Origin of the sequence: Stenotrophomonas sp. RIT-551 (assembly GCF_026241915.1) — a bacterium.
In the GTDB taxonomy this organism is placed as follows: Bacteria; Pseudomonadota; Gammaproteobacteria; order Xanthomonadales; family Xanthomonadaceae; genus Stenotrophomonas; species Stenotrophomonas bentonitica_A.
Genome location: NZ_JAPJIU010000018.1, coordinates 1 through 54,640 on the forward strand (window position 1 = coordinate 1; position 54,640 = coordinate 54,640).

Genomic DNA, 54,640 nt, shown 5'->3' on the forward strand with positions numbered 1-54,640 from the left:
GTTCTCGGCCCAGTCCAGCAGCGGGTTGGTTTCCACCGCCTCGTTGATTTCCAGCTCCAGCTCGGCGCTGGACATCTGCAACAGCTTGATCGCCTGACGCAGCTGCGGCGTCATGACCAGGTGTTGCCCCATCGATGTCTGCAGCCGTGCTTTCATGCCTGTGCCGAACGGAAGGAAGGCGTTGCGGCGGCCGCTGGATCAGAGCTTGAAGGTATCCCCAAGGTAGACGCGGCGGACGTCGGCGTTGGCCAGGATCTCGTCCGGCGCGCCCTGTGCCAGCACGCTGCCCTCGTTGAGGATATACGCGCGGTCGCAGATTCCCAAGGTTTCGCGGACATTGTGGTCGGTGATCAGCACCCCGATCCCGCGCTGCTTGAGATGGGTGACGATGCGCTGGATTTCACCGACCGAGATCGGGTCGACGCCGGCGAACGGCTCATCGAGCAGGATCAGGCGCGGTTTGGCCGCCAGCGCGCGGGCGATTTCACAGCGGCGGCGCTCACCGCCGGAGAGGCTGGCCCCGAGCTGGTCGGCCACGTGGTTGATCTGCAGTTCGTCCAGCAGGCTGGCCAGTTCCTTTTCGCGGCCGGCCTTGTCCAGGTCCTCGCGCAGTTCCAGCACCAGGCGCAGGTTGTCGGCCACGGTCAGCTTGCGGAACACCGAGGGTTCCTGCGGCAGGTAGCCCACGCCCTGCTTGGCGCGGGTGTACATCGGGTCGCTGGTGATGTCCTTGCCGTCCAGCACGATGCTGCCGGCATCGGTCTCGACCAGCCCCACGATCATGTAGAAGCAGGTGGTCTTGCCGGCACCGTTGGGGCCGAGCAGGCCCACCACTTCACCGGCCTCCAGGGTCAGCCCGAAATCCTTGACGACTTCACGCTGCTTGTAGCGCTTGCGCAGGCCTTTGGCGACGAGCATTACTTCTTGCTCCCGGCGGCGGGCGGGGTGGCGGGCTTGGCCGCGGGCGTGGCCGGCTTGGCCGCCGGGGCGGCCGGTGCGGCGCCCTTGTTCTTGGGCTGGATCACGGTGCGCACGCGGGTGCCGTCGCCACCGCTCTGCATGTTGCCGGTGCGCGTGTTGTAGGTCATTTTCTGGCCGCTGTTGGTGCCGCGCGGCGACTCGACCTTGTAGTTGCCGGTGAGGATGATCACTTCGCTGTTGACGTTGTAATCCATGTTGTCGGCCCAGGCCTTCATCTTGGAGCCGTCATCCATTTCCTGCTCCAGCGTGGCCTGCTTGCCGGTCAGCACGACGCGTTCGATATCGCCGTTCTTGCGGAACAGATCGGCGTTGGCCGCGTGGATCACCAGGGTGCCCTGGGTGATCACCACGTTGCCGGTGAACGTGCACTTGCCCGCATCGTCGGTCAGGTTGCAGTCGTTGCTGTTGGATTCCAGGTTCATCGGCTGGTTGCGGTCGGACGACTTGGCCAGCGCCACGCCGGGCAGCAGCAGGGCGAGCAGCGCGAGCTTAGCGGGCAGCGTTCGGTTCATAGCGGGTCTTGACCTGTGAAAGGAGTTTGTACTGCCGGGTTTTCATGTCGGCTTCAAAGCCGACGCCTGTCTGTGACAGGCCCGGGCGGGTCATGGTGACCCGGGCATCGGTCCTGGCGCGGTTCTCGTTCGGGAACACGTCCAGATGATCGGTGCGGAAGGTGGTGGGCACAACGCCGGGGACCTTGGGGCTGTCGCCGCTGACGTTGCCGATGAGCTTGAGCTGGTCGCCCTTGGCGCTGACCCAGCCGCTGTCCCCGCGCATCTCCCAGTGATTGCCGTCCTGGTCGGGCAGCAGGAACACCGGGGTGGTCAGGGTCATGGTTTCATCGCTGCGCGCACGCTCCAGCAGCGGGGCGCGCAGGGTGGTGGATTCCTTGCCCTGTTCGTCCAGCGCCACGATCTGGAAATCGTGCAGCACGTAATCCTTGGTGGCATCCTCGCCCTCGGCCACCGGGGCCTTGTCGCGATGATGCAGGGCCAGCCAGCCGGTCAGCAGTGCGGCGACCAGGAGCAGGCCGCCGATGGCGGTACGCACGTTCATGCGCCGAACCTCGCCAGCACGGCGTCCACATGGCCCTGTGCAGCCAGCAGGACATCGCACAGCTCACGCGCGGCACCCTGGCCACCGTCGCTGCGGGTCTGCCAGTGCACGCGTTCGGCGATCCACGGGTGGGCATTGGCCGGCGCGACCGCCAGGCCGACCGCGCACAGCGGGCCGAGATCGGGCAGGTCGTCGCCCATGAAGGCCACCTGGTCCAGGCCGATCCCGTGCTGCTCGCACAGCGCCTTGACGCTGGCCAGCTTGTCGCCGACTGCGATCTGGGTATCGATGCCCAGGTCCGCGCCGCGCTTGAGCGCGGACAGGCTGTTGCGCGCGGTGATCAGCACCGGGTGGATACCGTGGTGTTGCAGCAGTTTCAGGCCGAGTCCGTCCTGCACGTAGTACGCCTTGCTCTCGTTGCCGTCCTTGTCGTAGTAAAGCCGACCGTCGGTGAGCGTGCCGTCCACGTCGAAGCAGGCCAGCCGGATACGGCCGGCGACGGCATGCAGGTGGGACGGGAAACCGGGCAACGGGGAGTAGGGCATCGTCTGGGGGCAGCTCAGCTGAATGGAGGAAGGCAACTGTGGTTTAAACCACCCGGGCCCGCAACAGGTCATGAATGTTGAGCGCGCCGACCAGATGGCCGTCGGCATCGACCACCATCAAGCCGTTGATCTTGTGGGCTTCCATCAACTGCGCGGCCTCGGCCGCCAGCTGGTCGGCACCGATGGTGCGCGGGCCGCGGGTCATCACATCGGCGATCTTCGCGCTGCGCACGTCCAGGTCGGTATCCAGCGCACGGCGCAGGTCGCCGTCGGTGAACAGGCCGATCAGGTGGTTGTCCGCGTCCACCACGGCGGTCATGCCCAGGCGCTTGCGGCTCATCTCCACCAGGGCTTCGCTGAGGCTGGCGCCGACGTCCACGCGCGGCAGTTCATCCCCGCTGTGCATGACGTCGGTGATGTGCAGCAGCAGGCGGCGGCCGAGGCTGCCGGCCGGGTGCGAGCGGGCGAAATCATCGGCCGTGAAGCCACGCGCATCTAGCAGGGCCACGGCCAGCGCATCGCCCATGGCCAGCGAGGCGGTGGTGCTGGAGGTCGGGGCCAGTGCCAGCGGGCAGGCCTCGGCCGGTACGCTGACATCCAGGTGAACGTCGGCGGCGCTGGCCAGGCTGGACTGCGGCCGGCCGGTCATCGCGATCAGGCGGTTGCCCTGGCGCTTGAGCACCGGCAGCAGCATCAGCAGTTCGTCGGACTCGCCCGAATAGGACAGCGCCAGCACCACATCGGCCTCGGTGATCATGCCCAGGTCGCCGTGACCGGCTTCACCGGGGTGCACATAGAAGGCCGGGGTGCCGGTCGAGGCCAGGGTAGCGGCGATCTTGCGGGCCACATGCCCGGACTTGCCCATGCCGGTGGCGACCACGCGGCCCTTGCCCTGCAGGACCAGTTGGCAGGCCTGGCTGAATGCCTCGCCCAGCCGCTCGGCGACCGCGCCCAGCGCATCGCGCTCGATCTCGAACACGCGGCGGCCGCTGGCGACCAGTGCCGCAGCGTCGGCCGGATGGGGGAGTTGGGGCGAGACAGCCATGCGAGCGCCACGTGGAAGAGTAGAATGAGCGCTCATTTTATTAGGAAAGCCCGTTGGACGCCGAGACCATCCGCAATCTGATCGAAACCGGCCTGCCTGGCGCCCGCGCGGACGTGCAGGGTGACGACGGCGTGCACTTCGAGGCCACCGTGGTCTGCGACGCCTTTGCCGGCAAAATGCCGCTGGCCCGCCACCGCATGGTCTACGCGACCCTGGGCGATCTGATGGGCGGGGCGATCCACGCGCTGGCGCTGAAGACGGTCACCCCGGCCGAAGCGGGCGGTTGATTCCGGGGTACCCCTCACGGTTATCGTTTCAGCCGACCCACGGTCGGCTACCCAGACCATTCAGCCGACCAACGGTCGGCTCTACCTCATTCCAAGTAGATTCCATGGCCAAGATCGTAGTGACCGGCGGCAAGCCGCTGCACGGTGAAGTGAACATTTCCGGCGCCAAGAACGCTGTCCTCCCCATCCTGTGCGCGACCCTGCTGGCCGATGCGCCGGTGGAGATCACCAACGTGCCGCACCTGCACGATGTGGTCACCACCGTGAAGCTGCTCGGCGAGCTGGGTGCCAAGGTCACCATCGACCAGGGCACCCTGTCGCGCGGCAGCGCGATCGTGGTCGACCCGCGCTCGGTGGACCAGCACGTGGCGCCGTATGAGCTGGTCAAGACCATGCGCGCCTCGATCCTGGTGCTCGGCCCGCTGCTGGCCCGCTTCGGCGCGGCCGAAGTGTCGCTGCCTGGCGGCTGCGCGATCGGCTCGCGTCCGGTCGACCAGCACATCAAGGGCCTGCAGGCCCTGGGTGCAGAAATCACCGTCGAGAACGGCTTCATCAAGGCCCAGGCCAAGCGTCTGAAGGGGGCCCACTTCACCTTCGACATGGTCAGCGTCACCGGTACCGAAAACGTGCTGATGGCCGCCGTGCTGGCCGAAGGCACCACCGTGCTGGACAACGCGGCGATGGAGCCGGAAGTCACCGACCTGGCGCACTGCCTGATCGCGCTCGGCGCGAAGATCGAAGGCCTGGGCACCGCCCGCCTGACCATTGAAGGCGTCGAGAAGCTCTCCGGTGGCCGTCATGAAGTGCTGCCCGACCGTATCGAAACCGGCACCTTCCTGGTCGCCGCGGCGATGACCGGCGGCAAGGTCACGGTCAACCGTGCCCGCCCGAACACCATGGACGCGGTGCTGGCCAAGCTGGTGGAGGCCGGTGCGCACATCGAGACCACCGAAGACAGCATCACCCTGGACATGGGCGGCAAGCGCCCGCGTGCGGTCAACCTGACCACCGCGCCGTATCCGGCGTTCCCGACCGACATGCAGGCGCAGTTCATGGCGCTCAACTGCGTGGCCGACGGCGTGGGCGTAATCAACGAAACGATCTTCGAAAACCGTTTCATGCACGTCAACGAACTGCTGCGCCTGGGCGCGGACATCCAGGTGGAAGGCCACACCGCGATCGTGCGGGGTGCCGAGCAGCTCAGCGGCGCGCCGGTGATGGCCACCGATCTGCGCGCCTCGGCCTCGCTGATCCTCGCCGGCCTGATGGCCGAGGGTGATACCACCATCGACCGCATCTACCACCTGGACCGCGGCTACGAGAACATCGAAGAGAAGCTGTCCTCGCTGGGCGCCACCATCCGGCGCGTCGCGGCATGATCCTGCGCGGCCGGTTCACCCGCCGCCGCAAGGCGCTGCTGGTCCTGGTGCTGATCGTGCTGGCATGGCTGGGCTACGCCTGGTATGCCGGCATCGCGATCACCCAGGGCATCCAGCAGGAAGACATGGACTGGAACGGCGACGGCACGGTCAGCCGTACCGAGGTGTTCCAGTCGTTCTATGCGGTCGGCGTGGACAAGAGCGTCGACGGCAACCGCCACTGCAGCACCTACTACTGGCGCGATACGCGGCAGCAGATCCGGGTGGACTGCAAGACGGTCTTCGGCGAGGCCAAGCCGGAATGAAAAAACGCCCGCGCAAGCGGGCGTTTTTCTGGGTCAGTTCATGCCTTTGATCGTCAGGTCCAGCGCATCCTTGCCGCTCTCACGCTGCAGCAGGCGCGCCGGCACCGGGAACTCCGGCACGATCCAGGCGATCAGTTCCTTGTTGCCGTCCACGCGCGAGACCTTCGTCGCGTCGTAGGACTTGCCGGCCACGGTGATCTTTTCCTTGCCGACCACCTTGTAGGACATCGGCTTGATCCGGCCTTCGTCGACCATGCGGTAGTTCAGCGGCTTGCCGGCAGCCAGATCCCGCGCGATCGCCAGGTTGATCAGCAGGGCGTCCATGTCGCCGGCCTTGAGCGCGACCGGGCCGCGACGGTCCGGCTTGACGTCGCCGGTCCAGGTCGCCTGGTTGCTGGTCCAGTTGTAGTTGGCGTCCACGTTGCGTTTCTTGACCAGCAGCACCGAGCGGTCGTTGCTGCTCAGCGGGCGCAGGCGGCCGTTGGCTTCCTCGAAGACGGTGTTCTGGCTGAGATCGGCCAGCTGGTTCTTGACGTTGAGGCTGTAGCGCCACTTGTTGGCGCCTTCGCTGGTGAGGGTCATGGTGCCATTGGCCTGCATGCCCATGTAGCTGGCCTGGTAATCGGCCTTGAACGGCTGCAGCGCCATGGCGGGCAGGCTCACGACAGCCAGGGCGCCAGCGGCGATCCAGGTCAGCGGACGGTTCAGTGTGGTCATGCTCAGACTCCTTGGTATTCGATCAGGCGCAGATCAATCCGATCTTCGCCATCTTCGCGTTGCAGGATGCGCACCGGCGTGGGAACACCGTTGGCGATCCAGAGGATGGTTTCATCGTTGCCGCCGTTGGTGCGGTACACCCGCAGCGCGTTGTAGGACAGGTCGCCCACCGGCACGTTCTCCGTGTCCGGCGCGGCCTGGTAGTCGTGCTGGCGGACGCGGCCCACGTCCACATAGCGGTAGTGCATCTGTCCGCCGGGGCGGGCGTCGCGCATGATCGCCAGATTCAGCAGCAGCGCGCTCTGGTCGCCGGGCTGCAGCGGGATCGGCTGGCGGCGTTCCTTCTTCAGATCGCCCAGCCACTGCGCGGTGCCGGCCTGCCAGTCATAGGTGCCGGTCACTTTCTTGCCCAGGAACAGGCCTTTGCGGACGGTGCTCTGGCTCAACGGCACGTAGGTACCGTTGCGGTTCTCGAACACCGTGCTCTGCTCCAGGTTCAGGCCGAGCACGCTGGCAAAGCCGCTGCGGCCCACCACCTGCATGTCCACCCGCCACTGGTCGCCGCCGGTGTGGGTGACGCGCATGGTCGCATCCCCGGCCTGCTTGCCCTTGTAGAGGGCCTGGTAGGTGGCGGTGAATGGCTGCAGCGGCGGCGCCTCCCAGTCCATTGCAGGCAGGGCGGGCAACGGGGGTGTCGCCGTCTCCTGCGCGTGGGCAAGGGCGGCGGTGCACAACAGGGAGGCCATCAGCAGCACGGGCTTGAACAAAGGCGTTCTCATGCGGGCCGGTCGGTGGGGGAAGGGGAAGAATGCCAGCGCCGGGATCAGCGGCGTGTGTGCGCGGCGCTTATCGGTTCAGCTGTCCGGCGCAATCTAGGCGCAGCGGGCTAAACAGGGGGTGACCGTCGAGCTGGAGCTGACCTGCCTGTTCAGTTACGCGGCCGCTGACCAGCAGCCCGAGGCTGGCGATCAGCAGCGGATGCTCCACGGCCAGCACCCGCAGGGCCAGCGCTTCGGCGGTGTCACCAGCCTGCACCGGCACGCGGGCCTGGGCAAGCACGGTGCCGGCATCCAGTTCGGGCACCACGAAGTGCACGCTGGCGCCGTGCTCGGCATCACCGGCTTCCAACGCGCGCGCATGCGTGTGCAGCCCCTTGTACAGCGGCAGCAGGGAGGGATGGATGTTGACCAGGCGGCCATCGAACCGCGCCACGAAGGCCGGGCCGAGGATGCGCATGTAACCGGCGCAGACGATCCAGTCCGGGGCGAACGCGTCCAGCGCATCGGCCATCGCCGCATCGAAGGCGGCGCGGTCCGGGAAGTCCCTGGGCGAGCGCGCCCAGCGCTGGGCCGGGCCGACCTTGAGCAGGGCCGAGGCCTCGGGTTTGTCCGAGAGCACGGCCACGACCTGCGCATCCAGCCGCTGCGCGGCGATGGCGTCCAGGATGGCCTGCAGATTGCTGCCCCGGCCGGAGGCGAGTACGGCGATACGGCTGCTCATGCGGTTTCGAAGGCCGCCTTGACTGCCGGGCGCGACAGCACCACCAGGGTGAACACGCCCAGGGCGGTACCGAACGGCATGAAGATGCAGGCGATACCGGCCACCACCATGCACAGCAGGTAACGCCGGCGCTGCGCCAGGCAGCGCCCGGCATAGGCCATGTACCCGGCCAGCACCAGCCCGGCAGCGCAGCCCAGCCCACCGATCAGCACGAACACCCACCCAAGCAGGCGCGGATCGAAAGGCGGCGGCGCCTCGCCCGGCGCCAACGGCGGTGGTGCGGCGAAGATGACGGCCACGCCCATCAATAGATAGATCAGCGGGAACAGCGAGAACAGCGCGGTCAGGCCGGCCAGTACATAGTGGAAGACCGACAGCAGTTGCAGCTGCGAGGTGTCAACCGCGGTGCCCGGCACAGCCGGCGCCGCTGCGGCGGGCAGCGACGGCGGTTGGGCAGCGGCCTCCAGGCGGGGCTCCATGACCGGGCTCAGCCGATCTTGACGCGTTCGGTGCCATCGGCGGGGGTCACAGCACCAATGGTCCAGTGGTCCAGCCCCTGCGCGGTGACGGCGGCAGCGACCGAGGCCACCTGGTCGGCGGCCACGATCAGCACGAAGCCGATGCCGCAGTTGAAGGTGCGCCACATCTCGCTGTCGGCCACCGCGCCTTCCTTCTGCAGCCACTGGAACACCGGCGGCAGGGTCCAGGCATCGGCCTGGATGTCCAGGCCCAGGCCCTCGGGGACGACGCGGATGATGTTCTCGGTCAGGCCGCCACCGGTGATGTGGGCCATGCCGTGGATCGCCGCGCCATGGGTCTTGAGCAGCGCCAGGATCGGCTTGACGTACAGGCGGGTCGGCGCCATCAGGGCATCGACCAGCTTGACCCCGCCCTCCAGTTCCAGGTCGGCCGGCTGGCCGGCGCGGTCATAGATGCGGCGCACGAGCGAGTAGCCGTTGGAGTGCGGGCCGGAGGAGGCGATGCCGATCAGCACGTCGCCGGCGGCCACGCTGGCGCCGTCCTTCAGTTCGCTCTTCTCGACACCGGCGACGGTGAAGCCGGCCAGGTCGTACTCGCCCGGGGCATACATGTCGGGCATTTCAGCGGTCTCACCACCGATCAGCGCGCAACCGGCCTCGGTACAGCCGTTGGCAATGCCGCCCACGACCGCTGCCGCGGTATCGATGTCCAGCTTGCCGGTGGCGAAATAATCCAGGAAGAACAGCGGCTCGGCGCCCTGGACCAGCACGTCGTTCACGCACATGGCGACCAGATCGATGCCGATCGTGTCGTGGCGGCCCAGCTGTTGTGCGAGCTTCAGCTTGGTGCCCACGCCATCCGTTCCCGAGACCAGGACCGGCTCGCGGTACTTGCTGGAGAGGTCGAACAGGGCGCCGAAGCCACCCAGGCCCCCCATGACTTCCGGGCGGAAACTGCGCTTCACCAGCGGCTTGATGCGCTCGACCAGCTCATTGCCCGCGTCGATATCGACACCGGCATCGCGGTAGGTCAGGGGAGAGGGGTTGGACGGGGAATTGGTCACGGGCGTCGGCGCTGCGCTGGGGTGAAAGCGCGATTTTAACAGGCCACGTTGGCGCGCAGGCCCTATTCGGGCAACAATTCCCCCCGGATACGCTCAATGGAAGTCCTGATGCGCCGCAGCCTCTTTTTCATGATGTTCCTCGCGCTGTGCCTGCCGGTGGCCTCGATGGCCCAGAGCGGCCTGCGCACCGAAGGCGATGTGGCCACCGCCAGTGGCGCTTACGAGGCCGAGGTCCCGGTCAACAGCCAGGCCGATTCGGACCGCAACGGTGCCCTGGCCAGGGCGCTGGGCAATGTGCTGGCCAAACTCTCGGGCGACCGCAGCGTGATGAGCCGCCCCGGGGTGATGCAGGCCCTGCGCAACGCCAAGGATTACGTGGCCAGCTATGACTACCGCCAGGACCAGAGCACCTCGGCCGGCGGCGCCCCGAGCTACCGCACGATCCTGGTGGCGCGCTTCCGCGAGGATGACGTCGACGGGCTGATCTCGGCCCTGGGCCTGCCGCTGTGGCCGCAGCCCCGCCCGAAGCCGGTGATCTGGCTGGCTATCGACGATGGCTCCGGCCCGCGTCTGGTCACCGTGCAGCAGGCCAACGCGGCCCGCCCGCTGCTCAACCGGGCCATCGAACGCGGCTACAAGCTGGGCCTGCCCTCGGGCAGCGCGGCCGAGCAGGCGCTGGTCGGCGCGATCTGGCGCCAGGACACGGCCGCCGTCGCCCGCGCCTCGGCGCGCTATGCCCCGCCGATGCAGCTGATCGGCAAGCTCTACCGCGATGGCAGCGGCTGGGTCGCCGACTGGGTATTCGTCGATGGCGGCAAGGAACTGAACAAGTGGAGCACCAAGGACAGTGACGCCCGCCGCGCCATGGCCGGTGGTGCCGACGGCGCCGCCGATGCGCTGGTGCGCCGTTACGCCAAGGCCGGGGCCGCCACCGGTGCCGCCGGGACCTACACGATCGTGGTGCTGGGCCTGAACAGTGCCGAGGACTACATGCGCCTGGCTGCCGGCCTGCGCGAGACCGCGGTGGTCCGCAACGTCACCCCGCTGCGCGCCTCGGGCGACCGCCTGGAGCTGTCGCTGGAGCTGACCACCGGCCTGCCCGGCCTGAACCGCATGCTGGGCGACAACGGCGTGATCGCGCCGACCGCACCGCTGGCCCTGCCGGTGCCGATCGATGAAACCAACCCCTCGGCCCTGCCGCCGCCTGCCAGCAACGAGTACCGCCTGCGATGATCCTTACCCCCGAAGCGGAAATCGCGCAGTTCCTCAGGCGGTTGAAGTATGTGCTGGTGGCGCTTGCCGCCGGCTGGGTGATCTGGCTGCTCGGCCCGATCCTGACCCCCTTCGTGCTGGCCCTGGCGCTGGCCTGGCTGGGCGACCCGCTGGTCGACCGGATCGAGGCCACCGGCCGCTCGCGCAACACCGGCGTGGTGCTGGTGTTCGTCGCGATGATCCTGCTGATCACCGCCGCGCTGCTGATCCTGGTGCCGATGATCGAGCGCCAGGTCGCCACGCTGGTGGCGGCGATTCCGCAGGCACAGCAATGGCTGATGGAAAAAGGCATCCCGTGGTTCGAGCAGAAGACCGGGCTGGAGGTCATGCAGTGGATGGACCCGGACCGGCTGATCGAATGGGTGCGCAGCCACTGGCAGCAGGCCGGCGGCTTCGCCAAGACCTTCTTCGGTTACGTGCAGCGCTCGGGCTTCACGATGGTCACCTGGGTGGTCAACATCCTGCTGCTGCCGATCCTGGCGTTCTACTTCCTGCGCGACTGGGACAAGCTGGTCGAGCGCGTGGCTTCGATGATTCCGCGCAACCACGTCGGCACCATCACCAACCTGGCGCGTGAATCGGACGAGGTGCTGGGGGCATTCATCCGCGGCCAGTTCCTGGTGATGATCGCGCTGGGCGTGGTGTACGCCGCGGGCCTGTCGCTGGTCGGCCTGAAGCTGGGCCTGTTGATCGGGCTGGTGGCCGGCCTGATCAGCTTCATTCCCTACCTGGGCGCGACCACCGGCATCGTGATGGCCGTGGTGGCCGCGCTGGTGCAGGCGCAGGGCTTCGATCTGAAACTGCTGATCCTGGTCGGCGTGGTGTTCACCGTGGGCCAGCTGCTGGAAAGCTACGTGCTGACCCCGCGCATCGTCGGCGACAAGATCGGCCTGCACCCGGTGGCGGTGATCTTCGCGGTGATGGCCGGTGGCCAGCTGTTCGGCTTCCTGGGCATGCTGCTGGCGCTGCCGGTGGCGGCGGTCAGCAACGTGCTGCTGCGCTATGCGCACCAGCGCTACCGCCAGAGTGATCTGTATGCCGGTGAGAAGTCGGCGATCGTGCTCGATGCCTACGTCGACAAGCCCGAGATCGTGATCGTGGGCACCCCGAAGGGGCCGGACGCGCAGTGAGTGTCGTGCCGCAGTTGCCGCTTGCCCTGCGCTACCCGCAGGACGAGCGGCTGGAGACCTTCATCGGTGCGCCGGATGGCGCACTGGCGCAGCTGCGCGCCATCGCCGTGGGCGCGGCGCACGACTGGGTCTACCTCGAAGGCGCGCCGGGCACCGGCAAGACCCACCAGGCGCTGGCGATGTGTTCGCTGGCCGAACAGGCCGGCCGCCAGCCGACGTACCTGCCGCTGAAGGCGGTGGTCGGACGCACCCGCGCCGCGCTGGAATCGCTGGAGGGGCGCGACCTGGTCGCGCTGGACGGGCTCGATGCCGTAGCCGGGCAGCGCGAAGATGAAGTGGCGTTGTTTGATTTCCACAACCGTGCGCGCGCCGCGGGGATCACCCTGCTGTACACCGCGCAGCACGCCCCGGACCAGCTGGGGCTGGTGCTGCCGGACCTGCGCTCACGCCTGCAGCAGTGCGTGCGCGTGGTGCTGCAGCCGCTGGACGACGAAGGCCGTGCGGCGGTGCTGCGCGAACGCGCGGCGCGACGTGGCCTGGCCATCGATGAGGCCGCCATCGAATGGTTGCTGACCCGTACCGGCCGCGAGCTGGGCAGCCTGGTCAGCCTGCTGGACTGGCTGGACCGCGAATCGTTGGCGGCGCAGCGCCGCATCACCGTACCGTTCCTGCGCCAGGTCCTGGAAGACGGCCCACACCGCCTGTAGCGCCGACCGTTGTTCGGCTGCCCGGGAGACGGCCCCACCGTGTAGAGCCGACCGTTGGTCGGCTGCTCTGGTGGGCTCGGGCGGAGAGCAGCCGACCAACGGTCGGCTCTACCACCGGGGCGGAGAGCAGCCGACCAACGGTCGGCTCTACCACCGGGTCGCCCAAGGGGGGGATGCCCGCGGTGTTTTACCCGTGCGGGGATTGCAGCTGCGCATCCAGCTGCGCCAACCGTTCTGGCGTGCCCACATCGGTCCATCGGCCGCGATGGTGCTGGCCGGTCACACGGCCCTGCGCCATCGCATGGCGCAGGAGGGGCACGAGGCTGAACTGCGGCGGTGTCGCGCCGGCCCCGGTGGTGTTGCCGATCACCGCCCGCCAGCCATCGAGGATCGCCGGGCGGTACACGCCGATACCGGCGTAGGTGAGCCGCGCGCTGTCGCCGTCATCGCTGACGTGGCCATCGTCGTGCAGGATGAAATCACCGCGCGGGTGCTGCGCGGGATTGTCGACCAGCACCAGATGCGCATCGCCGGCAGGCGTGCGCGGCAACCTGGCGACCTCCATATCCGTCCACACATCGCCGTTGATCACCAGAAACGGTGCGTCGCCGAGGATCGGCAGGGCATTGAGGATGCCACCACCGGTTTCCAGCGGCACGGCGCCCTCATCGATGAAGTGCAGGCGCAGCCCCCAGCGCGCACCGTCGCCCAGCGCGGGTGCGAACTGGTCACCCAGCCACGCGGTGTTGATCACCACCTCATCGATGCCGGCCGCGGCAAGCCGCTCCAGATGCCACACGATCAGCGGTTTGCCACCGGCGACCAGCAGCGGCTTGGGCGTGTGCAGGGTCAGCGGGCGCATGCGCTCGCCTTTGCCGGCCGAGAAGATCATGGCCTTCATGGGCGCGCCAGCACGGGTTCGGCGATGCGGGCCAGCGCCGGTTTGATCCGCAGTTCGAACAGATCGAGCAGCGGCGCGAGCTGTGGATGGCGCGGCAGCACTTCATCCAGATAGCCGATGAAGCGCGGTGCATCCTCGAAGTAGTGCCCCTTGCCATCGCGGTCGCGCAGGCGCACGAACAGGCCGAGGATCTTCAGGTGGCGCTGCACGCCCATCCAGTCGGCGTCGCGCAGGAACTGCGGCCACGGCCGCACCGGCAAGCCGGCGGCCAGGGCGAGTGCGTGATAGCGCGCCAGCCACGCGTCCACGCGTTCGATCGGCCAGCTCAGGAACGCATCCTTGAACAGGCTGACCGGGTCGTAGGCGATCGGCCCGCGCACCAGGTCCTGGAAATCCAGCACCGCCGGCCCCCCATCGATCGGCATCAGGTTGCGCGGCATGAAATCGCGGTGGGTCAGCACCTGCGGCTGCTGCAGGGCGTTGTCCATCAGCAGGCGGTGCATGCGCTGCAGGTTCTCGATCTCGCCGCAGTCCAGTTCCAGGCCGAGGTGACGTTGCAGGAACCAGTCGTCGAACAGCCCGGCATCGCGCTGCAACAGCGCCTCGCCGAAGCTGCCCATGCCCTCGGGCACGGGGATCGACTGCAGCCGGATCAGCTGCGCGAAGGCGGCATCGAACCAGGCATCGGCGTTGTCGTTGTCGATATGGCGCGCCAGGGTCGGGCCGCCCAGGTCTTCCAGCAGCAGGAAGCCGTTGTCCTCATCGCGCGCCAGGACCTGCGGCACGCGCACGCCGTTGGGCTCGAGCAGGTCGTGCATGCGCAGCCACGGGCGCACATCCTCCAGCCCGGGCGGGGAGTCCATCACGATGTGGCTGCCGCGCGCGCTGGTGGCGCGCCAGTAGCTGCGGAAACCGGCATCGACCGACGCACGATCAAGCGCAGTGGTCGGGTCGCCGAGGGCGGCACAGGTCCACTGCCGGCGGTGTTCGGCGCGCAGCGGATCGGAAGCGGGATCGTTCATGGACGGGTACGTCGAAGCGGCGCCGGACGGCGCGCGGGAAGAAAGAAGAGGGCGTTGCTCAGCGCTTGCTGCTGAACAGCCGCAGCACGGCCAGGACCGCGACCGCACCCAGGATCGCGCCGATGAAACCGGCCGGCTCGCCTCGGGCATACCAGCCCATGTACTGGCCGAACCAGCCGGCCAGCAGCGCGCCGACGATGCCGAGCACGATGGTCAGCAGGCAGCCCATGCGGTTGTTGCCCGGCATGAAGAAACGCCCGAGCAGACCGACGACGAAGCCGACCAGGATGATGTAGAGCCAGCTGGTGCTGCCAAACAGTCCGTTCATGCCAAATGCGTCAGTAGAGGTGGACGCAGCCTAGCAAGGCCGGGCTGCGTCCGCCAACGTCAGCAGCAGCCGTGGCCGCCGTGACGGGTACCGCTGTCGGCGGCGACCGGCGAACCGCTGGTCTCGCCACGCAGGCTGGCCGCGTAATGCTCGCTGATCACCTTGGACACGCACGAGGTCACGCGCTTGCCCATCGGGATGTGCAGGAACTCGTTCGGGCCGTGTGCGTTGGAGTGCGGGCCGAGCACGCCGGTGATCATGAACTGCGCGCCCGGGAACTTCTCGCCGAGCATGCCCATGAACGGGATCGAGCCGCCTTCGCCCATGTACATCGCCGGCTTGCCGAAGAAGGTCTGGCTGGCATCGTCGATCGCCTGGGTCAGCCACGGCGCCATGGCCGGGGCGTTCCAGCCGCTGGAGGCCTTCTCCAGGTCCAGCTTCACTTCGGCGCCGTTCGGCGGATCGCGCAGCAGCGCTTCCTTGAGCAGCTCGCCGCAGGCCTTGCCGTCGGCGGTCGGGGGCAGGCGCAGCGACAGCTTCACCGCGGTATGCGGGCGCAGCACGTTGCCGGCCGAGGCGAGCGGCGGCAGGCCGTCCACACCGGTGACCGACAGCGCCGGGCGCCAGGTGCGGTTGAGCACCAGTTCGGCCAGGTCATCGTTCATCGGGCGCAGGCCGTCGACCATCGGGAATTTCTCGAAGATGGCGGTGTCCACCACTTCAGCGGCGCGCTTGGCCTGTTCCTGGCGCTCGGCCGGGATCTCGACATTCATGCCGTCGATCAGGATGCGGCCGGTGTTCTCGTCCTCGATGCGCGAGATCAGCTGGCGCAGCAGGCGGAAGCTGGACGGGATCACGCCGGAGGCATCGCCGGAATGCACGCCTTCGTTGAGCACCTTGACCGAGAAGTTGCCGCCGGTCAGGCCACGCAGCGAGGTGGTGCACCACAGCTGGTCGTAGTTGGCGCAGCCCGAATCCAGGCACACCACCAGCGACGGCTTGCCGATACGCTCGGCCAGGTGATCAACGTAGGCGGGCAGGTCGTAGCTGCCGGATTCTTCGCAGGCTTCGATCAGGATCACGCAGCGCGCGTGGGGCAGGCCCTGTTCCTGCAGCGCCAGCACGGCGGCCAGCGAACCGAACATCGCGTAGCCGTCATCGGCGCCGCCGCGGCCGTACAGCTTGTCGCCGCGCAGCACCGGGATCCACGGGCCCAGGTCATCGTCCCAGCCGGTCATTTCCGGCTGCTTGTCCAGATGGCCGTACAGCAGGATGGTGTCGTCGCCGGTCTCGGCGCCGGAGGCCGGAATTTCCAGCAGCAGCAGCGGGGTGCGGCCTTCCAGGCGCACGACCTCGACGGTCAGGCCGGGCAGATTCTGGGCCTTGGCCCAGGTTTCCATCAGGGTGACGGCCTGTTCCATGTAGCCGTTGGCGACCCAATCGGCGTCGAACATCGGCGATTTGTTGGGGATACGGATGTAATCGACCAATTGCGGGACGATCTCGTTGTCCCACTTTTCACTGACGAATTGGCCGAGCTTGGCGCTGTCCATCTGAACTCCGGAGTGCTTTTGACAAGTCCGTCCATTCTACGCCTGCGCTGGGGTAGGTATTTCCCTACATCACGTCGGGTGTTAGGCCTGCTGTGTGAAGGCGCCGTGGACGATAGGCTGTGTGTATGTGGCGAGGGACGCTGGAACCTTCGACAGGATTGCCGGCAGGGGCCGGTTCCGAGCCACAAGGAGCTACACAGTGGGACCTTGGTTTTCGTGCAGGGCGCTGGTGCTGGGACTGCTGTTGAGCGGAATGGCCTTCGCGGCCGATCGGATCAACATCAATACGGCGGATGCGTCGACGCTGCAGCAGGGATTGGCGAACGTGGGCCCGATGAAGGCCGAAGCGATCGTCGCGTACCGGCGACAACACGGCCCCTTCGAACACGTCGAGGATCTGGCGCGGGTGAAGGGGATAGGGACAGCTACCGTCGAACGGAATCGACAACGGATGACCACCGGGGCCAGGCAGGCGCCGGTCCAGGCACCGCCCAGGAGGGCAGCGCCGGCCACCGTACCAAGGCGCTGAACAACAGGACACGTCGGGACGGGCAGGATGCCGGTCACTGGCTGCCACGGCAGGATGCCGCGGTGGCACCGACCGCTGCAGGGAGGCGGCACGCACGGAGGCGGCGCGGAAGGAGCGGCGCGGACCCACCAGGACGGTGGCATCCAGACCCCGGGAAGGGCTGAGATGGCGGAAGCATATACGGCCGAGTGCACGGAGCATGGCCGGCACCCAGACTGCGCAGGACGCACAGGGGGAAGGCGGGATGCCGACAAGGATGTATCGATTGCCCGGTCTGCACACGGAGGTGTGGCCGGGCAATTACTGTTTGGGGCGAACGAAATACGACGCGTGGCCGCCCGTGGTTTTCGCGAACGCATGGCGGCACTTCGTGTAGCGTGGCGGCATCTCTTCGAATGGATGCACGACATGGCAGTACGCAGCACGCTGTTGAGTCTGGCGCTCGGAACGCTGTTGGCGACCGGGATGCTTCCCGCCACCGCCGCCAACACTGCGCCGACGGCCAGCAGGACGACCGAGGCCCCGCGCGGCCCCACCGATCTCAAGCCCGGCGAGTTCCTCTGGCATCCGGAGATCTCCCCGTCCGGCCCGATCGTGCTGGTGGTCAGCCTCGATGAGCAGCGCGCTTACGTGTACCGCAACGGCATCGCGATCGGCATGAGCACGATCAGCTCGGGCAAGGCCGGGCACGAAACCCCGACCGGTGTGTTCACGATCCTGCAGAAGGACAAGGACCACAAATCCAACCTCTACAACAGCGCGCCGATGCCGTACATGCAGCGCCTGACCTGGGACGGCATCGCGCTGCACGGCGGCAGCCTGCCCGGGCATCCGGCCTCGCACGGCTGCGTGCGGTTGCCGCAGGCGTTCGCGCAGAAGCTGTTCGGCGAGACCCATCGCGGCGATACCGTGGTGGTGGCCGATGCCAAGAGCGCGCCGATGACGCTGGCCTATCCGGCCGTGCTGGCCCCGGTCAGCAGCACCGGCAAGCCGCTGGTGGAGAGCACCGACGCACCCGCGCACTACTGGAACGATGCGGCCGCACCGGCCGGCCAGGTCGGCATCCTGGTCAGCCTGCACGACCAGCGCCTGTACGTGCTGCGCGATGGCGTGCTGATCGGCGAGTCGCGGCTGGAAGCCAAGGCGCTGCCGGCCTTCGAGGGGACCACCCTGTTCGTGATGGGCCAGGGCTACCAGGACAACCCCAGCCCGCTGGACCCGCACCGTCCGCTGCACCGCTGGACCGCGTATCCGCTGCTGGGCCAGACCGCCGCCAATGCGACCCCGGACCTGCTCGCCACGCCGAGCCTGCCAATGGCGCTGCCGCCGGAATTCGCCGAACAGCTGTACAGCGTGCTGGTGCCAGGCACCACGCTGCTGGTGACCAGCCTGCCGGCGGTACGCCCGGTGGCCGATGAACAGAACCTGCAGCCTGTCTTGGAATCCGACGCCGGTGGGTCCACTTTGTAAGGGTTGCCTCCGCCTGGTGAGCTGCCCATGCCCGTTGTGAAATTGCTGCCTGCTGCGTTCTGTGGCCTGATCGCGTCCGCCACGGCGGGCGCGACCAGCCCTGCGCCGGCGCCGACCGGCAGCCCGGTGCAGATGGCCGAGATGCTGGCCAAGGCCGCCCCTGCGGCGGACAAGCACGTGCTGCAGCTGGCGGCGCGTGCGATGCGCTGTGCGCTGCGCAGGCCGGAGCTGGGCGTCGACCCGGGCAAGTTGAGTGTGATCGATTACTCGCGGCCGTCGACCGAACCGCGCATGTGGATTTTCGATCTGACCCGCCAGCGGCTGCTGTTCGAGGAGTGGGTTGCGCATGGGCGCAACAGCGGTGACAACCGCACCCAGCATTTCTCCAACAAGGACGGCAGCTTCATGTCCAGCCTGGGCGCGTTCACCGCCAAGGAAACCTACATGGGCGGCAACGGCTATTCGCTGCGGCTGGAAGGGCTGGAACCCGGCTTCAACGACCATGCCCGCGACCGCGCGATCGTCATCCACGGCGCGCCGTACGTGAATCCCGCGGTCGCACGGCTGCAGGGTCGCCTGGGCCGCAGCCTGGGCTGCCCGGCGGTGCGGTTGTCGGTGGCGCGGCCGCTGATCGACAGCCTGCGCGGCGGCACGATGGTGTTCGCGTACTACCCGGACAAGGACTGGCTGGCGCGTTCGCGGCTGCTGGAACCCGATTGCGGCGGTATGTCCTGACAGGACTGCCCACCTCGGCTCAGGCACACTAGGGCCATGCCCACCGATACCGTCCTGAGCGCGGCCAGCCGCGTCATTCCCGCTTTCGAGTACCGCCGCGAACGCTGGCGCAATGGCCTGGGCTGGACCCGCGAAATCCTGCGCGTGCCCGACACCGACGATTGGCAGGTTCGCCTGTCGATCGCCGAGATCGAGCAGGACGCCGCGTTCTCGGCGTTTCCGGGCATCGAGCGCGAACTGGTGCTGCTGCGTGGCGAGGGCCTGCGCTTGCGTTTCGACGATGGCGCGCTGCACACGCTGATGCCGCCGCACGACCGGCTGCGGTTTGCCGGCGAAGCGCGGGTGACCGGCGAACTGGTGGACGGGGTGACCCACGATTTCAATCTGATGTGGCGGCGCGATGCGGTCCAGGCCGAGCTGCTGCATCGCCCATTGGTCGGCAGCATGTTCTTTTTCACCGAACCCGAGGCGGCGTGGGCGATCCATCTGCTGGCCGGCCAGGCCGAATTTGAAGGGGAGCCGTCGCTGACGCCGCTGGCTGCCGGTGATACCGCGTGGTTGGCGGCCGGCGAGCGCCGCCGGTTTGCGTTGCACGGCGGCGGGGAGTTGTTGGCGATCCGCGTCAGTGCGGTGGGCCGCAACGCCTGAGGGCCTGCAGGCACTCCTCAGTACACGTCGCGCCGGTAGCGTCCGGCCACGATCAGCGCTTCTTTCACGTCGCGGCCCAGCGCCTGCTCGATCACCGCATCCACCGCCGGTGCCATGCCCTGCAGGCTGCCGCAGACCAGGATCGTGGCACCGTCGTGCACCCACTGCTGCAGCGTGTGGATCTGCGCCTGCAGCCGGTCCTGCACGTAGTGATGCTCACCACCGTCGCGACTGAACACCGTATCCAGCCGTGCGATCCAGCCGTCGCGCTGCCAGGCGCGCAGGTCGTCGCCGAAGAAGAAATCGTGCGCGGCCGTACGCTCGCCGAACAGCAGCCAGTTGCGGCGCGCGCCGGCGCTGATCCGCTCGCGCAGGTGCGCGCGCAGGCCGGCGATGCCGGTGCCGTTGCCGATCAGGATCAGCGGCGTTGCGGCCGCCACACCATGGAAGTTCGGGTTGCTGCGGAAGCGCAGATCGATGCGCCCATCGAGCGCAGCGTGATCGCACAGCCAGCCACTGCCCAGGCCCGGCGTGCCATCGGGCCGCAGCTGGCGGCGCAGCAGCAGCTGCACCTGGCCTTCGGCGGGCAGGGTGGCGATGGAGTATTCCCGGTGCGGCAGGGGACGCAACGCGGCGACCACGGCATCTGGGTCGGCAAGCGCCGCCATCTCCTCAGCACCGGGCAGATGCGCGCGCGAAAGGTGCGCACGCAGCGTCTGCCCATCGATGAACGTGTCGCCCGCCCACGGCGTCTTGCGCAGCCAGGCCTCGACGTCGGCCGGTGCATGCTGCGGCCCGATCTCGGCCACGTCGCCGGCCTGCCAGACCGGCAGGGTGCCATCGGCAGGCACCAGGGTGATCCGATAGGTCGGTGCCCCCGGGCTGCCCGGGTTTTCAAGATGCCGCGCCTGCAGTTGCCAGGGCAGATACTCGGCCGGCGTCCAGTCCGGCAGGTCGGTGGCTTCGCCGCCAAGCTGGCCGAGCAGCTGCTGCCAGTGGCGCAGCGCACCGGGATCGGCATTGTCCACTTCAACCGTATCGAACAGCGGGTGCGCACCACGCTGGCGCAGCCATGCGTCGAGCTGATGGCCGAAGGCGCAGAAATGGCCATAGCTGCGATCGCCCAGGGCCAGCACGCCGTACTGCAGGTGGGGCAGTGCGGGCGCCTGCGGCATCACCTTGCGCAGGAAGGGCAGGGCATGATCCGGAGCATCGCCCTCGCCGGTGGTGCTGACCACGAACAGCACCTGCCCGCTGCGCTGCAGAAGCTCGGCCGTCACCGCATGCAGCGCACGGATGCGCACTGGCAGCCCGGCAGCGCGCAATGCCTCTGCGCTGCGGTCGCACAGCTGCTGTGCGAAGCCGGTCTGGCTGGCCCAGACCAGCAGGATCGGTGCGGGCCCGTTGTCGGCCACCCGCGCCTGCCGGGGTCGTCCACGCCACCAGATCAGGGTGCAGAACGCGGCATAGAGCACCAGGCTCCCCGCTGCCCAGCGCCAATGCGCGGCCAACGGTGCGGCTGGCCACCAGGCGTCGCCCAGATGCAGGCGCAGCAGCGCCCAGGCAATGACGCCCAGCAGCACCATCACCATCAGGTTGCCCAGCCACGCACGCGATGGGCGCAGGCTCATGCCGCGCCCACGCGGTCGTCGGCAAGCAACTGCTCGAATGCAGGACTCATGGATTCCTCGCTACCGTGCGCGCCACGGCCGACAAAGCGTGCGGCCAGCGCATGGGTGCGCGCAAATGCCATGCCCTCGTCCCTGCCCATCACGGTCAGCGCCGTGGCCCAGGCGTCGGCCTGCATGGCGCTGTCGGCAACCACGGTGACGGCCGCCGCAGCGCGCGTGACCGGCGCACCGATGCGCGGATCCAGCGTGTGGCTGAACTGCTCGCCGCCCTGCTCGAAGTGGTGCCAGCGATCACCGGAGGTGGCGACTGCGCGGTCCGTCAGTGCCAGCACGCGCGGCGGATAGGTGGCCTGCGCGTCTTCCTCCGGTGCCGATTCCACCAGCACGCGCCACGGCTGGCCATCGGGCTTGTGACCAAACCCGTGCAGCTCGCCGCCAACCTCCACCAATGCGGCGTGTACCCCGTTCTGGCGCAGCCACGCACTGACCTGATCGACACCAAAGCCCTTGGCGATCGCCGACAGATCCAGTGCCAGTCCGCCGGGTTGCAGCAGGCGACCGGGCTGCCACTGCAGGCGTTCCCAGCCACAGCGCGCGCGCGTTGCCGCCAGCGTGTCGGCATCGGGAATCCGCCGGGCCTGCGCCTGCGCCCCGAACCCCCACAGCGCCACCAGCGGGCCTACGGTGGGATCGAAGGCGCCGCCGCTGCGCTGCGCGATCTCCAGCGCACACTGCATCACCGTATCGAACAACGGCGGCAGCACCTGCCATTCACCGGCGGAGGCACGGTTGAAGCGCGCGATATCGCTGTCGGCTTCCCACGTGCTCATCTGCGCCACGATGGCATCGAGCTGCGCCTGGATGCCGGCATGCAACGGGTGCAGATCGCGGGTGCGCGCCACGGCCAGTTTTACCTGCCAGGTGGTGCCCATGGTGTGGCCACCGAGGCGGGCGATGTCGAAATCCGGGTTGTTCATGGGGGGGCAGGTCGGGCCTTGGTACGCCCGATGGCCGGAATGCGTCGGGTGAAAAGCCCCCGTCAGGTCGGCGGGGGCGGGTGGGGAGGACGGCGCGCGCAACGCACGCCGGATGCCGTTACTCCGGCAGCACTTCCAGCGTGGCCACGTAGCTCAGGCGACGCTTCTTGGCTTCCTTGATCGAGGTCTTGCTGTCCTCGGTGCCGGTTTCCAGCCAGTACATGCCCGCTTCCGGCCAGGTGACGGCGAACTCGCCCTTGGCATCGGTGCTGACCTTGATCTCCTCCTGCGCGTTGCGGTACCGGGTGCCGCCGCGCGTGATCTCGAATTCAAGGCCGGCGGTCGGCTTGCCATCGACCAGCACGCGGAAACTTGCGGCCTCACCGGCGACCAGATCGTTCGGATGGGCGAGCGCGATCATCTCGATGCCCTGGTTGGTCGGCTTCAGCGCGGTGTCGTTCGGGCTACCGTTGGTGACGAAGGTTTCCACGCGACCGACCGACTGCGAGACCTGCAGGTTCCTCGCGTTTTTCGGGACTTCGGTGGCGAAGGTGGCCGGGGTGCCGCGCCAGCGCTTGGGCTTGCCGTCTTCTTCCCAGCTGGCCGACAGGCCGTTGTTGATCGTGGCCAGGCGGTAGGTGCCCTGCTGGGTCAGCTCGACATCGAACACACTGCGGAACTTGCCGGTCGCCGCGTTCTGCGGCTGCACGGTGCTGCCGTCGGGCGCGGTGATGACCAGGTTGTCCAGGCGCAGCGGCACATGGTTGAAGTAGAACAGGTCGTTGGAGACCGCCGCATCGACGGTGATCCACGGGTTGGTACCCGCGATCACGGTCTGCGAAGGCTGCAGCCAGGCTTTGTGGGCCAGGGCGGAGAACGGAAGTGCGGCGGCCATGGCGGCGGCGAGGACGAGCGTGCGCTTCATCGAAAAACTCCAGGTGGATGGGGGGTCAGGGCTTGGCGGTCAGGGTGACCAGGCCGAGTTCGGTCGCACCCTGCGCCTTGCCCGACTGTGCGGAGGTGACCGGCCAGGTGAAGGGGATCTTGAGCAGTTCGCGGCCGCCGACTTCGCGCACCGCTTCCACCACGAGGGTGTAGTTGCCCGGTGCCAGCGCCTTGAGCGCGGGCTGCTTGTCGTTGAACGAGAGCGCGTGCTTGCCGACCGGACGGGTCGGGCCGGTCACGCCGTCCACCGGCACCTCCAGCGTGCGGCCGCTCTTGCGCCACCACTGGCGCAGGTCGGGCAACCACTTGGTGCCATGGCCTTCGGCGTTGCCGGTCTGCTGGTACCAGACCGAAAGGTTGGCGGCGACCTTCTGGTCGGCGCCTTCCAGCCACACGGCCACATACGGGCGGTGATACTCGGCCACGTTGAGCTTGGGCACCTCGACGTTGATGTCCAGGGTGGTGGCATAGGCCGGCGAGGTGGCCAGCAGGCCGCTCAGGGCGATGGTCAGGGTGACGCGCATGGTGCGGCTCCGGAAGGGGACGGTCAGTGGATGAGGATCAGGGCGATCAGCAGCGGGATCAGCAGGCCCAGGCCGACCAGCGGCCAGGTCATGCGGCGCTGGCGGGCATGCAGGTGCAGCAGGAACAGGCCGGTGATGCAGAACACCAGGCAGGCCACGGCGAAGATATCCAGGAACCATCCCCAGGCGGGCCCGGCATTGCGCCCTTTGTGCAGATCGTTGAAATAGGAGACCCAGCCGCGGGCGGTGGATTCGTATTCCACCGCCCCGGATTCCCGGTCGATGCTGAGCCACGCGTCCGCGCCCGGGCTTGGCATGGAGAGATAGATTTCGCCATCGGACCATTCGGCCGGGCGGCGCCCGATCGAGATACCGAGCTGCGTCTCCAGCCAGCGGCTGGCCACGCGCGGGATCGGTGCCTTGCCATCGGTGCGGTCGCCGAGCTTGCCGAGCAGCTCGGCAGGCAGTTCCAGCTGACGGCTGACTACCTCCGGCGTGGCTTCGATCCGGGAGGCGTGATTCAAGGTGATGCCGGTCGCGGCGAACAGCAGCATGCCGATCAGGCACACCGCCGAGCTGATCCAGTGCCACTGGTGCAGCGTGCGCAGCCAGAAGCCGCGGCGTTGTTGTTGCACGCTGGAAGAGGGAGCGCTGGTGGCCACGGTCGCAGGAGAGAGTACTGAGGGGCGAATTACACCATTGATGAGAATGATTCGCAATTTGTAGACAAAGAAGGCAGCGGTCCCTTGCCGGACCGCTGCCCGAGGTCAAGACCGGGCGGCGTCACTACGGACGCCGCGCCGGTGTGCCTCAGAACTTGGCGTTCAACGAGATCCAGTAACTGCGCCGCTGGTCCTTGGTGGAATAGTCATCCACGCAGTCGTATTCGCTGTCGCTGATCAGCACGCAGGACTGCGACACGAAGTCCTTGTCGAACAGGTTGTTGACCCGCGCGTTGACGGTCAGCCAGTTGTTGATGTCCCAGCTGCCGCCGAGGTGGAAGATCGTGTAGTCCTCGTAATAGCGGGTCTGCGAGCTGCTGACGCCGCCGACATTGCTGACCAGCGTGTCGCGGTAGCGGTCGTAGCGGCCTTCGCCGATCAGCGACAGGCTCACCGCCTCGCTGATCTGCCAGTTCAGGCTGGCATTGGCCATGTGCCTGGCCGGGTTGCCGGTGATCGGCAGGCCCTTGCCGGTGCCGCTGGTCTGCTCGCTCTTGGTCCAGGTGTAGTTGCCGCGCAACTGCAGGTTGTCCAGCAGATCTACCTGGGCCGCCGCTTCGACGCCGCGGGTTTCGGCCTTGTCGATGTTCACGCTCTGCCCGAAGGTGCTGTAGCCCAGCTCGGCCCAGCCCGGGCCGATGTCCACGCAGTAGCTGCCATCGTTGGGGGCCACTTCGCAGTTGGCGAAGGTGCCGCCGCTGGCGATCTTGTCATCGAACTTGTTGAGGAAGCCGGTGACGTTGAAGCCCCAGCGATCGCCTTCGTAGTACGCGGCGATTTCGTAGTTGGTGCTGGTCTCCGGCTTCAGGTTGGGCGAGCCGACCAGCGGGGTCACGCCCTGGCCACCGAAGCCGACGATGCCGGGGAACAACTGGTCCGGGCGGGGTGTCTTGTAGCCGGTGCTGACGCCGCCCTTGAGGGTCCAGGCATCGTTGGCGTTCCACACCAGGTAAGCGCGCGGGCTGACGTGGCTGCCGAAGATGTTGTGGTCGTCATAGCGCACGCCGACGGTCGCGGTCAGGCTGTCGGTCAGCGACCAGTTGTCCTCGGCGAACAGCGCCCACATACGGTGCTGCTGCTTCACGTTGTCTTTGTAGCCGGCGCCATCCATGCCGAACACGCCGTCGACCATGTCGGTGTCGTTGTACTGGCCGCCCACGGTCAGCTTGTGCGCACCGAAGGTGAGGTCGAGCATCGTGTCCAGCACGTTGCCCTTCAGCTCCATGGTGCGCAGCGGGCGTGGCAGGAAGGCCTGCAGGCGCGCCATCTCGGCCGGGTTGAGCGCGCCCAGTCCGTTGCGTGCACCGGCCGCGCAGTTGGCGGCGGCGCCGGTGCGGCGGCAGACATCATTCCACAGCGTCTGCAGATCGGCGCGTTCGTCCAGCGTCAGCGGCAGCGAGCGGCCGAGGTTGTTGCTGGTGATGTGGGTCAGGGTGGTCTGCCAGGTACCGAATTCATAACGGCCCTGATGGGTCAGCGCCAGCTGGTCGCGCTCGTAACGCTGGTAGGCGGTGTAGCCCACGCGCGGCTGCACCACGCGGCGGGTGACGTTGCCGGGGCCGTTCGGGTTGGGGATCGTGGCATTGCCCACGCGCCACAGGCTGGCCAGGCTGTCCAGGGTGCCGGTCTGGCCTTCACTGTTGTCGTACTTCTGGCGCGACACGTCGTAATCCAGCCACAGCTCGTGGTCGTCATTGACGATGAAGTTCAGGCGCATGCCCGCGTTCCAGTTCGTGTTGGCCACCGCCTTGCCACCGGCACCGAAGCCAATGCTGCGCGACCACATCGTGCCGTCCGGCAGCGGCAGGTCATCCCATTCCGGGTTGGAGGCCTTGGCGTCGTAATAGCTGCCGCGCACTGACATGCCCAGACGGTCCTTGACCAGCGGGCCGCTGAGGTAGACATCGGTGCTGCGCGCGTCACCGAACTGGTCGTCCTGCTGCACCGTAAAGCCCTGGGTGACCGCGCCATGCCACTCGGTCTGGTTGCGGCGGGTGATGATGTTGATCACCCCGCCCATGGCATCGGAGCCATACAGCGTGGACATCGGGCCGCGCACCACTTCAATGCGTTCGATCGCATCCAGCGGCGGCATGTACGAGAACTGGCCACCGCCGAAGTTGTTCGGGTACAGGTTGCCGGCGTTGCTCTGGCGGCGACCGTCGATCAGCACCAGGGTGTAGTCCGAGGGCATGCCGCGCATGGAGATGGTGGCGCGGCCGTTCTTGTCGGTCGGTTCCATGCCCACGTCGATGCCTTCCACGTCGCGCAGCGCATCCACCAGGCTGGTGTAGGGGCGCTTGCTCAACTCTTCGCGGCTGATCACGCTGATGCTGGCCGGTGCATCGGCGATCTTCTGTTCGAAGCCGGCGGCGGTGACCACTACCTTGTCCAGCGTGGTCGGAGCGGCGGCGTCGCCGTGGGCGAAGGCCGGGGCGCTCAGCGCACCGAGCAGGGCGAGGGACAGGGTGCAGCGGGACAGGGACGTGCGACGACGATGGCGCTGGGCCATGGGGGCAACCTCGGAAAGGAGAAAACGGACGCGACGTGGCAGGCCGCAGGGCGGCAGCACGCGCAGGAATCAGGAACGCCCGGGGCGGGCGGAACGCGCAGGACCGGAGGCGGGCACGGTGGCGCCGCCGAAGGTCGGCATCAGCCCTGCGGTGGGGCTTGGCCGCGCTGGACGCGCAGGCCGGGTGCGGCAGGCAGCGGCGTGGCCGGTGCCGAGTCAATGGCCGGTACGACCCGCGGCGGCTGTGCCACCAGTGTGGCCATCAGCGAATCCAGCGATTCCACCACCGGCGGCAATGCGGGCGGCAGCGGTGGCGCCGGGGCAGGGCGCACGCTGGCCACTCGGCGTGGCTTGGCGGGGGCTTCTTCCTGTGCGGTCTCACCACCGCCGGCCGGGTGCTCGCCCATTGGCATCTGCAGGACCAACACGGTGCTGCCCGGGGCGGCCCGTTCCAGCATGGGCAGGCCGGCCAGCAGCAGCGACAGCAGGCCCAGCCACGCCAGCACGCTCGACAACGCCTGCTGCCGCCCGCGCATGGCGGGAGCAAAGCTGCGGTGGCGGTGTGGATGGCGCAAGGCGGGCCCCTGTGAACGGCCAGTCGATCAGCCGACCAGCAACGCGGCGGGATTGTAGGTGAGATTCGTTAGCGGACGCAAATGAGAATGATTAATGATTTCGGTCCCTGCGCGCCCCGAACGCAGGAATCAGCTGACCAGTGCCCGGATCGCGGGATGCGGAGAGGCCGCCAAGCTGGGGCGCACGTGAGCCAGAAACGACGCGCTCCCGTGCGCAAGCGCGCGCCGTAGCCAGTCCGCCGCGCCGTCGATATCACCGGCGGCGAGCAACAGGGAGGCATGGCTGGCCTGCCCGCGGAAGTCACCGGCCTCGGCCGAACGCCGATACCAGGCCGGTGCCGCACCCGGATCGGCCGGCACACCGATGCCGTCTTCCAGACAGCGGCCGACCAGGTTCATCGATTTGGCATGGCCCAGCCGTGCCGCGCGCAGGTACAGGGCGAACGCGGCGGCGTCATCGCGCGGCACGCCGCGGCCGGTGCCGAGCAGGTTGGCCAGGTTGTACAGCCCCCAGTCCAGCTCGGCATCCGCTGCCTTGCGATACCAGACCGCGGCCAGGGCCAGGTTGATCGGCGTCCCGGTGCCGAGTTCGTGGCAGCGGCCGAGCATGTTCATGGCGAGGGGCAGACCACCGTTGGCGGCGCGCTCGAACCAGAGCACGGCCGCCGCCGCATCGGGCGCGATCCCGCGCCCTTCCATCCGGGCCTGCCCGAGCAGGAACTGCGCCTGTGGGTCGCCGCGCTGCGCGGTCGCTTCCAGCGCGGCGAGCGCGGCGGCCGGATCGTGCTGCAACTGGTCGGCCAGTGCTGCCACGTCGAACGCGGGCGGGGCCGGCTCAGACATCGGCCCACTGCCGCAGCAGGTTGTGATACACGCCGGTGAGATTCACCAGCGCAGGGTGTTCGGGGTGGTCATGGGTGAGGCGCCGGATCGAGACATCCAGGTCCCACATCAGGCGCCGCTGGCCGTCATCACGCAGCATGCTCTGGATCCAGAAGAACGAGGCCAGCCGCGTGCCGGCGGTGACGGGGGTGACCTGGTGCAGGCTGGTGCCCGGGTACAGCACCATGTGGCCAGCCGGCAGTTTCACCCGCTGGTTGCCGTAGGTGTCTTCGATCACCAGCTCGCCACCCTCGTACTCATCCGGGTCGCTCAGGAACAACGTGGCCGACAGGTCGGTGCGCACCGGCTGCGGCTGGCCGGGGGCGGTGTAGTCGTAGCGCACGGCGTTGTCCACATGGAACCCGAAGGTCTGCCCCGGCTGATAGCAGTTGAACAGCGGCGGGAAAATGCGACGCGGCAGTGCCGCCGAGAAGAACGTGCTGTTGCGGCCGAGTGCATCGAGGATGGCCGAGCCGACCGCACGCGCGGCCGGATCGGACTCGGGCAACTGCAGGTTGTGCTTGGCCTGCGCGGACTGGTAACCCGCGGTCAGGCGGCCGTCGGTCCAGCCGGCCGTGGCCAGCTGCTGGCGGGCCTGGGTGACCTGCTCGGCGGTGAGGACGTCGGGAATGTGCAGCAGCATGGTGGGCTCCAGCCCCTCCCGCACGAGCGCGCGGGAGGGGGCGTATCGCTTAGAACTTGAAATTGAAGGCCAACGTGGCCGAGCGGCCCGGCGCGATGGCGGCGTAATGCGAAGCGTACGCCTTGGTGAAGTAGGTTTTGTTGGTCAGGTTCTGCACGTTCAACTGCAGGCTGTAGCGCTCGCTGAAGGCATAGCCGGCCATCGCATCCCAACGGGTGTAGGACGGCACCCACTTGGTGTTGTTGACGTTGCCGTAGACCTTGTCCACGTAGTTGGCACCGGCGCCCAGGCTCAGGCCCGGCACGAACGACGGCGCCCACGTGGTCCACAGGCTGGCGCTGTGCTTGGCGGTGTTGGGGAACGCGTTGCCGTTGAACGGCGATGGCACGTAGACCCCGTTCACCAGCGCAAAGCCGTTGTCCTCGACCACGGCATCCAGGTAGGTGTAACCACCGAAGACCTGCCACCCCTCCACGATCGTGCCGCTGAAGCCGAGTTCGGCGCCCTTGACCTTCTTGGTGCCGGCGTTCTGCGTGGTGCCCGCATCGCTGGTCACGCGCGCGTTGCTCATCTCGGTCTGGAAGATCGCACCGGTCAGCGACAGGCGGGCATCGAACAGATCCCACTTGGTGCCCAGCTCGATGTTGCGGCTGCGCTGCGGCTTGAGATCCTGGATGGTCGCGCTGATGCCGTCGGCGCCATCACCGCCGTCCACGCCGACCGGGGTGGAGGAGGTACCCCAGGAGACGTAGATGCTGCCGTTTTCCATCGGCTTGAACACCAGGCCGGCCTGGCCGTTCCAGAACGAGGTGTCGTTGCGCAGATGCTGCACGTTCGCCGCGGCGGCCGGGTTGAACTGATGGGTGTTGTAGTCGTCGAAGCGCGCGCCCAGGTTCAACATCCACTGCTCGCTGAAGCTGATCGTGTCGAACACGTAGGCCGACTTGGTGCGCGTGGTCTGGCGCACGTCGCGGGCCGGGTCGCTGCGGGTGACCGTGTGCGTGGCCGACCACGGATCGGGCGGGTTCGGGTTGGTGAGGTCGGTGCAGTTGTAGCCGGTGGCCGCGCCGGTGGTCGGGCAGCTCTGGTTGCCGGTCAGCGGGTTGTTGGTGCCTGCGGTGGTCTGGCCATTGGGGCGGCGCACATCGGCGATCGCGTAGGTGCCGCGCACGGTCTTTTCGCTGCTGTATTCCACGCCGGCGTTGAAACTGTGGCGCAGCGGACCGGTCTCCAGTTCACCCGTCACACTGGTCTGGTTGACGAAGCTGTCGGTCTGCGTGGCGCGCGCGTTGGTGCGGCGCCAGACGATGCCGAACAGATTCGGATTGCCCTTGCTGTCGTCCGGCTGGGTCCACAGGTAATCGTTGCTGGTGTCCCCGTAGCGGGTGATGTTGCGCAGGACGATGCCGCCGAAATCATGCGACAGGTTCAAGGTGGTGATGTCCGCCTTGGTCTTCTGGAAATCGCGGTCGACCAGGCCGTAGAACGCGTCGCGGTTGGTCACGATCGGGCTGCCGTCGCCATTGAGCGCCAGGTTGGGGCCGCTGGTGAACGGGTTGTTGTACGGGAAGCCGCCGGCATCGGGCAGGTCGTCGGTTTCCATGTGGTAGTGGCTGATCACCGCCTGGGTCGGGCCGTTCAGACCGAACGCCAGCGACGGCGCGATACCCCAGCGGCTGCTGTTCACTTCATCGCGCCCGGCCACGTCGGCCTCGTGCTTCATGATGTTCACGCGGGCGGCGATGCCGTCGCCGATCACCTGGTTGGCATCGAGCGTGCCGCGGTAGTAGCTGTCCGTGCCGGCGGCCAGGCTGCCGGCCACGAAGTTCTCCAGCTTGGGCGTCTTGCTGACCAGGCTGATGGTGCCGCCGGCTGAACCGCGGCCGGAGTAGGCCGAGCTCGGGCCTTTGACCACGTCGATCTGCTCGATGGCGAACACTTCACGGGTCTGGCTGCCGGCGTCGCGGATGCCGTCGACGTAGATGTCCGAGGCCGAATCGAAGCCGCGGATGAAGGGACGATCACCGGTCGGGTTGCCGCCTTCGCCGGCGCCGAAGGTGATGCCCGGCACGGTGCGCAGTGCATCGAGCAGGGTGGTGGCGGCGGTCTGTTCGATCACCTGCTGGGAGATCACGCTGACCGACTTGGGCGTATCCAGCAGCGGCGCGGTGAATTTGGACGATTGCGCACGCACGCGCTCGCCGTGGACGTCGACGCCATCCAGTTCGGTGGCGCGCTGCGGATCGGCAGCGTCGGCCTCGGCATGGGCGATGGCGGGGGCGGCGATGGCCAGCAGCAGGGCGGACGACAACGGAGTCGGGCGGACGGTCATGGTGATTCCTGGCAGGACGGACGAAGGCCGGACAGCGTGTGGCGGTCACGGCGGAGCGGAGGCAGGTGGGGAAAACGGGCAGACGGCCGACGGCGGCGCGATGGCACGGGCGTGGGCGGGCAGCGACGCGCAGCGTCGCCGCCGGAATCAGGCGTGGGGCGGGGCGTGGCCGGGGTTGAGCCGCAGCGAAGGTTCCAGCCGCTGCCAGCGCAGCGCGTCGGACGGCCACAGCGGGACGACGGCGACCCAGGGCGTGCGGCGCAGCTGGGTCAGTACCGCCGGCGGGCTGGGCTCGGGGTCGGCACCGGTCTCCGCCGCCAGGGTCGGCTCGGCAGGAAGCTCCGGTGCAGGCGTGGACGGCGCCGATGCCTGGCGCGCGCTGTCGGCGCCCAGCAGGCCCGCGGTGTGCGCCGCCGCCGGCGCCGGCCCGGCGTTACCGGCGCCGCCGCCCGTCAGGCAGCCGCAGGCCAGCAGCACCACGCAGAACGTGGCCCACAGGGCGGCGAGACCAAGGGCGGAGCGGTTGGCGGACACGGCTTACCGGGCAGAAGCGGCCGGGTGGCCGCAATGCCTATGGTAATAGGAACAATTCGCGTTTTCAAAACGCCCGCGTTCAGGCCGGCTCAGTCGCGGTCGTCGCGGGCCCAGACGGCGTCGTGTTCCCGCTTGACCGGGAACTTCGCCACCGGCGAATAGGCCGGCGCGCAGAGGGCAGCGCCGTCACGCACGTCGAAACGGGCCCCGTGCAGGACGCACTCGATGCTGCCCTCGCCGGTATCGAAGGTGCCCGAGGACAGCTCGAACTCATCGTGGGTGCACTGGTCTTCGAGTGCGTACAGTTCCCCGTCCAGGTTGAACACCACGATCGGCGTCCCGGTCACTTCGTCGAAGGTGCTCTTCATCTCGCCGGGGAGCAGCTCGGCGCTGGCGCAGACGAAGGTCCAGGTCTCGCTCATGCCGGCACCGCCAGCGGTTTTTCCAGGATCTCGAAGCGCAGATCGTCGCGCTTGGGAATGCCGAAACGCTCATCCCCATACGGGAAGGGCTTCTTGATGCCGGTGCGCTGGTAGCCGCGGCGCTCGTAGAAAGCGATCAGCTCGTCGCGGACGTCGATCACCGTCATCTGCATGACCGGCACGCCCCACTCGCGCGCCGCGTGGGCCTCGGCGGCGAGCATCAGCTGCTTGCCGATGCCGCCGCCCTGCTGGGACGGGTCGACCGAGAACATGCCGAAGTAGCCCTTGCCGTGGTCATCGGCCACGTGCGCGCAGGCCAGCAGCTGGCCATCGCGCTCGGCCAGCAGGATGGTCGAGCGTGGCTTGGCGAGGTCGGCCTGCAGGCCGTCGGCATCGATGCGGGCGCCGTCCAGCAGGTCGGCCTCGGTGGTCCAGCCGGCCCGGCTGGCATCGCCACGGTAGGCGGAAGTGACCAGGGCGATCAGGGCGGGGATGTCGGCGGCAGTGGCCGCGCGGAAGGTCAGGGTGCTCATGGCGCCATTTTAGGCCCGCAGGGGGCGCTACGGAAATGTGCGGGGCGCGCCATGAAAAACGCCGTGGCAGGCCACGGCGTTCGAGTGGGGCGCAGTCTGGCGCGGGCTCAGCCCAGCAGCCTGCGCACCTTGTTGAGCGCCACGATGAAGCGCTCGATTTCCTCATGCGTGTTGTAGAACGCCAGCGAGGCACGGCAGGTGGCGGCGACGCCGTAGTACTGCAGCAGCGGGTGCGCGCAGTGCTGGCCCGAGCGGACCGCGACGCCTTCCAGGTCGAGCAGGGTGGCCAGATCGTGCGAGTGCGCGCCGTCCACCAGGAAGGAGACCACCGCCGCCTTGTCCGGCGTGGTGCCGAAGATGCGCAGGCCGTCGATCCTGTTCAGCTCTTCGGTAAAGTGCGCCAGCAGCTCGCCTTCGCGGGCTTCCACGTGCTCCAGGCCCAGCGACTCGAGGTAATCCACCGCCACGCCCAGGCCGATGAAGCCGGCGATGTTCGGGGTACCGGCTTCGAACTTGTGCGGGGCGTCGTTGAACACGGTGCCTTCGAAGCTCACTTCCTTGATCATCTCGCCCCCGCCGAGGAACGGCGGCATGGCATCAAGGTGTTCGCGCCTGGCCCACAGGGCGCCGGTGCCGGTCGGGCCGCACATCTTGTGGCCGGTGATGGCATAGAAGTCGCAGCCGATCGCGGGGATGTCGACCTTGCGGTGCGGCACGGCCTGCGAGCCGTCCACCACGGTGACGATGCCGCGCTTGCGGGCCTCGCGGCAGATTTCGCGGACCGGGTTGACCGTGCCCAGCACGTTGGAGACATGGGCGACGGCGAGCAGCTTGACCTCGGGGGTCATCGCCGCGCGCAGCGCGTCCAGGTCCAATGCGCCCTCCGGGGTGATCTCGGCCACGCGGATCGTCGCGCCCGTGCGCTGGGCGACCAGCTGCCACGGCACGATGTTGGCATGGTGTTCCATGCGCGAGACGAGGATGACATCACCGGCCTTGAGCCGCGGCAACGCCCACGAATACGCGACCAGATTGATCGCGAAGGTGGTGCCACTGCACAGCACCAGCTCGCTGGCACGGACGTTGAGAAAACGCGCCAGCTTGTTGCGTGCGCCTTCGTAGGCATCGGTGGCCTCGGTGCCGAGCGCATGCACCGCGCGGCTGACGTTGGCGTTGTAGCGGCGGTAGAACTCGTCCACCGCGCCGATCACCTGCACCGGCTTCTGGCCGGTGTTGGCGTTGTCGAAGTACACCAGCGGCTTGCCGTGCACTTCGCGCATCAGCAGCGGGAAGTCCAGGCGCACGCGGTCCCAGTCGGGCGCGGTGCCGGTATCGGCGGCCGGGCGCGGCGTGGACAGGTTCATGCCACGCCCGCCACGGCCAGCGCACGGCTGAGCTGGGCGGTGAGCTGCTCGGTCAGGCGTGCGTCGAGGACGTTCAACGGTTCATGGCAGAACGCCGCGCTCAGCAGTTGCTGCGCGCGATCGGCCGGCAGGCCGCGCGAGCGCAGGTAGAACAGCGCGTTGGCGTCGAGCTGGCCAACCGTGGCGCCATGTGCCGCCTTTACTTCGTCGGCATCGATCACCAGCGTGGGCTGGGTATCGATCTCGGCATCGGCCGACAGCAGCAGGTTCTTGTTGGAGAGGTTGGCGTCGGTGCCATCGGCGCCTTCGCGGATATGGATGCCGCCGTGGAAGACCACGCGGCTGCGATTGGCGGCGACGCCACGCCAGACCATTTCCGAGGCGGTATCGCGCGCGATGTGCTCGATGCCCAGGCGCGTATCGACATGGCGGCGGCCATTGCCGAGCAGCACACCGTTGGCGGTCAGCTGGGCGTTGTCGCCTTCCAGGCGGACGTTGAGCTCATGGCGGCTCAGCGCCGCGCCCAGCTCCAGGTCCACGCGGCGGTACTGCGCGTTGCGGGCCAGCACGGCGTCGGTGCGCAGCAGCGAGGTGGCGCGGGTGGCATCGGCCTGCACGCGGGCGTGCGAGAGCACGGCATCCTGCGCGAGGTGGACGTGCACCAGGGTGTTGTCCAGGTGCGCGGCATCACCGACATGCAGGTGATGCTCGACCACGCCCAGCGCGGCACCGCTGCGCAGTTCGATCAGGTGGCGATGGTGCCAGGACAGATCGGTCTCGCCGGCCACGCCGATGAAGACCAGCTGCAGCGGCGCCTCGACCTGCACGCCTTCTTCCACGCGCAGCAGCACGCCTTCATCGGCGAGTGCAGCGTTGAGACGGGCGAATACTTCCTCGCTGCGCTCGAAGCGACGGCCGAGGAAACGGCCGGCTTCATCGCCGGCGGCCAGCGCCGAGGACAGCGTGGCCAGCTGCACACCGGCCGGCACCGCAGCGACATCGCTCAGCGCGCCGGAGGGGCGGCCATTGACGAACACCAGCCGCGGCGACGGGATGTCGGCCAGCAGGGCGGCATCGACCACGGCCGGGGCGAGCGGGGCGGGCTGGAAGCTGCGACGCTCCAGCTGGCGCAGCGACGTGTATTTCCAGGCTTCGGTACGCGGGCCGGGCAGACCGGCCTGCAGCGCGGCATCCAGCTCGGCGCGACGTGCATCGCTGCCGCAGAAGCCGCTGGCGAGGGAATCGAGCAGGGCGCTCATCAGACCGCTGCCTCCGGCACCACGCGGTCCTTCAGGAAGTGGTAGCCGTGGGCTTCCAGTTCCAGGGCCAGCTCCGGGCCGCCGCTCTGCACGATCCTGCCATCGGCCAGCACGTGCACCACGTCCGGCTTGATGTAATCGAGCAGGCGCTGGTAATGGGTGATCACGATGAAGGAGCGGTCCGGCGAGCGCAGCGCGTTGACGCCGTCGGCCACGCTCTTGAGCGCGTCGATGTCCAGGCCGGAGTCGGTTTCATCCAGGATCGCCAGCTTCGGCTCGAGCACGGCCAGCTGGAAGATCTCGTTGCGCTTCTTCTCGCCACCGGAGAAGCCTTCGTTGACGCCGCGGTGCAGCAGTTCGTCCTTCAGGTGCAGCACGGCCAGCTTCTGGCGCACCAGCTTGAGGAACTGCATCGAATCCAGTTCTTCCTCGCCGCGCGCCTTGCGCTGGGCGTTGAGCGCGGCGCGCAGGAAGTAGGTGTTGTTCACGCCGGGGATTTCAACCGGGTACTGGAAGGCCAGGAACAGGCCGGCGGCCGCGCGTTCTTCCGGCGCCAGCTCGAGCAGGTCACGGCCTTCGAACTGCACGCTGCCTTCGCTCACGTCATAGCCGTCGCGGCCGGCCAGGACATTGCCCAGGGTGGACTTGCCGGCGCCGTTGGGGCCCATGATGGCGTGCACCTGGCCGGGCTTCACATCGAGCGAGAGGCCCTTGAGAATCTCTTTTTCGCCGATGCGTGCGTGGAGGTTGTCGATCTTCAACATGTCGATAATCGTCTTGTCAGATAGGGGGACTGGAGGCAGCGCGACTCAGAGGTCGTATTCGCTGCGCTCGAGGAATTCTTTGCGCAGGTAATCGGTGCGGGTTTGAGTCAATGCAGTCTTGGCCCCGGAATAGAGCATCGGGTACATCGAGCCGTACAGCATGCGCGGGTCTTCATCCTTGCCAACCGGGTACTGCGCTTCCAGATCGGCATCGCGCAGCTGCACCCACAGGCGCTGGGCGGCTTTGAGGTTGGCCAGCGCCACCGGTGCGTCGGCCAGCTTGCCCACCACCTGTCGATACACCGCGTTCAACACGGCGTCGGCTTCTTCGAACCCTTCGTTGGCGCACTCGTTCATCTGCATCTGCGTGCTCAGGTCATCGCAGGCCGATTCGGCAGACGCCGGCGCCGCAGCCCCAAGCAGCAGGGCCAAGGTCAGCACGCTCTTCATCCGACCGAGCCTTCCAGGCTGACTTCCAGCAGCTTCTTGGCTTCCACCGCGAACTCCATCGGCAGCTCGCGGAAGACCTGCTTGCAGAAGCCGTCGACGATCATCGAGACCGCGTTTTCCTGGTCGATGCCGCGGGCGCGGCAATAGAACAGCTGGTCGTCGGAGATCTTGGAGGTGGTCGCTTCGTGCTCGACCGTCGCGCTGGGGTTCTTCACCTCGATGTAGGGGAAGGTATGCGCGCCGGACTTCTTGCCGATCAGCAGCGAGTCGCACTGGGTGTAGTTGCGCGCGCCTTCGGCGCCGCGATCGACCTTGACCAGGCCACGATAGGTGTTCTGGCCGTGGCCGGCGCTGATGCCCTTGCTGACGATCTTGCTCTTGGTGCGCTTGCCGATGTGGATCATCTTGGTGCCGGTGTCGGCCTGCTGACGATGGTGGGTCAGCGCGACGGAGTGGAACTCGCCGACCGAATCATCGCCCAGCAGCACGCACGACGGGTACTTCCAGGTGATCGCCGAGCCGGTCTCGACCTGGGTCCAGGTGACCTTGCTGCGCGCACCACGGCACTCGGCACGCTTGGTGACGAAGTTGTAGATGCCGCCCACGCCGTTCTCGTCGCCCGGGTACCAGTTCTGCACCGTGGAGTACTTGATCTCGGCATCTTCAAGCGCGACCAGCTCGACCACTGCGGCGTGCAGCTGGTTCTCATCGCGCATCGGCGCGGTGCAGCCTTCCAGGTAGGACACGTACGCCTTGTCTTCGCAGATGATCAGCGTGCGCTCGAACTGGCCGGTGTGGCCGGCGTTGATGCGGAAGTAGGTGCTCAGCTCCATCGGGCAACGCACGCCCTTGGGGATGAACACGAAGCTGCCATCGGAGAACACCGCCGAGTTGAGCGCGGCGAAGTAGTTGTCGCCGACCGGCACCACGGTGCCCAGGTACTGTTTGACCAGCGCCGGGTGCTCCTTGATCGCTTCGGACATGGAGCAGAAGATCACGCCCTTCTCGGCCAGTTCCTTGCGGAACGTGGTGCCGACGGAGACCGAATCGAACACCGCATCCACGGCCACGCCGGCCAGCTTGGCGCGCTCATGCAGCGGCACGCCGAGCTTGTCGTAGGTGTCCAGCAGTTCCTTGGGCACGTCGTCCAGCGAGGCGTACTTCGGGCCCTTCGGCGCGGAGTAGTAGCTCAGCGCCTGCAGGTCGATCTGTGCGATCTGCAGCTTGGCCCAGTCCGGCATCGGCATGGTCAGGAAGTGGCGGTAGGCGTCCAGGCGCCACTGCGTCATCCACTCCGGCTCGTCCTTCTTGGCCGACAGGGCACGGATGGTGTCCTCGTCCAGGCCGGGCGGCAACGAGTCCGATTCGATGTCCGTGATGAAGCCGGCCGAATACTTGCGGCCGAGCTGCTCATGGATCTCGCGGTTGGGGGTATCGCCGGTGGCGACGGTATCGAGGGTATCGGTGGCCATGGGGGCTGCCTGATCAGGAGACGACATCCGCCGCGATCGCGCGGCGGTGGGCGTCAACAAGGGGAAGAGGGGGCAGGATCTGCGCCAGGGTGACCGCGCGCAGCGCTTCGGACACCACGTCGTTGATCATCCGCCAGCTGCTGCGGGCGCCGCACTGCAGCTCGCGGCCGCACTGGCTGTGGTCGTGGGCGCATTCGGTCAGGCCCAACGGCCCTTCCATGGCTTCCACGATCTCGAACAGCGTGATCTGGTCCGCCGCGCGGGTCAGCCGATAGCCGCCGCGCACGCCGCGCAGGCCTTCCACCAGCCCGGCCTGGGCCAGAGGCTTGAGCAGCTTGCTGACGGTCGGCGGTTCCAGACGGGCGAACTCGGCCAGTTCGGTCGCACTGAGTACCTCGCCCGGGCGGGCGGCGAGTACGGTCAGCACGACGGTGGCGTAATCGGTAAGCTTGGTGACGCGGAGCATGGTGGGGGCAGAACCATAAAGCGGACTGAAATTGTACGCTTTTCTCCGCCGGCATCCAACCCGCCCGTTCAGGCGCCCGCAGGGCGGCCTTTGAGGCGTATTGAACCGCATCGCTTTGGCAATCACAAAGATTAAGCGAGAATCGGGGCTTCCCACCGCAACGGTCAGCCAGATGCCCAAGAAGATCCAGGCCCGCAAGTCCACCATCCATGGCAATGGCGTATTCGCGCTGGCGCCGATCAAGAAAGGTGAGCGGGTCATCCAGTACAAGGGTCTGCTGCGCAGCCACGCCGACGTGGATGCCGACGACACCGGGGATGTGGAGAGTGGTCATACCTTCCTGTTCACCCTCAATGACGACTACGTCATCGATGCGAACTACAAGGGCAATGACGCGCGCTGGCTCAACCACAGCTGCGAGCCGAACTGCGAAGCGGTGATCGAGGAAGCCGAGGGCGACAACCGCCGCGAGGACAAGGTCTTCATCGAGGCGATCAAGGACATCCAGCCGGGCGACGAGCTGACCTACAACTACGGCATCACCCTGGCCGAGCGTCACACCGCGCGCCTGAAGAAGATCTGGGAATGCCGCTGCGGCTCTAAAAAGTGCACCGGCACGATGCTCCAGCCCAAGCGCTGACCGCGCTGGCGCTCACCGGCCACGTGCGCCGGTGACTGCGCCGACACGCTGTGCACATCCTGGTCACTGTCGCCCAATGCGTGCCTGGCCACACTGAAGGCTCCTAGTTACTGGAGCCGCTCAATGGCACATGCACTCAACGGCAAGCACATCGCGATCCTCGCCACCGATGGTTTCGAACAGTCCGAGCTGCAGGAACCCAAGCGACTGCTGGAGTCCTGGGGCGCCTCGGTGAAGGTGATCGCCCCGGGTGACGCCAGTCAGATCCGCGGCTGGAAAGACAAGGACTGGGGCGAGAACGTGAAGGTCGATGCCCCCCTGAAGGGCGCCAAGGCCGACGACTACGACGCGCTGGTCCTCCCCGGCGGTGTGATCAATCCCGACAAGCTGCGCATCGATACCGACGCGGTGGCCCTGATCAAGGCCTTCGGCGCCGCGGGCAAGCCGGTTGCTGCGATCTGCCACGGGCCGTGGCTGCTGGTCGAGTCCGGCCTGGCCAAGGGCCGCAAGGTGACCTCGTGGCCGTCGCTGAAAACCGATCTGGGCAATGCCGGTGCCGAGTGGACCGATGCCGAGGTGGTGGTGGATGGTGGCCTGATCACCAGCCGCAAGCCGGGTGACATCCCGGCGTTCGCCGATGCCGTGGCCAAGGCGCTGGCCGCTTGATGGATGCAGGCACCGACCGTGGGTCGGTGCCATTTCCGGTTACTTGCTCAGCAAGCCTGCCGGCACCAACGCACCGAGGTCCTGGTTGAAGGTGACCACCAGCTTGCCGTTCTCTACCTGCGCCGACTGCACCTGCAGCGTGCCCAGCACCGCCGCGACCGTCGGGTCGATCTTGTAGATCGGCTCGCGCCGGGCGTAATCGACCAGCCAGGCATTGAGCAGGCCACGCGTGCGCGAATCGAGCTTGCCGCCATTGTTGGCCGGCGTGAAGTCATCGACCGTCGGCTCCTGCAGGTGGAAGCCCTGGGTCTGCGCGTCATAACGCAGGCCACTGCTCAGCTTGACCTTGCCCAGCGGGGCCGGGTTGCCGCCGGCAGTGGCCATGGCGATGTCGAAACCCAGATCCAGGCGGTTGCCTTGCGGCAGGGTGAGCTGGGGATGGCTCATGGTCATCGCGATCAGGCCGCCCAGCGCGTCCTGCGTGCGCGGGAAACTGCCATCGAGGTACTGCTGCACATCGGTGGCGCCCACCGACAACTGACGGCCGGAAATGCTGGGCGCGGCCTGCGCGCCGATGGCGGCGGCCAGCAGCACGGTGCAGGCGGCGAGGCGGGACAACAGCGGGCGAACGTTCATGACGGCAGGCCGTGCGGGGATGAGACGCCAACAATAACCCGCGCGGCTGAATCCAGCTTTGACGCGTGCGGGTGGTGGGCTCAGGGCGCGCCCTGGATCGATTCCAGCGCGGCCAGCACCTCGTCCAGCTGCGGCTGCAGCACGGTCAGCGGGTGGCTGGGTTCATCGGCGTGGCGCTGGGCGAGATCGCGCAGCAGCTGGGTGGCGACGATCGCCGCGGCCCGTTCGTCTCCGCTGAGGCCGGTGTTGCGCCGTGCGATTTCCAGCAGGCGCATCCAGTCCTGCTGCGCGCGATGCTCCAGCTCGATGGTGCAGCGCCCGCTGCACTGCAGGCCGTCCTTTTCGATCGGGGTGACGGTGATGCGGTAACGCTGGGAAGAAGAGCTGGCCATGGCTGCCTGCGCGGTGGGGGACAAGGCCACCATAGGCTGCGATCCGCACCGCGACGACAGGCGCGGTCGCACGCAGTGTTCCACCCTGTGCGTTCCGGCCGGTCCTGCCATCGCGTGGATCACGGCAGGAGAGGCATCTGCGCGGGAAGGGCGCGCCGTTGATGGCTTTGGAAACGCTGTGTTTCGCCAGCGCAGGACCCACCCGCCGCCTCGATGGGATGGCAGAACCTCCAAAAAAAACGGGACGGCGTGAGCCGTCCCGTCGGGTGCTGCAGGAAGCGCGCAGATCAGAGCGCGGCGTCCTTGAGCTTCTTGAGCGGACGCACCTTCAGCTTGGTCGACGCCGGCTTGGCGGCAAACCACTGCTCTTCCTTCGTGAACGGGTTGATGCCCTTGCGCTTCGGCTTGGCCGGCACGCTGACGGTGGAGATCTTCAGCAGACCCGGCAGGGTGAAGCTGCCAGCGCCCTTCTTGTGCACCGAAGCGGCGACGGCGCCTTCCAGCGAGGCGAGCACGGCGCGCACGTCCTTGGCGACAACGCCGGACGCTTCAACGATGTGTGCAACCAGACCAGACTTGCTCAGCACTTCCTTGATCGGCTTGGGAGCGGCCGGCTTCGCGGCTGCCTTCGTAGCGACTTTCTTTACTGCCTTCTTCGGGGCAGCCTTCTTAGCGGTCTTTGCCATGGTTTCCTGTTCCGTGAACGGTTGGTTGTTTGGTCGCGCCGAACCCCGTCGGCAAGCGAAATGTAGGGCAACTATGGGGCGCCGCCAATAGGCAGACGCATAAAAATTCGTGATTTCCACGCCCTTCGTTACCGCGGTGCATCAGGTCATAGCCAAAAAACAGGGTCCGCCCTCGCGGCGGGTGCCATCGGTCATGGACCGTCGCACCCCGACTGTCGCACGAAAACCACTTGAAAACAGCATCCATCCTGATCGCCGATTCAGCTGGGGGCGACACCCGGCGGCAGGCTGACGGCGGCCAGACACGGTGCTAACGCGGACCGGTCTAGGCTGGCCTGGCCATTCATCCCGCAGGAGATCAACGATGGGTATTTCGCGTCATGCCACCGCGCATTGGGAAGGTGACCTCAAGACAGGCAAGGGACAATTGAGCACGCCCCAGAGCGGCTTGATGGATAAAACCCGCTATGCCTTCAGCAGCCGCTTCGGCGATGAGAAGGGCACCAACCCGGAAGAACTGATCGCCGCCGCACACGCCGGCTGCTTCACCATGGCGCTGTCGGCCAAGCTCACCGAAGCCGGTTTCGTGCCGACCTCGCTGGATACCGAAGCCAAGGTCGACCTCTCGATGGAAGGTGGCCCGCAGCTGTCGCAGATCACGTTGAAGGTGAAGGCCGTGGTGCCGAACATCGAGGCCACCCAGTTCCGTGCCATCGCCGATGACGCCAAGCAGAACTGCCCGGTCTCCAAGGCGCTCAGTGCGGTGCCGATCACGCTGGAAGCCGAACTGGCCAGTTGATCGGCGCACGATTGGTGCACAGCAGATTGTGATGGGAGAGCGGCGGCCGCATAGTCGCCGCTTTCCTTTTGTGGGGTGTCTGCATGCGTCCGACTGCTCTCGCTGCCCTGATGGCCTGCCTGCTGGCGGGCACCGCGCAGGCCGATGTCCGCCTGTTGACCGCCGCCACCATCCACACCGGCGATCCGGACGCGCCGACCGCCACCGCGCTGGCATGGGAGACCGAGACCGGGCGCGTGCTCGCCGTCGGTGACCGGCAGGCGATGCTCGAGCTGTATCCACTGGCGGCGCTGACCGACGTCGGCCAGGCGACCGTGATCCCGGGCCTGATCGACGCGCACGCGCACCTGATGTTCCTCGGCGGCACCCTGATGCAGGCCGACCTGACGGGCGCGACCAGCACTGCCGACATCGTCGCGCGCCTGCAGCGCTTTGCGGCGGAGAACCCCGAGGGCTGGCTGCTGGGCAGCGGCTGGGACCAGAACCGCTGGGCGGGCAGACAGTTTCCGACCGTGGCCGATCTCGACGCTGCATTCCCGGACCGCCCGGTCTGGTTGGGCCGCATCGACGGCCACGCCGGCTGGGGCAACAGCGCGGCACTGCGCGCGGTCGCCCAGCGCCCCGGGCAACGCGCGCTGAAGGGCAACTGGCAGCCTGCAGGCGGGCGCATCGTGCGCGATGCCAAGGGCCAGCCGAGCGGGGTGTTCATCGATGAAGCGATGACCCTGGTGCAGGCGGCGATACCGGTCCCGGGCGAGGCCGCACGCGAGCAGATGCTGACCCGCGCGCTCGACAAAGCAGTCAGCCAGGGCCTGACCGGCGTGCACGACATGGGCGTATCGCGCGCCGATCTGGCCCTGATGCGCCGCTTCGCCGACGCCGGCAGGTTGCCGCTGCGCATCGATGCCTATGCCGATGGCAACAGCGACGCATTGGCCGATCTGTGCGCGAACGGGGCCTACCAGCACGCCGGCGGCCGGCTGGAAATGCGCGGGGTCAAACTGTTCATGGATGGCGCGCTGGGCAGCCGCGGTGCGGCGCTGTTGGCCGATTACAGCGATGACCCGCACAACCGCGGCCTGCTGGTCACCTCACCTGAGGACTTCGAGACCGCCGTGCGCAACGCCGATGCCTGCCATGTCCAGGTCGCCACGCATGCGATCGGCGACCGCGGCAACCGGATCGCGCTGGATACCTATGCACGGGTGCTCGGCGAGCGCCGCAGTGGCGACCATCGCTGGCGCATCGAACATGCGCAGGTGGTCGCGCTGGAGGACATTCCGCGTTTCGCCCAGCTCGGCGTGATCGCCTCGATGCAGCCTACCCACGCCACCTCGGACATGGGCTGGGCGCAGGATCGGGTCGGCCCCGAGCGCATCCTCGGCGCCTATGCCTGGCGGCGGATGCTGGCCTCCGGTGCCCGGCTCGCGCTGGGCTCGGACTTCCCGGTCGAGCAGGTCGACCCGCGGCTGGGCCTGCATGCGGCGGTCACCCGCCAGGATCGTGCCGGCAGACCGCCCGGCGGCTGGCAGCCCGATCAGCGGCTGACCGCAGCCGAAGCGCTGCGCGGGTTCACTTCCGATGCGGCGTGGGCGGGTCATGACGACACCCAGGTCGGACGGTTGCAGCCGGGCCTGCGCGCAGACTTCGTGGTGCTTGATCGCGATCCGCTCAGCGTGCCGCCCGCCGGGCTGGCCGACCTGCAGGTGCGCTCGACCTGGGTCGATGGCGCACCGGTTTACGACGCGGCGCGCTGAGGCGCCGCGGCAGGATCACCAGTCCAGCGTGCCGCGGATGACGGTCTGCACCTGGCCGCCGGACCAGACATCGCCGTGGTCATCGATGCGCAGGGTCAGGCGCGCATCGTGGCCGACTTCGCGGCCCTGGCTGACCACGTAGCCGTGCGCGGTGCCGGGCAGGGCATCGCGGCTGTCCAGCCAGGCAGCGAGCACGGCATTGGCCGCACCGGAGGCGGCATCTTCAAAGCGACGGCCATTGCCGACGAAGGCGCGTACCGCGAGATCCCAGGCCTGGCCCTGGCTGCGCGCATAGGCGAACACGCCCATGCTGTCGGTGGCTTCGGCGAGGGTGGCCACGGCATCCCAGTCCGGGGTGAGTGCGCGCAGGGCCGCTTCGTCTGCCAGTTCAACCACCCACCAGCTGCGGCCACCGGCCATGCGCGCCGGCGGCAGGCTGCCCAGCGGCCAACCGGCCAGCGCGGCCTGCAGGCGCGGATCGTTGGCGGTCGTCACTTCGGCCACCGCTGCACGCGGCGTGCGGATCGCAATGGTGCGGGTAGCGCCGCTGCCGTCCACGCGCAGGGGCAGCGCCCCGGCGATGCCGTCCTGGACCAGCACGCCCTCGACCGGCGCGGCCACGCCCAGTTCCAGCACGGCATGGGCGGTGCCCACGCTGGGGTGCCCGGCGAACGGGACTTCCTTCTGCGGGCTGAACATGCGGATGCCGTAGCTTGCGCCCGGGGCCTGCGGCGGGAACACGAAGGTGGTTTCCGGCAGCCGCGTCCAGCGGGCAATGGCCTGCATCGCCGCCTCGTCCAGCCCCTGTGCATCGAGCACGACGGCCAGCGGGTTGCCGGCGCCGGGGTAGGGCGAGAACACATCCAGCTGCAGGAAACGACGGGAGGTCATGGCAGATCGCTCAACGAAAAACGGGCGGGCAGCTTACCAATCGGGGCTGCGTTCCGGGCCGTGACCGGCGCCCCGCGCACCGGCGACCGGCCAAATCCGCCCGGCCTGGGCCGCCCGGGCCCTGCAACGGCCAGGCTTGGCATAGAATCGGGGGTTCGGCCCGGCGTGCCGGGCGATTCCCCTCACTACCCAAACCTCCACCTCCATGTCAGCTTCCCCCCTTGTCGATCGCTGGATCGTACTGAAGTTCGGCGGCACCTCCGTGTCGCGTCGTCACCGCTGGGACACCATCGGCAAACTGGCGAAAAAACGGGCGGAAGAAACGGGCTCGCGCGTGCTGGTGGTGGTGTCGGCGCTGTCCGGGGTGACCAATGAACTCACCGCGATCGCCGATGGCGCCGCCGACAGCCGCGACCGCGTCGCGGCGCTGGTCGCGCGCCACCGTGAGTTCCTGACCGAGCTGGAGCTGGATGCCACCGCGCTGGACGTCCGTCTGGACGCGCTGGCCGGGCTGCTCGATGATCCGCGTGCCGCCGGGCGGCCGCTGGAATGGCAGGCCGAGGTGCTGGGCCAGGGCGAACTGCTGTCCTCGACCGTCGGTGCGGCCTATCTGCGCGCCAGCGGTCTGGATTTCGGCTGGATGGACGCGCGCGAGTGGCTCGATGCGCTGCCGCCGCAGCCCAGCCAGAGCGAGTGGTCGCAGCGCCTGTCGGTGAACTGCCAGTGGCGTGCCGAGGCCGATTGGGCCGCGCGTTTCCGCGCCCAGCCGACCCGCATGCTGATCACCCAGGGCTTCATCTCCCGCCACGCCGATGGCGGCACCGCCATCCTCGGCCGTGGCGGTTCGGATACCTCGGCGGCGTACTTCGGTGCGCTGCTCGGCGCCAGCCGCGTGGAGATCTGGACCGACGTGCCGGGCATGTTCAGTGCCAACCCGAAGGACGTGCCGGACGCGCGCCTGCTGACCCGCCTGGACTATTACGAGGCGCAGGAAATCGCCACCACCGGCGCCAAGGTGCTGCACCCGCGTTCGATCAAGCCGTGCCGCGACGCCGGGGTGCCGATGGCGATCCTGGATACCGAGCGCCCCGAGCTGCCGGGCACCAGCATCGACGGCAATGCCGCAGCGGTGCCGGGCGTGAAGGCGATCAGCCGCCGCAACGGGATCGTGCTGGTCTCGATGGAGGGCATCGGCATGTGGCAGCAGGTCGGCTTCCTGGCCGACGTATTCGGGCTGTTCAAGAAGCATGGCCTGTCCGTTGACCTGATCGGTTCGGCCGAGACCAACGTGACCGTTTCGCTGGATCCCTCCGAGAACCTGGTCAGCACCGACGTGCTGGCCGCGCTGTCGGCCGACCTCTCGCAGATCTGCAAGGTCAAGATCATCGTGCCGTGCGCGGCGATCACCCTGGTCGGCCGCGGCATGCGCTCGCTGCTGCACAAGCTCTCGGACGTGTGGGCCACCTTCGGCCGCGAACGCGTGCACATGATTTCGCAGTCGTCCAACGACTTGAACCTGACCTTCGTGATCGACGAGGCGGATGCGGACGGCCTGCTGCCGATCCTGCACGCCGAGCTGATCGACAGCGGCGCGATGCCGGTGGAAGAGGGCGAAGTATTCGGCCCGCGCTGGCGCGAGATCGCCGGTACCATCCGCCCGCGCGAAACCGCCTGGTGGCGGGGCCAGCGCGAGCATCTGCTGACGCTCGCCCAGGCCGGTACGCCGCGTTACGTGTACAACCTGCCGACGGTGCGGGCGCGTGCGCGCGCGCTGAACGCGATCAAGGCGATCGACCAGCGTTACTACGCGATCAAGGCCAACTCGCACCCGGCCATCCTGGAAGTGCTGGAGCAGGAAGGCTTCGGCCTGGAGTGCGTCTCGCATGGCGAGCTCAAGCACGTGTTCAACACGCTGCCGACGCTGTCGCCCAAGCGCGTGCTGTTCACCCCGAGCTTTGCGCCGCACGCCGAATACGATGCCGCGTTCGCGCTGGGCGTCACCGTCACCCTGGACAACGTGGAAGCGCTGCAGCGCTGGCCGGAACTGTTCAGCAACCGCGAGCTGTGGCTGCGCGTGGACCTGGGCCGTGGCGAAGGCCACCATGCCAAGGTCCGCACCGGTGGCAAGGACTCCAAGTTCGGCCTGCCGATCGCGCGCGTGGATGAGTTCGTGCGCATCGCCGGCGAGCTGGGCACCCGCGTGGTCGGCCTGCATGCCCACCTGGGCAGCGGCGTGGAAACCGCGCAGCACTGGCGCCTGATGTGCGATGAGCTGGCCGGGTTCGCCCGCCGCATCGGCAGCGTCGAGACCATCGATATCGGCGGTGGCATGCCGATCCCGTACAGCGCCGACGACGAGCCCTTCGATCTGGACGCGTGGGCCGCCGGCCTGGCCGAAGTGAAGGCCGTGCACCCGGCGTTCCGGCTGGCGATCGAGCCGGGCCGCTATCTGGTGGCCGAGTCCGGCGTGCTGCTGGCCCGGGCCACCCAGGTGGTGGAGAAGGATGGCATCCGCCGCGTCGGTCTGGATGCGGGCATGAATACGCTGATGCGCCCGGCCCTGTACGACGCTTGGCATGACATCGAGAACCTCAGCCGCCTCAGCGGCTACTCCGAAGCGATGTTCGATGTGGTCGGGCCGATCTGCGAATCCAGCGATGTGTTCGGCAAGCGTCGCCGCCTGCCGGCCTCGACCGCGCCGGATGATGTGATGCTGATCGCCGACGCCGGCGCGTATGGCTACGTCATGGCCAACACTTACAACCAGCGCGAGCTGCCGCGCGAGGACGTCATCGATGATGGCCCGTGACCGCTGCCTGCCGCCTTTCAAACCGGATACACCATGACTGCTTTTGATAAACACCAGGTTGCCGTTTTCCGCTTCGTCCGCTGCGCGTTCGCCGCGGACACCGGCGTGGCGCAGCTGGTCTACGCCTTCGATGACGGCCCGGAACTGATCGAGACGGTCACCATCCCCGGTGCGCCGTTCGTGCTCGAGGGCGACCGCGCCGAAGCGGTGCAGCGCGCCCTGCGCCTGCTGCACCTGATCGCCGGTGTGAGCTATTACAAGGCGGGCGTTCCCGAGCAGGTGCGCATCGACAGCTACGCCATCGATGCGGCCACCGCCGCGCTGGTCGAGACGGTGTACCTCAACGGCCTGGGCGAGTTCGCCTACCGCAATGGCCTGAACCTGCGTGGCCGGTTCCGCCTGCCGGTGGAGGGCGAGGCCTTCGCCGCGCCGGCACTGGGCCTGCGCGAACACGCGCTGGTCGCCATCGGCGGCGGCAAGGATTCACTGGTCAGCATCGAAGCGCTGCGCCACCTGGGCATCGCCGAGACCGTCACCTGGATCGGTGGCTCGCAGCTGATCCGCGCCTGCGCCGAGCGCACCGGCCTGCCGATCCTCAACATCGGCCGCACGCTGGCCCCGGAGCTGTTCGAGCTCAATCGCCAGGGCGCCTGGAACGGGCATATCCCGGTCACCGCGGTGAACTCGGCGATCATGGTGCTGGCCGCGCTGCTGCAGGGCGTGGACCAGGTGGTGTTCTCCAACGAACGCTCGGCCAGCTATGGCAGCCAGATTCCCGGCACCGGCGAGGTCAACCACCAGTGGTCGAAGGGCTGGGCGTTCGAGCAGGCCTTCGGCGAGCACCTGGAGCAGCACGTTGCGGCGGACCTGCACTATTACTCGCTGCTGCGCCCGCTTTCGGAGCTGGCGGTGGCGCGTCAGTTCGCCAAGAGCGATTTCTACGACGCGCATTTCTCCAGCTGCAACCGCAACTTCCACATCCTGGGCGAGCGCCCGGTGAACCGCTGGTGCGGTGTCTGCCCGAAGTGTCACTTCGTGTTCCTGGCGCTGGCTCCGTTCATGCCGAAGATGCGCCTGGTCGGGATCTTCGGCCGCAATCTGCTCGACGATATCGAGCAGGCCCCGGGCTTCGATGCGCTGCTGGAATTCCAGGACCACAAACCGTTCGAGTGCGTCGGCGAAGGCCGCGAATCGCGAGCGGCGATGGCGACCCTGGCCGCGCGCCCGGAGTGGAATGAAGACGCGCTGGTGAAGCGTTTCGTCCACGAGATCCGCCCGCAGCTGGAGGCCACCGAACTGCAGATCGAACCGCTGCTGGTACTGGAAGGCGAACACCGCATTCCGCCGGCGATCTGGGAGCGCCTGCGTGCGAATTTCGCAGCTTGAGGGCAAGCGCGTTGCCCTGTGGGGATGGGGACGCGAGGGGCGCGCTGCGTTCGGCGTGCTGCAGCAGCGGCTGCCATCGCTGCCGCTGACCCTGTTTTGCCCGGAGGCCGAGGCCGCCGCGGCGCGCGAGGAAACCGGCGCTGCGCTGACGGTGCGATCGGAGGTCACCGGCGAGGCGCTCGCCGCGTTCGACGTGGTGATCAAATCACCGGGCATCAGCCCGTATGGCGAGGCGGCGCTGCACGCCGGGGCGCAGGGCACGCAGTTCATCGGCGGTACCTCGCTGTGGTTCGCCGAGCAGGCCGCCGCCGACGGCATCGTGCACGACACCGTGTGCGTGACCGGCACCAAGGGCAAGAGCACCACCACCGCGCTGCTGGCGCACCTGCTGCGTGCCTCCGGCGCGCGCACCGGGCTGATCGGCAACATCGGCCTGCCGCTGCTGGAAGTGCTGGCGCCGCAGCCCGCGCCGCAGTACTGGGCGGTGGAACTCTCCAGCTACCAGACCGGCGAGGTCGCGCGCAGTGGCGCGCACCCACAGGTCGCCATCGTGCTGAACCTGTTCCCCGAACACCTGGACTGGCACGGCAGCGAAGCGCGCTACATCGGAGACAAGCTGCAGCTGGTCACCGGGGCCGCGCCGCGGATCGCGGTGCTCAACGCAGCCGATCCGCACCTGGCCGGGCTGTCGCTGCCCCGCAGCGAGATCATCTGGTTCAACCAGCCGCTGGGTTGGCACATGCGCGGCGATGTCGTGCATCGCGGCGAGCAGCCGGTGTTCGATACCTCGCATACTCCGCTGCCCGGCCGTCACAACCGCGGCAACCTGTGTGCGGTGCTGGCGGCGATCGAAGCGCTGGGCCTGGACGCAGTGGCGCTCGCGCCGAGGGTGCAGGACTTCCGCCCGCTGCCCAACCGCCTGCAGACGATCGGGACGCGCGAGGGGATCACCTACGTCAACGATTCGATCAGCACCACGCCGCACGCGAGCCTGGCGGCGCTGGAATGTTTCGCCGGGCACCGCATCGCGCTGCTGGTGGGCGGGCATGATCGGGGTCTGGACTGGCACGACTTCGTCGCGCACATGGCGCACGACGTGCCGCCGGTGGAGATCGTCACGATGGGCGCCAACGGCCCGCGCATCCACGCACTGCTGAAGCCGCTGGCCGATGCCGGCCGTTTCGGTCTGCATGCGGCCGCCGATCTGCCCGAGGCCATGCAGCTGGCGCAGGCCGCGCTCGGCGGGCAGGGCGGGGTGGTGCTGTTGTCGCCGGGCGCGCCCAGCTATGGCGTGTACCGCGACTACGTCGCCCGTGGCCGCCACTTCGCCGAACTGGCCGGCTTCGATCCCGATGCGATCACGGCGATCCCGGGCATCGGGATCGCCTGATAGGTCGCTGTAGAGCCGACCGTTGGTCGGCTGCCTGGGATCCTGCGATCAGGCGTCTTCTTCATCGATGAACGCGTAGTCCCCATCGATAAGCTGCTGCAGGTATACGTCGAAACCCGGCGCGATTACCCGGTAGCTGTCCGGGTCGTGCAGGTAGCGCACCACCTGGCCGACGGTGCCGCCCGGCGCGGGATCGAAATCCAAGTACAGCACCGAAGTGCCACCGTTGTTCATGCAGTGCGAGAAGCACAGGCGCTTGCCCATCGGCAGGTCGGCATCGATGCCGTCGCCGAGAATCTCCGGGTCTTCCTCCAGCCATTCCTCGTAGATCGAGCGGATGCTGTCATCCCACTGCGCGCTGTCCTCGAAGACCTGGTCCACCGAACGCAGGTAGTAGGGGTAATGCCCCTCTTCGACGTCCGAGCCCAGCATCAGCACCACCACCTCGCCGCCCGGGTAGGCGCGGAAATGCGTGCCATCCACCCGCGCCAGCAACGCGACCAGGCTCTCGGGCGCCTGTGGCCAGCGCTCGCGCAGGCGCTGCAGATCGGCCGTGCTGGCGCCCTCGACCCACGCCCACATCCTCGCATCGTCGTCGGGCAGGCGCGGCACCAGGCCGGAGAGGAAGCGGTCGACAAGGCTCATGGGGTATTCCGTACACGGGGCCGGCCAGCCTGCCATAACAGGGACGGAGGGAGTTAATCCAACAACAGGGACGGCGGTGATCAATCCAGATCAGGTCGGGCGTGGCCGGCCTGCCGGATCACGGGGGGCCGTCGACCCGGCGCTTCTACACGGTGCCGTCAACCGGCCGTCATACACTCGGGGCTCTTTCGGTCGGGAGCAGACGCATGAACAGGCAATGGCGGTGGGGTGCGGCGGTGCTGTTGGGCATGACGGCGTTGCCCGCGCTGGCGGCAATGCAGGCCAAGCCGGTGGAGTGGACCCAGGACGGCACCACGTTCAGTGGGGTGCTGGTCTACGACGACAGTGACAATGACAAGCGCCCCGGCCTGGTGATGGTGCCGAACTGGAAGGGCGTGAACGACTCGGCCATCGCCAAGGCCAAGCAGCTCGCCGGCGATGACTACGTGGTGCTGGTCGCCGATGTGTACGGCAAGGGCGTGCGACCGACGACCGACGCCGAGGCCGGTCCGGTGGCGACCAAGCTGCGCAACGACCGCCCCGTGCTGCGCGCCCGTGCGCTCAAGGCGATCGAGGTGCTCAAGGCCCAGGCCGGCAAGACGCCGCTGGATGCCAGCCGGATCGGCGCGGTCGGGTTCTGCTTCGGCGGTACCACGGTGCTGGAGATGGCGCGCGCCGGTGCACCGCTGGCTGGCGTGGTCAGCCTGCACGGTGGCCTGGGCTCACCGCTCCCGGCCAAGGCCGGCGGGACGCATCCCTCCGTGCTGGTGCTCAATGGCGCCGACGACAAGGGCGTAAGCAAAGCGGACATCGCCAGCTTCGAGCAGGAAATGAACGCGGCGAAGGTCGACTGGGAGTTCACCAACTACAGCGGCGCGGTGCACTGCTTCGCCGAATCCGATGCCAACAGCCCGCCAGGCTGCCTGTACAACGAACGGGCGGCCAAGCGTGCCTGGAAGGCACTGGATGAATTCTTCGAGGAGCGGTTCGAGACCAGAGCCCGGTGAGGAGCAGTTCGAGACCACCCCCCGGTAGAGCCGAGCGTTGGTCGGCTGCACCGCGCATGGCGTGGTGCGTTCATCGGTGATCGTGGTGCGGGGGCGAAGCGCAGCCGACCAACGGTCGGCTCTACCTCTGAGGGTTACGACCGTGGGTCGTCACGCCCTCGGTCAATGCGAACGCTGCACCGCGTAACGGGCCAGCCCGCGCAGGGCGGCCACGGCATCGTTGTCGGCCAGGCCGTCGAGCGCACGCTCGGCGGCGTCGGCATACTCCTCGGCGCGCGCGCGGCTGTAGTCCAGCCCGCCGGTGGCGTGGATGGCCGCCAGCACTTCCGGCATCGCCTCGGCGTCACCGTTCTGCACGATCTCGCGCAGGCGCTCGCGGGTGGTCGCATCCGAATGCGCCATCGCGTGGATCAACGGGAGGGTGGCCTTGCCCTCGGCGAGGTCGTCGCCCAGGTTCTTGCCCAGCTCATCGGCGTTGGCCGAGTAGTCCAGCACATCGTCGGCAATCTGGAAGGCGTAGCCCAGGTGCATGCCGTAGTCGTACAGCGCCTGCTGGGTGGCCTCATCGACACCACTGGCCAGCGCGCCCAGACGGGTGCCGGCGGCGAACAGCACCGCGGTCTTGCGCTCGATCACACGCAGGTAGGCGGCCTCGTCGGTATCCGGGTTATGCACGTGCAGCAGCTGCAGCACCTCCCCCTCGGCGATCCGGTTGGTGGTGTCGGCCAGGATCCGCATGACCGGCATGCGGTCCAGTTCGACCATCAGCTGGAAGCTGCGCGAGTACAGGAAATCGCCGACCAGCACGCTCGGGGCGTTGCCCCACAGCGCATTGGCGGTGCTGCGGCCACGCCGCAGGCTGGATTCGTCCACCACGTCGTCGTGCAGCAGGGTGGAGGTATGGATGAACTCGATGATCGCGGCCAGCTGGTGGTGTTCCGGACCGGCCTGGCCGACCGCGCGGCCAGCCAGCATCACCAGCATCGGGCGCAGGCGCTTGCCGCCGGCCGAGATGATGTGGTCGGCGATCTGGTTGATCAGCACGACATCCGAGGACAGTCGGCGACGAATCAGCGCATCGACGGCGTCCATGTCGGGCGCAGCGAGCGACTGGATCTGGGGCAGGCCCAGCGCGGGGCGGGTGTCTTCGGTGATGGTCATGCGGTCTGACTTTCAGGCTTGGCCGGAATTATAGGCGGTGCCGTCGTATTCCGCCTGCGAAGACGCGCCTGTGGCCCGGCCAAGGTGCGCGGCAGACGCGGGGCGGGGGCCGGACCCTGCCTATCCTGGGCGCCGCCACCGATGCGCCATGCCCGGTTGGCTGCCGCCCGGCCGGGCGCCGGCAATGCGCCGCACACCGCCATCTGGCGTGAATACGTATGCATCCGACCCCACCGCTGGAGGCGCCCCGCTAAGCTTGTCGGGTTCGTTTCTGGCCCCCTCGCGGGTGCCGTGGAAGCCCGAAGGGGGGCCTCAATGTCGCAGTCTCCATGGTGGCGCGGTGCCGTCATCTATCAGATCTACCCGCGCAGTTTCCTGGATGCCAATGGCGATGGCGTGGGCGACCTGCCCGGCATCATCGAACGCCTGGACTACGTGGCCGCGCTGGGCGTCGACGCGATCTGGGTCTCGCCGTTCTTCAAATCGCCCATGGCCGACTTCGGCTATGACATCGCCGACCACCGCGATGTCGATCCGATGTTCGGCACGCTGGCCGACTTCGACCAGCTGCTGGCCAAGGCGCATGCGCTGGGCCTGAAGGTGATGATCGACCAGGTGTTCAGCCATACCTCGATCGAGCATGCCTGGTTCCAGGAGAGCCGCCAGGACCGCACCAATTCCAAGGCGGACTGGTACGTATGGGCCGACCCGCGCGAGGACGGCACCCCGCCCAACAACTGGATGTCGATCTTCGGCGGCGTGGCCTGGCAGTGGGAGCCGCGCCGCGAGCAGTACTTCCTGCACAACTTCCTGGCCGACCAGCCCGACCTGAACTTCCACAACCCGGCGGTGCAGCAGGCCACGCTGGATTACGTGCGGTTCTGGCTGGATCGCGGCGTGGACGGCTTCCGCCTGGATTCGATCAACTTCTGCTTCCACGATGCACAGCTGCGCGACAACCCGGCCAAGCCGCTGGAGAAGCGCCTGGGCCGTGGCTTCAGCGCGGACAACCCGTACGCCTACCAGTACCACTACTACAACAACACCCAGCCGGAGAACATCGGTTTCATCGAGCGGCTGCGCGTGCTGCTGGACGAGTACCCCGGCTCGGTCAG

At 67.8% G+C, this 54,640-nt stretch carries 58 protein-coding genes and 1 pseudogene (1 of these 59 cut by a window edge); 19 read left to right on the forward strand and 40 right to left on the reverse strand.

The window, feature by feature from the left end; all coding sequences use genetic code 11:
• The 6 genes and pseudogenes from ORK51_RS16155 to ORK51_RS16180 form a co-directional block, all read right to left on the reverse strand.
• A pseudogene (locus tag ORK51_RS16155) lies at positions 1-156 on the reverse strand (RNA polymerase factor sigma-54); the annotation flags it as partial.
• 42 nt (positions 157-198) lie between these two features.
• A complete protein-coding gene (gene lptB, locus ORK51_RS16160; protein ID WP_019185407.1) occupies positions 199-918 on the reverse strand; it encodes an LPS export ABC transporter ATP-binding protein in 720 nt (239 codons plus the stop codon).
• Positions 918-1,493, reverse strand: coding sequence for a lipopolysaccharide transport periplasmic protein LptA (lptA, locus tag ORK51_RS16165; RefSeq protein ID WP_070426778.1), 576 nt, complete (start codon positions 1,491-1,493; stop codon positions 918-920). Before lptA ends, lptB begins: the two co-directional genes overlap by 1 nt.
• Positions 1,471-2,037, reverse strand: a complete 567-nt coding sequence (gene lptC / locus ORK51_RS16170; RefSeq protein ID WP_019185409.1) for an LPS export ABC transporter periplasmic protein LptC — start codon at positions 2,035-2,037, stop codon at positions 1,471-1,473. The genes lptA and lptC overlap by 23 nt, the downstream gene beginning before the upstream one ends.
• Entirely contained in the window at positions 2,034-2,582 is a 549-nt protein-coding gene (locus ORK51_RS16175) for a KdsC family phosphatase (RefSeq protein WP_266085834.1), read from the reverse strand. The genes lptC and ORK51_RS16175 overlap by 4 nt, the downstream gene beginning before the upstream one ends.
• A 43-nt stretch (positions 2,583-2,625) precedes the next feature.
• On the reverse strand, positions 2,626-3,627 hold the full coding sequence (locus ORK51_RS16180) for a KpsF/GutQ family sugar-phosphate isomerase (protein ID WP_019185411.1): 1,002 nt from the start codon (positions 3,625-3,627) through the stop codon (positions 2,626-2,628).
• A 53-nt stretch (positions 3,628-3,680) separates the two neighbouring features.
• Between ORK51_RS16180 and ORK51_RS16185 the strand changes: the two genes are divergently transcribed.
• The 3 genes from ORK51_RS16185 (at position 3,681) to ORK51_RS16195 (ending at position 5,598) form a co-directional block, all read left to right on the forward strand.
• Positions 3,681-3,914, forward strand: a complete 234-nt coding sequence (locus ORK51_RS16185; protein ID WP_019185412.1) for a BolA family protein — start codon at positions 3,681-3,683, stop codon at positions 3,912-3,914.
• A 104-nt stretch (positions 3,915-4,018) separates the two neighbouring features.
• Positions 4,019-5,293, forward strand: a complete 1,275-nt coding sequence (murA, locus tag ORK51_RS16190; protein ID WP_019185413.1) for a UDP-N-acetylglucosamine 1-carboxyvinyltransferase — start codon at positions 4,019-4,021, stop codon at positions 5,291-5,293.
• Complete coding sequence (locus ORK51_RS16195) at positions 5,290-5,598, forward strand: EF-hand domain-containing protein (protein ID WP_266085839.1); 309 nt, start codon at positions 5,290-5,292, stop codon at positions 5,596-5,598. The genes murA and ORK51_RS16195 overlap by 4 nt, the downstream gene beginning before the upstream one ends.
• 33 nt (positions 5,599-5,631) lie before the next feature.
• On the opposite strand, the gene ORK51_RS16200 is transcribed toward ORK51_RS16195, so the two are convergent.
• The 5 genes from ORK51_RS16200 to purM all read right to left on the reverse strand — a co-directional run bounded on the left by ORK51_RS16200 (position 5,632) and on the right by purM (position 9,358).
• Positions 5,632-6,315: a DUF3108 domain-containing protein gene (locus ORK51_RS16200; protein ID WP_019185415.1), complete on the reverse strand. Its 684-nt coding sequence runs from the start codon at positions 6,313-6,315 to the stop codon at positions 5,632-5,634.
• A gap of 2 nt (positions 6,316-6,317) precedes the next feature.
• A complete protein-coding gene (locus ORK51_RS16205; RefSeq protein ID WP_429000695.1) occupies positions 6,318-7,094 on the reverse strand; it encodes a DUF3108 domain-containing protein in 777 nt (258 codons plus the stop codon).
• A 67-nt stretch (positions 7,095-7,161) separates the two neighbouring features.
• The gene (gene purN, locus ORK51_RS16210) at positions 7,162-7,815 is read right to left on the reverse strand and encodes a phosphoribosylglycinamide formyltransferase (RefSeq protein WP_019185417.1); all 654 of its coding nucleotides are present in this window, start codon (positions 7,813-7,815) and stop codon (positions 7,162-7,164) included.
• Positions 7,812-8,294 carry a hypothetical protein gene (locus tag ORK51_RS16215; RefSeq protein ID WP_019185418.1) on the reverse strand — a complete coding sequence of 161 codons (483 nt, stop codon included), beginning with the start codon at positions 8,292-8,294 and terminating at the stop codon, positions 7,812-7,814. Before ORK51_RS16215 ends, purN begins: the two co-directional genes overlap by 4 nt.
• 8 nt (positions 8,295-8,302) lie before the next feature.
• Positions 8,303-9,358 (reverse strand): phosphoribosylformylglycinamidine cyclo-ligase, encoded by a 1,056-nt coding sequence (purM, locus tag ORK51_RS16220; protein WP_019185419.1) that lies wholly within the window; start codon positions 9,356-9,358, stop codon positions 8,303-8,305.
• A 108-nt stretch (positions 9,359-9,466) separates the two neighbouring features.
• Here purM and ORK51_RS16225 point away from each other — a divergent pair, with 108 nt between their 5' ends.
• From ORK51_RS16225 to hda, 3 genes are read left to right on the forward strand one after another with little or no spacing between them, the layout of a single operon-like run.
• Positions 9,467-10,591, forward strand: coding sequence for a DUF2066 domain-containing protein (locus ORK51_RS16225; RefSeq protein WP_266085843.1), 1,125 nt, complete (start codon positions 9,467-9,469; stop codon positions 10,589-10,591).
• Positions 10,588-11,760 (forward strand): AI-2E family transporter, encoded by a 1,173-nt coding sequence (locus tag ORK51_RS16230; RefSeq protein ID WP_046274061.1) that lies wholly within the window; start codon positions 10,588-10,590, stop codon positions 11,758-11,760. Before ORK51_RS16225 ends, ORK51_RS16230 begins: the two co-directional genes overlap by 4 nt.
• Entirely contained in the window at positions 11,757-12,467 is a 711-nt protein-coding gene (gene hda, locus ORK51_RS16235; protein WP_046274062.1) for a DnaA regulatory inactivator Hda, read from the forward strand. Before ORK51_RS16230 ends, hda begins: the two co-directional genes overlap by 4 nt.
• A gap of 187 nt (positions 12,468-12,654) precedes the next feature.
• Here hda and murU read toward each other — a convergent pair whose 3' ends face one another.
• From murU to ORK51_RS16255, 4 genes are read right to left on the reverse strand one after another with little or no spacing between them, the layout of a single operon-like run.
• A complete protein-coding gene (murU, locus tag ORK51_RS16240; RefSeq protein WP_266085846.1) occupies positions 12,655-13,368 on the reverse strand; it encodes an N-acetylmuramate alpha-1-phosphate uridylyltransferase MurU in 714 nt (237 codons plus the stop codon).
• Positions 13,365-14,390, reverse strand: a complete 1,026-nt coding sequence (locus ORK51_RS16245) for an aminoglycoside phosphotransferase family protein (protein ID WP_266085848.1) — start codon at positions 14,388-14,390, stop codon at positions 13,365-13,367. Before ORK51_RS16245 ends, murU begins: the two co-directional genes overlap by 4 nt.
• Before the next feature lie 58 nt (positions 14,391-14,448).
• Positions 14,449-14,718 (reverse strand): GlsB/YeaQ/YmgE family stress response membrane protein, encoded by a 270-nt coding sequence (locus ORK51_RS16250; protein ID WP_019185648.1) that lies wholly within the window; start codon positions 14,716-14,718, stop codon positions 14,449-14,451.
• A 59-nt stretch (positions 14,719-14,777) separates the two neighbouring features.
• Positions 14,778-16,271: a M20 family metallopeptidase gene (locus ORK51_RS16255; protein ID WP_019185649.1), complete on the reverse strand. Its 1,494-nt coding sequence runs from the start codon at positions 16,269-16,271 to the stop codon at positions 14,778-14,780.
• 253 nt (positions 16,272-16,524) lie between these two features.
• Here ORK51_RS16255 and ORK51_RS16260 point away from each other — a divergent pair, with 253 nt between their 5' ends.
• The 4 genes from ORK51_RS16260 (at position 16,525) to ORK51_RS16275 (ending at position 19,653) form a co-directional block, all read left to right on the forward strand.
• The gene (locus ORK51_RS16260; protein WP_019185650.1) at positions 16,525-16,800 is read left to right on the forward strand and encodes a ComEA family DNA-binding protein; all 276 of its coding nucleotides are present in this window, start codon (positions 16,525-16,527) and stop codon (positions 16,798-16,800) included.
• Between the two features lie 408 nt (positions 16,801-17,208).
• Positions 17,209-18,270, forward strand: a complete 1,062-nt coding sequence (locus ORK51_RS16265) for a L,D-transpeptidase (protein WP_019185651.1) — start codon at positions 17,209-17,211, stop codon at positions 18,268-18,270.
• 27 nt (positions 18,271-18,297) lie between these two features.
• A complete protein-coding gene (locus ORK51_RS16270; RefSeq protein ID WP_261997790.1) occupies positions 18,298-19,005 on the forward strand; it encodes a murein L,D-transpeptidase catalytic domain family protein in 708 nt (235 codons plus the stop codon).
• Between the two features lie 36 nt (positions 19,006-19,041).
• Positions 19,042-19,653: a HutD/Ves family protein gene (locus ORK51_RS16275; RefSeq protein WP_266085854.1), complete on the forward strand. Its 612-nt coding sequence runs from the start codon at positions 19,042-19,044 to the stop codon at positions 19,651-19,653.
• Between the two features lie 17 nt (positions 19,654-19,670).
• Here the strand turns inward: ORK51_RS16275 and ORK51_RS16280 are convergent, their stop codons facing one another.
• The 19 genes from ORK51_RS16280 to ORK51_RS16370 form a co-directional block, all read right to left on the reverse strand.
• Positions 19,671-21,284, reverse strand: a complete 1,614-nt coding sequence (locus ORK51_RS16280) for a sulfite reductase subunit alpha (protein WP_266085856.1) — start codon at positions 21,282-21,284, stop codon at positions 19,671-19,673.
• Positions 21,281-22,261 (reverse strand): FAD:protein FMN transferase, encoded by a 981-nt coding sequence (locus ORK51_RS16285; RefSeq protein ID WP_266085858.1) that lies wholly within the window; start codon positions 22,259-22,261, stop codon positions 21,281-21,283. Before ORK51_RS16285 ends, ORK51_RS16280 begins: the two co-directional genes overlap by 4 nt.
• A gap of 118 nt (positions 22,262-22,379) precedes the next feature.
• A complete protein-coding gene (locus ORK51_RS16290) occupies positions 22,380-23,186 on the reverse strand; it encodes a DUF4198 domain-containing protein (protein ID WP_266085860.1) in 807 nt (268 codons plus the stop codon).
• 25 nt (positions 23,187-23,211) lie between these two features.
• Positions 23,212-23,730 carry a DUF2271 domain-containing protein gene (locus tag ORK51_RS16295; RefSeq protein ID WP_070426792.1) on the reverse strand — a complete coding sequence of 173 codons (519 nt, stop codon included), beginning with the start codon at positions 23,728-23,730 and terminating at the stop codon, positions 23,212-23,214.
• A gap of 23 nt (positions 23,731-23,753) precedes the next feature.
• Positions 23,754-24,392: a PepSY-associated TM helix domain-containing protein gene (locus ORK51_RS16300; RefSeq protein WP_266085863.1), complete on the reverse strand. Its 639-nt coding sequence runs from the start codon at positions 24,390-24,392 to the stop codon at positions 23,754-23,756.
• 148 nt (positions 24,393-24,540) lie between these two features.
• Positions 24,541-26,964 (reverse strand): TonB-dependent receptor domain-containing protein, encoded by a 2,424-nt coding sequence (locus tag ORK51_RS16305; RefSeq protein WP_070426794.1) that lies wholly within the window; start codon positions 26,962-26,964, stop codon positions 24,541-24,543.
• 140 nt (positions 26,965-27,104) lie between these two features.
• The gene (locus ORK51_RS16310; protein ID WP_266085865.1) at positions 27,105-27,539 is read right to left on the reverse strand and encodes a hypothetical protein; all 435 of its coding nucleotides are present in this window, start codon (positions 27,537-27,539) and stop codon (positions 27,105-27,107) included.
• A 129-nt stretch (positions 27,540-27,668) separates the two neighbouring features.
• On the reverse strand, positions 27,669-28,382 hold the full coding sequence (locus ORK51_RS16315; protein ID WP_266085867.1) for a tetratricopeptide repeat protein: 714 nt from the start codon (positions 28,380-28,382) through the stop codon (positions 27,669-27,671).
• Positions 28,375-29,064, reverse strand: coding sequence for a Fe2+-dependent dioxygenase (locus tag ORK51_RS16320; RefSeq protein WP_019185662.1), 690 nt, complete (start codon positions 29,062-29,064; stop codon positions 28,375-28,377). The genes ORK51_RS16315 and ORK51_RS16320 overlap by 8 nt, the downstream gene beginning before the upstream one ends.
• A 49-nt stretch (positions 29,065-29,113) precedes the next feature.
• The gene (locus ORK51_RS16325) at positions 29,114-31,396 is read right to left on the reverse strand and encodes a TonB-dependent receptor (protein ID WP_266085869.1); all 2,283 of its coding nucleotides are present in this window, start codon (positions 31,394-31,396) and stop codon (positions 29,114-29,116) included.
• A 147-nt stretch (positions 31,397-31,543) separates the two neighbouring features.
• A complete protein-coding gene (locus tag ORK51_RS16330; protein WP_266085871.1) occupies positions 31,544-31,930 on the reverse strand; it encodes a hypothetical protein in 387 nt (128 codons plus the stop codon).
• A gap of 89 nt (positions 31,931-32,019) precedes the next feature.
• Positions 32,020-32,352: a non-heme iron oxygenase ferredoxin subunit gene (locus ORK51_RS16335; RefSeq protein ID WP_019185665.1), complete on the reverse strand. Its 333-nt coding sequence runs from the start codon at positions 32,350-32,352 to the stop codon at positions 32,020-32,022.
• Positions 32,349-32,885: a GNAT family N-acetyltransferase gene (locus ORK51_RS16340; RefSeq protein WP_019185666.1), complete on the reverse strand. Its 537-nt coding sequence runs from the start codon at positions 32,883-32,885 to the stop codon at positions 32,349-32,351. Before ORK51_RS16340 ends, ORK51_RS16335 begins: the two co-directional genes overlap by 4 nt.
• 107 nt (positions 32,886-32,992) lie before the next feature.
• Positions 32,993-34,249: a cysteine desulfurase gene (locus ORK51_RS16345; RefSeq protein ID WP_266085875.1), complete on the reverse strand. Its 1,257-nt coding sequence runs from the start codon at positions 34,247-34,249 to the stop codon at positions 32,993-32,995.
• Positions 34,246-35,508, reverse strand: coding sequence for a Fe-S cluster assembly protein SufD (gene sufD / locus ORK51_RS16350; RefSeq protein WP_266085877.1), 1,263 nt, complete (start codon positions 35,506-35,508; stop codon positions 34,246-34,248). The genes ORK51_RS16345 and sufD overlap by 4 nt, the downstream gene beginning before the upstream one ends.
• A complete protein-coding gene (gene sufC, locus ORK51_RS16355; protein ID WP_019185669.1) occupies positions 35,508-36,272 on the reverse strand; it encodes a Fe-S cluster assembly ATPase SufC in 765 nt (254 codons plus the stop codon). The genes sufD and sufC overlap by 1 nt, the downstream gene beginning before the upstream one ends.
• Positions 36,273-36,317: 45 nt before the next feature.
• The gene (locus ORK51_RS16360) at positions 36,318-36,722 is read right to left on the reverse strand and encodes a lysozyme inhibitor LprI family protein (RefSeq protein ID WP_266085879.1); all 405 of its coding nucleotides are present in this window, start codon (positions 36,720-36,722) and stop codon (positions 36,318-36,320) included.
• Positions 36,719-38,194 (reverse strand): Fe-S cluster assembly protein SufB, encoded by a 1,476-nt coding sequence (sufB, locus tag ORK51_RS16365; protein ID WP_019185671.1) that lies wholly within the window; start codon positions 38,192-38,194, stop codon positions 36,719-36,721. The genes ORK51_RS16360 and sufB overlap by 4 nt, the downstream gene beginning before the upstream one ends.
• 13 nt (positions 38,195-38,207) lie before the next feature.
• A complete protein-coding gene (locus ORK51_RS16370) occupies positions 38,208-38,660 on the reverse strand; it encodes an SUF system Fe-S cluster assembly regulator (protein WP_026070170.1) in 453 nt (150 codons plus the stop codon).
• Positions 38,661-38,832: 172 nt separating this feature from the next.
• Here ORK51_RS16370 and ORK51_RS16375 point away from each other — a divergent pair, with 172 nt between their 5' ends.
• Together ORK51_RS16375 and ORK51_RS16380 are read left to right on the forward strand one after the other, a co-directional pair.
• A complete protein-coding gene (locus tag ORK51_RS16375; protein WP_019185673.1) occupies positions 38,833-39,300 on the forward strand; it encodes an SET domain-containing protein in 468 nt (155 codons plus the stop codon).
• 123 nt (positions 39,301-39,423) lie between these two features.
• Positions 39,424-39,966, forward strand: coding sequence for a type 1 glutamine amidotransferase domain-containing protein (locus ORK51_RS16380; RefSeq protein ID WP_019185674.1), 543 nt, complete (start codon positions 39,424-39,426; stop codon positions 39,964-39,966).
• A 39-nt stretch (positions 39,967-40,005) separates the two neighbouring features.
• On the opposite strand, the gene ORK51_RS16385 is transcribed toward ORK51_RS16380, so the two are convergent.
• From ORK51_RS16385 to ORK51_RS16395, 3 genes are all read right to left on the reverse strand, one after another.
• Complete coding sequence (locus ORK51_RS16385) at positions 40,006-40,602, reverse strand: DUF1439 domain-containing protein (RefSeq protein ID WP_019185675.1); 597 nt, start codon at positions 40,600-40,602, stop codon at positions 40,006-40,008.
• A gap of 80 nt (positions 40,603-40,682) precedes the next feature.
• Positions 40,683-41,027, reverse strand: a complete 345-nt coding sequence (locus ORK51_RS16390) for a DUF3861 family protein (RefSeq protein ID WP_019185676.1) — start codon at positions 41,025-41,027, stop codon at positions 40,683-40,685.
• Between the two features lie 254 nt (positions 41,028-41,281).
• Positions 41,282-41,680: an HU family DNA-binding protein gene (locus ORK51_RS16395; protein ID WP_019185677.1), complete on the reverse strand. Its 399-nt coding sequence runs from the start codon at positions 41,678-41,680 to the stop codon at positions 41,282-41,284.
• 364 nt (positions 41,681-42,044) lie between these two features.
• On the opposite strand from ORK51_RS16395, the gene ORK51_RS16400 reads away from it, so the two are divergent.
• Both ORK51_RS16400 and ORK51_RS16405 read left to right on the forward strand, forming a co-directional pair.
• Positions 42,045-42,479, forward strand: coding sequence for an OsmC family protein (locus ORK51_RS16400; protein WP_070426802.1), 435 nt, complete (start codon positions 42,045-42,047; stop codon positions 42,477-42,479).
• 83 nt (positions 42,480-42,562) lie between these two features.
• Entirely contained in the window at positions 42,563-44,236 is a 1,674-nt protein-coding gene (locus tag ORK51_RS16405) for an amidohydrolase (RefSeq protein WP_266085887.1), read from the forward strand.
• A 15-nt stretch (positions 44,237-44,251) separates the two neighbouring features.
• Here the strand turns inward: ORK51_RS16405 and ORK51_RS16410 are convergent, their stop codons facing one another.
• A complete protein-coding gene (locus ORK51_RS16410; protein WP_046273018.1) occupies positions 44,252-45,127 on the reverse strand; it encodes a PhzF family phenazine biosynthesis protein in 876 nt (291 codons plus the stop codon).
• Positions 45,128-45,332: 205 nt separating this feature from the next.
• On the opposite strand from ORK51_RS16410, the gene ORK51_RS16415 reads away from it, so the two are divergent.
• Genes ORK51_RS16415 through murD form a run of 3 tightly spaced genes read left to right on the forward strand, consistent with a single transcriptional unit; the run spans position 45,333 to position 50,712 of the window.
• Entirely contained in the window at positions 45,333-47,936 is a 2,604-nt protein-coding gene (locus tag ORK51_RS16415; RefSeq protein ID WP_266085890.1) for a bifunctional aspartate kinase/diaminopimelate decarboxylase, read from the forward strand.
• Between the two features lie 33 nt (positions 47,937-47,969).
• Positions 47,970-49,322 carry a UDP-N-acetyl-alpha-D-muramoyl-L-alanyl-L-glutamate epimerase gene (gene murL, locus ORK51_RS16420; protein ID WP_266085892.1) on the forward strand — a complete coding sequence of 451 codons (1,353 nt, stop codon included), beginning with the start codon at positions 47,970-47,972 and terminating at the stop codon, positions 49,320-49,322.
• Entirely contained in the window at positions 49,303-50,712 is a 1,410-nt protein-coding gene (gene murD / locus ORK51_RS16425; protein ID WP_266085894.1) for a UDP-N-acetylmuramoyl-L-alanine--D-glutamate ligase, read from the forward strand. Before murL ends, murD begins: the two co-directional genes overlap by 20 nt.
• 48 nt (positions 50,713-50,760) lie before the next feature.
• On the opposite strand, the gene ORK51_RS16430 is transcribed toward murD, so the two are convergent.
• Positions 50,761-51,357 (reverse strand): SMI1/KNR4 family protein, encoded by a 597-nt coding sequence (locus ORK51_RS16430; RefSeq protein WP_266085896.1) that lies wholly within the window; start codon positions 51,355-51,357, stop codon positions 50,761-50,763.
• A 206-nt stretch (positions 51,358-51,563) separates the two neighbouring features.
• Between ORK51_RS16430 and ORK51_RS16435 the strand changes: the two genes are divergently transcribed.
• Entirely contained in the window at positions 51,564-52,364 is an 801-nt protein-coding gene (locus ORK51_RS16435) for a dienelactone hydrolase family protein (protein ID WP_266085898.1), read from the forward strand.
• Positions 52,365-52,526: 162 nt separating this feature from the next.
• Here ORK51_RS16435 and ORK51_RS16440 read toward each other — a convergent pair whose 3' ends face one another.
• Positions 52,527-53,525 (reverse strand): polyprenyl synthetase family protein, encoded by a 999-nt coding sequence (locus ORK51_RS16440; protein ID WP_070426810.1) that lies wholly within the window; start codon positions 53,523-53,525, stop codon positions 52,527-52,529.
• Positions 53,526-53,840: 315 nt separating this feature from the next.
• Here ORK51_RS16440 and ORK51_RS16445 point away from each other — a divergent pair, with 315 nt between their 5' ends.
• On the forward strand, positions 53,841-54,640 hold the beginning of the coding sequence (locus tag ORK51_RS16445) for an alpha-glucosidase family protein (RefSeq protein ID WP_070426811.1). 814 nt of this gene lie beyond the right edge of the window; 800 of the gene's 1,614 nt are visible here — the first part of the coding sequence; it begins with the start codon at positions 53,841-53,843; its stop codon lies beyond the right edge, outside the window.

Excerpts from the sequence above, each read along its gene's own strand:
- lptB (WP_019185407.1), bottom strand. The coding sequence starts at position 918 with ATGCTCGTCGCCAAAGGCCTGCGCAAGCGCTACAAGCAGCGTGAAGTC.
- lptA (WP_070426778.1), bottom strand. The coding sequence starts at position 1,493 with ATGAACCGAACGCTGCCCGCTAAGCTCGCGCTGCTCGCCCTGCTGCTG.
- lptC (WP_019185409.1), bottom strand. The coding sequence starts at position 2,037 with ATGAACGTGCGTACCGCCATCGGCGGCCTGCTCCTGGTCGCCGCACTG.
- ORK51_RS16175 (WP_266085834.1), bottom strand. The coding sequence starts at position 2,582 with ATGCCCTACTCCCCGTTGCCCGGTTTCCCGTCCCACCTGCATGCCGTC.
- ORK51_RS16180 (WP_019185411.1), bottom strand. The coding sequence starts at position 3,627 with ATGGCTGTCTCGCCCCAACTCCCCCATCCGGCCGACGCTGCGGCACTG.
- murA (WP_019185413.1), top strand. The coding sequence starts at position 4,019 with ATGGCCAAGATCGTAGTGACCGGCGGCAAGCCGCTGCACGGTGAAGTG.
- ORK51_RS16195 (WP_266085839.1), top strand. The coding sequence starts at position 5,290 with ATGATCCTGCGCGGCCGGTTCACCCGCCGCCGCAAGGCGCTGCTGGTC.
- ORK51_RS16200 (WP_019185415.1), bottom strand. The coding sequence starts at position 6,315 with ATGACCACACTGAACCGTCCGCTGACCTGGATCGCCGCTGGCGCCCTG.
- ORK51_RS16205 (WP_429000695.1), bottom strand. The coding sequence starts at position 7,094 with ATGAGAACGCCTTTGTTCAAGCCCGTGCTGCTGATGGCCTCCCTGTTG.
- purN (WP_019185417.1), bottom strand. The coding sequence starts at position 7,815 with ATGAGCAGCCGTATCGCCGTACTCGCCTCCGGCCGGGGCAGCAATCTG.
- ORK51_RS16215 (WP_019185418.1), bottom strand. The coding sequence starts at position 8,294 with ATGGAGCCCCGCCTGGAGGCCGCTGCCCAACCGCCGTCGCTGCCCGCC.
- ORK51_RS16225 (WP_266085843.1), top strand. The coding sequence starts at position 9,467 with ATGCGCCGCAGCCTCTTTTTCATGATGTTCCTCGCGCTGTGCCTGCCG.
- ORK51_RS16230 (WP_046274061.1), top strand. The coding sequence starts at position 10,588 with ATGATCCTTACCCCCGAAGCGGAAATCGCGCAGTTCCTCAGGCGGTTG.
- murU (WP_266085846.1), bottom strand. The coding sequence starts at position 13,368 with ATGAAGGCCATGATCTTCTCGGCCGGCAAAGGCGAGCGCATGCGCCCG.
- ORK51_RS16245 (WP_266085848.1), bottom strand. The coding sequence starts at position 14,390 with ATGAACGATCCCGCTTCCGATCCGCTGCGCGCCGAACACCGCCGGCAG.
- ORK51_RS16250 (WP_019185648.1), bottom strand. The coding sequence starts at position 14,718 with ATGAACGGACTGTTTGGCAGCACCAGCTGGCTCTACATCATCCTGGTC.
- ORK51_RS16255 (WP_019185649.1), bottom strand. The coding sequence starts at position 16,271 with ATGGACAGCGCCAAGCTCGGCCAATTCGTCAGTGAAAAGTGGGACAAC.
- ORK51_RS16260 (WP_019185650.1), top strand. The coding sequence starts at position 16,525 with ATGGCCTTCGCGGCCGATCGGATCAACATCAATACGGCGGATGCGTCG.
- ORK51_RS16265 (WP_019185651.1), top strand. The coding sequence starts at position 17,209 with ATGGCAGTACGCAGCACGCTGTTGAGTCTGGCGCTCGGAACGCTGTTG.
- ORK51_RS16270 (WP_261997790.1), top strand. The coding sequence starts at position 18,298 with ATGCCCGTTGTGAAATTGCTGCCTGCTGCGTTCTGTGGCCTGATCGCG.
- ORK51_RS16275 (WP_266085854.1), top strand. The coding sequence starts at position 19,042 with ATGCCCACCGATACCGTCCTGAGCGCGGCCAGCCGCGTCATTCCCGCT.
- ORK51_RS16280 (WP_266085856.1), bottom strand. The coding sequence starts at position 21,284 with ATGAGCCTGCGCCCATCGCGTGCGTGGCTGGGCAACCTGATGGTGATG.
- ORK51_RS16285 (WP_266085858.1), bottom strand. The coding sequence starts at position 22,261 with ATGAACAACCCGGATTTCGACATCGCCCGCCTCGGTGGCCACACCATG.
- ORK51_RS16290 (WP_266085860.1), bottom strand. The coding sequence starts at position 23,186 with ATGAAGCGCACGCTCGTCCTCGCCGCCGCCATGGCCGCCGCACTTCCG.
- ORK51_RS16295 (WP_070426792.1), bottom strand. The coding sequence starts at position 23,730 with ATGCGCGTCACCCTGACCATCGCCCTGAGCGGCCTGCTGGCCACCTCG.
- ORK51_RS16305 (WP_070426794.1), bottom strand. The coding sequence starts at position 26,964 with ATGGCCCAGCGCCATCGTCGTCGCACGTCCCTGTCCCGCTGCACCCTG.
- ORK51_RS16315 (WP_266085867.1), bottom strand. The coding sequence starts at position 28,382 with ATGTCTGAGCCGGCCCCGCCCGCGTTCGACGTGGCAGCACTGGCCGAC.
- ORK51_RS16320 (WP_019185662.1), bottom strand. The coding sequence starts at position 29,064 with ATGCTGCTGCACATTCCCGACGTCCTCACCGCCGAGCAGGTCACCCAG.
- ORK51_RS16325 (WP_266085869.1), bottom strand. The coding sequence starts at position 31,396 with ATGACCGTCCGCCCGACTCCGTTGTCGTCCGCCCTGCTGCTGGCCATC.
- ORK51_RS16335 (WP_019185665.1), bottom strand. The coding sequence starts at position 32,352 with ATGAGCGAGACCTGGACCTTCGTCTGCGCCAGCGCCGAGCTGCTCCCC.
- ORK51_RS16340 (WP_019185666.1), bottom strand. The coding sequence starts at position 32,885 with ATGAGCACCCTGACCTTCCGCGCGGCCACTGCCGCCGACATCCCCGCC.
- ORK51_RS16345 (WP_266085875.1), bottom strand. The coding sequence starts at position 34,249 with ATGAACCTGTCCACGCCGCGCCCGGCCGCCGATACCGGCACCGCGCCC.
- sufD (WP_266085877.1), bottom strand. The coding sequence starts at position 35,508 with ATGAGCGCCCTGCTCGATTCCCTCGCCAGCGGCTTCTGCGGCAGCGAT.
- sufC (WP_019185669.1), bottom strand. The coding sequence starts at position 36,272 with ATGTTGAAGATCGACAACCTCCACGCACGCATCGGCGAAAAAGAGATT.
- ORK51_RS16360 (WP_266085879.1), bottom strand. The coding sequence starts at position 36,722 with ATGAAGAGCGTGCTGACCTTGGCCCTGCTGCTTGGGGCTGCGGCGCCG.
- sufB (WP_019185671.1), bottom strand. The coding sequence starts at position 38,194 with ATGGCCACCGATACCCTCGATACCGTCGCCACCGGCGATACCCCCAAC.
- ORK51_RS16370 (WP_026070170.1), bottom strand. The coding sequence starts at position 38,660 with ATGCTCCGCGTCACCAAGCTTACCGATTACGCCACCGTCGTGCTGACC.
- ORK51_RS16375 (WP_019185673.1), top strand. The coding sequence starts at position 38,833 with ATGCCCAAGAAGATCCAGGCCCGCAAGTCCACCATCCATGGCAATGGC.
- ORK51_RS16380 (WP_019185674.1), top strand. The coding sequence starts at position 39,424 with ATGGCACATGCACTCAACGGCAAGCACATCGCGATCCTCGCCACCGAT.
- ORK51_RS16385 (WP_019185675.1), bottom strand. The coding sequence starts at position 40,602 with ATGAACGTTCGCCCGCTGTTGTCCCGCCTCGCCGCCTGCACCGTGCTG.
- ORK51_RS16390 (WP_019185676.1), bottom strand. The coding sequence starts at position 41,027 with ATGGTGGCCTTGTCCCCCACCGCGCAGGCAGCCATGGCCAGCTCTTCT.
- ORK51_RS16395 (WP_019185677.1), bottom strand. The coding sequence starts at position 41,680 with ATGGCAAAGACCGCTAAGAAGGCTGCCCCGAAGAAGGCAGTAAAGAAA.
- ORK51_RS16400 (WP_070426802.1), top strand. The coding sequence starts at position 42,045 with ATGGGTATTTCGCGTCATGCCACCGCGCATTGGGAAGGTGACCTCAAG.
- ORK51_RS16405 (WP_266085887.1), top strand. The coding sequence starts at position 42,563 with ATGCGTCCGACTGCTCTCGCTGCCCTGATGGCCTGCCTGCTGGCGGGC.
- ORK51_RS16410 (WP_046273018.1), bottom strand. The coding sequence starts at position 45,127 with ATGACCTCCCGTCGTTTCCTGCAGCTGGATGTGTTCTCGCCCTACCCC.
- ORK51_RS16415 (WP_266085890.1), top strand. The coding sequence starts at position 45,333 with ATGTCAGCTTCCCCCCTTGTCGATCGCTGGATCGTACTGAAGTTCGGC.
- murL (WP_266085892.1), top strand. The coding sequence starts at position 47,970 with ATGACTGCTTTTGATAAACACCAGGTTGCCGTTTTCCGCTTCGTCCGC.
- ORK51_RS16430 (WP_266085896.1), bottom strand. The coding sequence starts at position 51,357 with ATGAGCCTTGTCGACCGCTTCCTCTCCGGCCTGGTGCCGCGCCTGCCC.
- ORK51_RS16435 (WP_266085898.1), top strand. The coding sequence starts at position 51,564 with ATGAACAGGCAATGGCGGTGGGGTGCGGCGGTGCTGTTGGGCATGACG.
- ORK51_RS16440 (WP_070426810.1), bottom strand. The coding sequence starts at position 53,525 with ATGACCATCACCGAAGACACCCGCCCCGCGCTGGGCCTGCCCCAGATC.